The organism is Pseudanabaena minima str. Chao 2107, assembly GCF_051131155.1.
In the GTDB taxonomy this organism is placed as follows: Bacteria; Cyanobacteriota; Cyanobacteriia; order Pseudanabaenales; family Pseudanabaenaceae; genus Pseudanabaena; species Pseudanabaena minima.
Map to the genome: position 1 here is coordinate 5,147,672 of NZ_CP159508.1, position 57,671 is coordinate 5,205,342.

A 57,671-nucleotide genomic window follows, 5' to 3' on the forward strand; every position below is an offset into this window, starting at 1 on the left:
GCAAAGGGGCGATCGCAGATTTATGGAGTGGGATTATGTATGTCAGCGATCGGTTTTGATACCTATACATCCCTGAAGATGTTTATGGATGCTCACAACGTTAATGTGGTGAATGAGTCGGGAGAATTTCTTTTAAAAAAACCAGAAAATCGCCAGCAGTTTATAACTGCGCTGCAAGAATTTACCAGCTTTTATTTGCAGGGATATACGCCACCTCAATCAGCGCGATGGACAGGAGCAGGAAATAATAACAGCTTCCTAAATAGTGAGATTTTGATGACTCAAAATCTGACGATGTCGATTCCCCTTACTCAAAAGTTAACGCATCCTCAATATGATCGCGATGCGATCGCTAGATATCGTCAGATCGAGACGATCGATCGCCCTCTAAAAGTCGATGGTGGTGAATTGCTAACGCGCAAGGGAACGAAGCAAGCGATCGCACCTAAAAATAGTAAGAATCCAGAGCTTGCCAAGGAGTTTTTGAGTTATCTGGTTCGTCCAGATAACTTGATGTCTTTACTCAAAGGTTTTAAGGGGAGAGTTTTTCCCGTGATGCCTGAGCTATTAAAAGATCCCTTTTGGAATGAGCAGAACGATCCACACCTTTCATCAGCTCTGAAAATATATGCCCGTCCTAGCTATGTTCCTTATGAGGTGATGCATTCAGCTTTTAGCGAGGTGCAAAATCAACAACTTTGGGCAAAAACAGTTCTCAAGGTGATTCAAGACAAAGCCTCGGTAGTGGAATCGGCAGATTGGGCAATTACCAAAATTCAAGACATCTTACAGTTAGCAGAGAAAAAAGTTTGAATATGATGAAAGGATGGTTGCGGCGCAGTTTACTCAGACAACTAGTTAGCTATTTCTCAGGCTTATCAGTCATTACCGTGAGCGTAGTGGCTATTGGTTCTTATTTTCACGCCCGTAGTTCTCTATCAACGGAAGTCGTCAACCGCCTCACTGTAGCAACACAACTAAAATCCTTGCAACTCCAAAAGTGGGTAGAAAATCAGTTGCAAGACATTCTGGTGGTCAGCCAAGATGTAGAAGTTCAAGAGTTACTAGGTCAAATGTTGGCTTCCGATCCCAGTCAACCTGCTTATCAGAAAGCTTACGCTAATCTCAAAAAAAATATTGGGCGCATTAGTCTTGTGAAGCCAAACTTAGGCAGTATTCGTGTTACTCGAAATAGTGGTTTTGTGATCTTCTCTTCCACCGATTCTAAACTTGAAGGAACCTATTTACCCTTGGGCGATCCCGCTACCTACTTTACAAGCGATCGCATTGATACTGTTGTCCCTAATTTTTATATTTCACCACGCACCAACAAGGTTTCCATAACTGTCACTACATCACTTTTAGATGAAAATAATGTTAAAATGGGAGCCGTGACTGCTGACTTTAATCTAGATTACATTGACACATTGATTCGCGATAATACAGGTTTGGGGGAGACAGGCGAAACCTATCTAATTGGTAAAGCTGGTACTAAAACCATTTTTGTGGCTGGCAATCAAGTGGAACCTAACGATCCGTCACGAAAAAAAGCGGTGAATAGCGATGGTATCGAGCAAGCGATCAAGCAACAGAGTGGGTTTGGCTTATATAACAACTATGCAGGAATTCCTGTAGTCGGCGTTTATTGGTGGTTGCCTTCCCAAAACTTAGCATTGATTGCCGAAATCAACCAAGATAAAGCCTTTGCACCAGCCGATCGCTTAGCAATTAATATTCTGATATTGGGCTTTCTATCTTCTGGCATACTTCTCATCGCCATTTATCTGTTTTCCCGCCAAATTACCCGCCCGATTTTAGCAATTAATGCTACTGCCGCACGTTTGGCTGAGGGAGATCTAAACCAAACTGCACCAATCATGACTGAGGATGAGGTGGGAGTTCTTGCCCAAACCTTTAACAAAATGGCAAAACAACTAGAAAGCTCATTCCAGAAATTGGGAGAATATTCCCAAACCCTAGAGCAGAAAGTGGAAGAACGCACTCAGGAACTCTCTCAGACTTTAGTTCACCTTCAAACGACCCAAGCCGAATTAATTCAATCAGAAAAAATGGCAGCGCTAGGACAACTTACGGCTAGCGTAGCCCATGAAGTCAACACACCTTTAGGAGTGATTCGCAGTGCCACAGGCAATATTATCGCTACATTGAACATTTTACTGCCCCAATTGCCAGTGTTGATGCAGCGCCTAAATCCTACACAACAAGCAGCTTTTATAGCTTTGGTAAATACCTCACTTCAGCAACAGCAGTCTCTGTCAACTAAAGAAGAAAGACAACTGCGGCGACGATTGCAAACAGAACTGGATGCGATGGGGATTGCCAAAGCCCAAGAGATTGCCGACCAATTCACCCTCCTACGGATAGAATCATGTCTAGAAGTCTATCAGCCCCTTCTAGAAGCACCTGATTGCGATGAAATTTTACAAGTCGCTTATAAGCTAGTGCAACAAAGCCAGAATGCCATTAGCATTCAAGAAGAAGTTGATCGCGCCGCAAAGATTGTTTTTGCACTCAAAACCTATAGCCATCGTAGTAGTGACGCTGAAGAGAAAAGTCTGATTCAAATTAGCGATGGCATCGAAATCGCCTTAACGCTATACCAAAGCCGCTTGAAGCAAGGGATAGAGGTGATTCGCAAATATGAGCCAGTCCCCGATCTTCTATGTAATCCAGATGCGCTTACACAGGTGTGGGTTAATTTAATTGACAATGCTGTTTATGCGATTGGTAAAGCGGGAACTCTAGAAATAGCGATCGCCTCACAAGCAGGGCAAATAGTGGTTGAAATTACTAATTCAGGTGAGGCAATTCCCGATGAAATAATACCGAGACTATTTGAACCATTTTTTACAACCAAGCCGAGAGGAGAAGGGAGTGGACTGGGCTTAGATATTGTGCGTCAAATCGTGCAGAAACATGGCGGTGATATTCAAGTAAGTAGCCAAATAGGAAAGACTAAATTCAGTATAAATTTACCTTTTGACTTCGTCCTTGACATCTGAATCTCTGTCTTTCAAAGTAAGCCTTGATATATAATTATTTCTTACTTCCGTAGTGAGTACAGCGTTTTGCGCTTACTTAGGGCTTACTGAAAAAGCAAGAAAAGCATACAAGCAAAGGTTTCTAAGGAGAACGAAAACAGATAAAATGCAAGAAAAAGCAAGAAAAGCTAGAAAAACCCTTGCACCAATAAAATTGCATGTACCGACAATCCCCCACAGGACAGCTATCATTCGAGAACTTCTACTTACCATTTGGCGGCAAACTATCAGGAGAAAATCGATGGGTAAGATTAGCAGAACTAGTGCCGTGGGAAGAATTTGAGAATGAATATGCAGAACAATTTAGCGAAGGACAAGGAGCACCAGCAAAACCATTTCGGATAGCACTTGGGGCGCTGATCATCAAAGAGAAGCTAGGAACAAGTGACGAAGAGACAGTAGAACAAATTCGTGAGAATCCATATTTACAATACTTCCTAGGCTTATCAGAGTACAGCGACAACGCCCCATTTGAAGCAAGCATGATGGTACATTTCCGCAAGCGATTGAATCTAGAGATCGTGGGCAGAATCAACGAACGGATTGTGAAGCCTCCTAAAGAGTCGGGACAAAAAGAGAAGGAAGCAAAGCAGTACAAGAAAGAAGAAAGAGAAGAGATAGAAGAGAAGTTAGAAGAGCAGAATATAGAAAAGGAACAGAAAGAACCAGAACCAGCAAACCAAGGAAAATTGCTGCTAGATGCAACAGTCGCGCCATCCGACATCCGTTATCCCACTGACATCAAACTGTTGAACGAAGCAAGAGAACAAACGGAAATAGTGATTGATGCTCTTTACCAACAAGTGAAAGAACAATTAGCGAAGAAACCACGCACCTATCGCCGTGAAGCAAGGACAGCGTATCTCCAAATTGCCAAACAACGCCAACCCAATCGTAAAAGGATTCGCAAAGCATTGCGCCAACAGTTGGGATATGTGCGTCGCAATCTTGCCCATATTGACACTCTAATTGCCGCAGGGGCAAAGCTATCGGAATTGAAGAGGAGTCTCTATCGGAACTTGCTAGTCGTCAGTGAAGTATATCGGCAACAACAATGGATGTACGAGCAAGGTGGTCATCGCATAGATGACCGCATCGTCAGTATTACGCAACCTCATGTACGTCCGATTGTCAGAGGTAAGGCAGGAACACCTGTGGAGTTTGGCGCTAAACTCTCAGTTAGTTGTGTCGATGGTCATGCCTTTCTCGACCATCTCAGTTGGGATAACTTCAATGAATCGGGGGATTTGCAGCAACAAGTAGCATTGTTTAAATCTCGCTTTGGACATTATCCTGAAGCGGTTTACGTTGACCAGATTTACCGCACTCGCAGCAATCGCGCCTATTGTCGAAATCTCGGTATTCGGATTACGGCTCCGCCTTTGGGCAGACCTGTACCCGATGAGTTGGCGGCTATTCGCAAGCAGACTCTCGAAGATGCTAAGGTTCGCAATCAAATTGAAGGTAAGTTTGGACTGGCTAAACGACGGTTCAGTCTAAATCGCGTCATGTCCAAGTTGGCAAATACATCGGAAACGGCGATCGCTATCACTTTCTTGGTGATGAATTTGGAAGCGCTGCTCAAGCAGCTTGCTTTTTTCGGTTTGTCTTGGTTTATCTTTTGCTGGCAACTCTTTGTTCTTCCTTCTTGGAAACCCCTTTTTAACTTTAATTCTTTTTCTTGGCAATTTCCTTGTAGACACTCAAAGTATTATCCCCTTCCTCTTTGCCCACTACTTTTCCCTTAGTCTCTTTTTCAGCAAGCCCTACTTAAAACCCAGAAATATTTTTGAAAGCGTTGCGAAGCAACGCTTTCAAAAATATTTCTGTACTACTCAAAGCCTCCACAGGATGTAAGCCCTGTTTTTAGAGTGAGAATTTAACCTTCGTATATCTTTTTGAGAACTTGAAGCTATCTTGCAACACTTCTGGAATCAAATCACCATATAGGCTTATAAAAATGTTTGCTAGCAACAATGCTAATTACCGCAGAATCTTTATCTCGCTTGTGACTAGCTTTTTACTATTCAATGGAGTTGGTTGTAATTCAAATAATCCAACTTCTAAAACAACTCAAGCTGAAAATCAAATAGAAACTCTAGCAAAACAGCAAAGATTTGACGGGATTACGATCACAGTTGCTACCTTTGACAAACCAATTGGCGTAGGAGTCGAGCGCCGAGCAACGGAATTTGAAAAATTGACGGGTGCTAAAGTCAATATGGTAAAGCTTCCACTTAAAGATGTCTTTTCATCCATGCAGCGAGAGTTTGCTAACAAAACTAATCAGTACGATGTCGTAGTTTTCTCACCTCAATGGATGGCTGACTTTGTCGTACCAGGATACCTAGAAAATTTAACTCCCCTTGTAAAAGCCGATCGCCAACTGCAATGGGATGATATAGCACCCTTTTTTCGAGATTTTACCGCTACCTATCAGGGACAAATCTATGCTATTCCAGTGGATGGAGACTTTCACATGGTTTACTATCGCACGGATTTATTAGAAAAAGCAGGAGTAACCCCCCCAAGAACTTGGGATGATTATGTAGCTGTTGCCAAAAAATTTCATGGGAAAGACCTTAACGCCGATGGGCAACCAGACTATGGTTCCTGCATGGCTAAACAACCAAAACACGTCAACCATCAACTTTTTTGGTCTGTCGCTAGTTCTTTTCTCCAAACTCAAGGAACTCAACAGGGCGGATTTTTTGATCGTGAAACGATGAAGCCATTAGTGAATAACGAAGCCTTTGCAAAAGCGCTTGATATTTATAAAGAAACGACTCAATATGCACCTCTAGACGAATTAACTTTGAATCTTGATGGCGCAAGAAAGCTGTTTATGGATGGGCGCTGTGCGCTGACCCTAGATTGGGGGGATACGGGGACGTTGGCGATCGACCCAGCCATCTCGAAAATCCCTGATAAATTCGGTGCATTAGTATTGCCAGGTAGCCAACAAGTTCTCGATCGCAAAACGGGTAAATTAGCAGCCTGTGACAAATTTCTTTGTCCCTATGCCATTGATGGCGTGAACCATGCTCCCTATGGGGCGGTCGGCGGATGGGTTGGAGGGATTAATGCTGCTGCCAAACCCGCCGTTAAAGAAGCTGGATATGCGTTGATTTCCTACATTAGTCAACCTGCACAAGCAAATGTTGATGTCACGATTGGGATTACAGGCTTTAATCCATACCGCATCTCACAGTTTATGAACCGTGAAAATTGGTTAAAGGTGGGTATGCAAGAGGCGGCTGTGAGCAAATACTTGGGTGGGATTTCAGTGAGTTTAAAAAATCCAAACATGGTACTAGATCTGCGAGTTCCTGAAAATGCTCTTTACCAGCGAGAAATTTTGGATAAGGCTCTAACAAAATTTCTTGCAGGGAAAATAACTCGTCAGGAAGCAATTCAACAAATTGAGCAAGAGTGGGAGAAAACAACAGATCGCGTCGGTCGAGAGTCTCAACTAAAAGCTTACCGATCCAGTTTAGGAGCTGAATAATCACAGGGAGAATAGCGATGTTGCGTTGGAATCTCAGTACCAAAGTTGTTGTGGCTTACTCAGGATTAATAGCCTTGATGGCGGGGGCACTTACTACCACTCTTTACTGGCAATTTCGGACAGCCCATCAGCAAGCAATGCACGATCGCCTATTAGATTTGCTGAGTTTGACAGTACCGCTAATTGACAGTGACTATCATTCACTCACCTTAACCTCCAAGGATAAAGATAAACCTTACTATACGATTAATCTCAAACACATCCAAACGGTTCAAGCTACTACTAAAGGGGTCGAACGCATTTATACTCTGCGTCCTCAAGGTAATGGTCAATTCAACATTGTGTTAAATTACGATCCCAACTCTAAACAATCAGTATTGGTAGGAGAGAGTCTAAAAGAATTAACGCCAATCCTTTTAAAAGAAGGTGCAACCCTATCTCAACCCAAAGTTGAGAAGTATTTGTTAAAGAATGGAGATGATAAACCTGTGTTGTACGGGTATGCACCTATCAAAGATCAATTTGGGCGCTTAGAGGGAATTTTAGCTATCGAATTAGATGCCAGTTCTATCGTTCAAACTAAAAACCTTGGCAGAGCGATCGCCTTAGTGATTTTCTTGAGCATTTTAGCCTCAACGATCATCATCGTGCGTTGGTTGGCGCAATGGCTAATTGTCAACCGGACTCTGCGCTTAAATGAAGCTGCTAAGAAGATTGCCAATGGAGAATGGCATCAATCTTTATCAACTGAGAGTGATGATGAATTGGGAGAGCTAGCCAAGTCTTTTAATGATATGGCGCAACAACTGGAAAGCTCATTTCTCAAGTTGGGAGAATATTCCCAAACCCTAGAGCAGAAAGTGGAAGAACGCACTCAGGAACTCTCTCAGACTTTAGTTCACCTTCAAACGACCCAAGCCGAATTAATTCAATCAGAAAAAATGGCAGCGCTAGGACAGCTCACGGCTAGCGTAGCCCATGAAGTCAACACACCTTTAGGAGTGATTCGTAGTGCCACAGGCAATATTATCACTGCTTTGAATATTTTACTGCCCCAATTGCCAGTGTTGATGCAGCGCCTAAATCCTACACAACAAGCTGCTTTTATCGCTTTGGTAAATACTTCACTTCAGCAACAGCGGTCTCTGTCAACCAAAGAAGAACGACAACTACGGCGACGATTGCAAACAGAACTGGATGCTTTGGGGCTGGTTGAGTTCCAAGAGATCGCTATTCAACTTACCCTCCTGCGGATAGAAACTTCTCTAGAATCCTATCAGCCCCTTTTTGAAGCTCCTGATTGCGATGAAATTTTGCAAGTCGCTTATAAGCTAGTGCAACAAAGTCAGAATGCCATTAGCATTCAACAGGAAGTTGATCGCGCCGCAAAGATTGTTTTTGCACTCAAAACCTATAGCCATCGCAGCAGTGAAGCTGGGGAGAAAAGCCTGATCCAAATTAGCGATGGCATCGAAATTGCCTTAACGCTATATCAAAATTGCTTGAAGCAAGGAATAGAGGTGATTCGTAAATATGAGCCAGTCCCTGATCTTCTCTGTGACCCAGATGCGCTTACGCAGGTGTGGGTTAATTTAATTGACAATGCTATTTATGCGATCGGTAAAACGGGGACTCTAGAAATAGCGATCGCCACGCAAGCAGGACAAGTGGTCGTGGAAATTACAAATTCGGGCGCTGCAATTCCCGAAGAAGTCATGCCTCGACTATTTGAGCCATTTTTTACGACTAAACCGAGAGGTGAAGGCAGTGGACTGGGTTTAGATATTGTGCACCAAATCGTGCAGAAACATGGTGGTAGTATTTATGTTAGAAATCAATGCGGAGGGGTCACATTTTCGGTTATTATTCCTTTATCTGAATATACAAACTAGCGATCTGGAATTAAGCCCAATGTAAATCTAAATTAAAGAACTAACGGATTTTAAGTTCCGAGTAATATCCATTCTAACCGTAGAAACTGATGACGAATAAACTGACTATTATTTGTGTTGATGATGAACGCAATATTCTGCTGATGCTGAGAAATCAGTTAATGCATTTTTTCTTAGATTGCAAGATTGAAATTGCCGAAAGTGGAGATGAAGCACTAGAAGTTATTGAGGAGATATTATCTAACGGGGGGGATGTTGCTCTATAGCAATCCTAAATGGTTTGTGGAAGGACACCCCTTCGGGGTGTCCTTCCACAAACAAAAAAAATCCACAAATGATATAGGACTGCTATAGTAATTGCCGACCAAATCATGCCGAAGATGAAAGGAGATGAGTTTTTGATCGAACTCCATAATCGTCATCCTGAGATCCTAAAGGTGATGCTAACAGGACAAGCCAATGTTGAAGATATTGGCAATGTCGTCAATCGCGGAAATCTCTATCGTTTTATATCTAAACCTTGGAACGAAACAGATTTGAGGTTAACAGTAGTAGAGGCTTTGCGGAGATTTGAACAAGAGAAACAACTTGCCAAACATCAGTTAGCCCTTGAGCAAACTAATCTAGAACTAATCGAGCTAAATGCAAATCTTGAGAGAGCTTATGTGGAACTCAAGAGCGTTTCTAAATTAAAAGATGAGTTTCTTGCCATGATGAGTCATGAATTACGGACACCATTCAACTCGATTTTAGGCGTGTCAGAATGTTTGCTTGAAGAAATTTATGGTCAGATCAACCCTCGTCAAAAGGAGGCGATCTCCATCATTGAAAGTAGTGGTAAACATCTTCTGAAATTGATTAATGACATTCTATATTTCTCAAAACTTACAACAGATTTAGTGAAACTGGATATCGAATCGGTAGCGATCGCAGATTTATGTAATTCCAGTCTAGACTTTGTGAAAGAACAGGCTCTCGCAAAGAAAATTCAAATTACGATAAACATATCCCCAGACATAGAATTCTTTGAAGCCGATCCGCTGCGGATGAGACAAGTATTAATCAACTTACTTAATAATGCAATTAAATTCACCCCCACTGGTGGCAATGTCAGTTTGGATGTAAAGATAGATCTGCCACCGAGTAAGCTTGTAACCTCTTCTAACGTGAATAAGACATCAGATGCGTTAGAACAAATAGCTAATAATCAGGAAATATCGAATATTAACTCTTGGATTTATTTTGTAATTACTGATACTGGGCTTGGCATTGCACCTAGCGATCAAAACAGGCTATTTCAACCGTTTATACAGATTGACAGTGGGCTTAACCGTAATTACGAAGGCATAGGAATAGGGCTTGCAATAGTAAAGCAAATCGTCGAACTCCACAATGGTTATGTTGATTTGAGTAGTGAGCTTGGTCAGGGTAGTTGTTTTACTGTGGGCATACCATTTAGGAATTGACTCACTATCAATTGCAATTCTGAGCGCTCCATCCTAAATCCAAAAGTTTTGAAAGCAATGTTAAGATCAGTTAATACAGATATTTTTGCGAATATGCCAAGAATAAATTTTGCCAATTTTGACTTTGGTGATAGATAAACACAATGAGCAAACCAACTATCCTTTGTGTTGATGACGAACGCAATGTTCTCCTCAGCATTAGGACTCAATTAATGCGGTGCTTTCCTGATTTTATGGTTGAAATTGCGGAGAGTGCTGAAGAAGCCTTAGAAGTTGTTGAGGATCTGATCGATAGTGGTCACGAACTTCCCCTCGTCATTGCCGATCAGATTATGCCCAACATGAGAGGTGATCAGTTTTTGATCGAACTTCATGATCGCTATCCTAAGATCCTTAAGGTAATGCTGACGGGGCAAGCCCGCGCCGAAGATGTCGGCAATGTCGTCAATCGTGGCAACCTTTATCGGTTTATGTCCAAGCCTTGGAATGAGAATGATCTCCAGCTAACTGTATCTGAAGCTTTGCGAAGTTATAAAAAAGATCGCACCATCGAAGAGCAGTATTTAGCCCTCGAACAATCCAAATTAGAACTAGAGAGACTTAATGCCAACCTAGAAAAGCAAGTACAAGAACGTACGCAACAACTGCGACTGAGTGAAGAACACTATCGCATTCTTTCAGAAATAAGCCCTGTGGGGATCTTTCGCAACGATGCTAATGGAAATTGTACCTATGCCAATGCTAAAACCCTCGAAATCACTGGACTTTCTACTGAAGAAAATTTAGGTGATGGCTGGGGTAAAAATTTACATCCCGATGATCGCGCTTGGATGTATGCTGCTTGGGCAAACTTTGTCGAACAGTCAAATCTTGGGCATAAGGTCGATTATTGCCTTGAGCATCGGTATGTCAATCATGATGGGGCAGTCAGGTGGGGGGTTGTGCAAGCCGTTCCCGAACGCAATGCCAATGGTGATGTCGTGGGCTTTGTCGGCACAGTATCAGATATTAGTGATCGCAAACAGAACGAAGAATTATTGAGGCTAAGCGAACAAAAACAAAGAGCCTTGATCGAGGCTTTACCCGATCTAGTGATGCGGGTTAGTCGAGAAGGTTTTTATCTTGATTTTTACGCGACCAGTACCTTCAACATAATTGGCAAAACTGGAGACTTTATCGGTACTCATATAAATGACTCCCTCCCTCCCGATTTAGCCACAAGACGGATGAAGGCGATTCATAATGCTTTAGCCACCAAGGAAATACAAATATACGAGCAAGAAATTTTAGTTGAGGGGATTTTACAAATCGAAGAATGTCGGGTGGTAGCTTGTGGAGAGGATGAAGTTCTGATCGTGGGTCGTGATATTAGCGATCGCAAACGCTCAGAAAAAGCGTTGCGAGAAAGCGAATCCCATAAAGCCGCCATAATTCGTGCTTTGCCCGATCTAATCATGCGAATTCATAAAGATGGAACCTATCTTGAATTCCATAGTACAGAGAGTTTTAATGTTTTGGGGAAAGCTGAAGACTTTGTTGGGAATCGTCAAGATAAGAATTTATTTCCTAATGTAGCTGAACAAAGAATGAAGATGATTAACACGGCTCTAGAAACTGGGGATATTCAAATATACGAGCAAGAGATATGGGTGGCTGGAAAGCTGCAAACCGAAGAGGTGAGGATTGTCCCCTATACGGAGGATGAAGTTTTGCTTTTAGTCAGAGATATAAGCGATCGCAAGCAATCAGAATTAGCACTCCAAAGTTTATTGGAAGGTACTGCTTCAGTTACTGGACAAGAATTTTTCCCAGAATTAGTTAAGCATATTGCGATCGCCCTTGATGTTTCCAATGTCTTCATCACTAAGTTGGTTGGCGAAAATCTAGAAACTGTAGCGTGGTATGCTGACAATCAGATTCAGCCAAATCTTACTTATCCAATTGCTTATACTCCCTGCGGAGCGACTTTTCGCGAAGGAATCTACTACTGTTCTTCTGGAGTAAAACAGCTATTTCCTCTTGATGAGGATTTGGTGAAAATGGGTGTAGATAATTATATAGGGGTCGCATTACAAAATTCGGCAGATGAAAAGATCGGGGTGATTTGTGTGCTAAATCATCAACCATTAGCTAATCCAACACGAGCCGAACTATTACTGCGTATCTTTGGGGCGCGAGCATCTGCCGAATTAGAGAGAATGCAGGTATTTGAGGATTTGCAAATATTGAATACAGAGCTAGAGCAACGTGTACAGGAACGAACAAAGGAACTATCAAAAGCACGTAATTTTCTCGAAGCAATTATTGAAAATTTACCTGTGGCTCTATTTGTTAAAAATGGGAAAGAAGAAAGATTTGGTGAATTTTTACTATGGAATAATACCTGCGAACTCATGTTCGGTTCTAGTAAAGAGCAAGCACTTGGCAACTCTGTCTATAATTTTTTCCCAAAAGAAAAATCTGATTTCTTTAATGAGAAAGACCGATCATCATTTGCACTTGGTAAAATTGAAGATATTCCTGAAGAACCAATTGACAGTTTGACTTTGGGGCGCAGAATTCTTCATACAATTAAAGTCCCTATATTCGATGAGCATGGGAAACCTGATTATTTGATCTGTATTTCTGAGGATATTAGCGATCGCAAAGCTACAGAACTAGAACGCGATCAACTTCTCCAAGAACTATCTCAACTCAATAAAAGCCTCGAACTGCGTGTCGAAGAACGAACTGCTGAACTTGTAAACGCCCAAGAGCGAATCATTGCCCAAGAAAAACTTGCCTCTCTCGGCACGCTCACGGCGGGTATAGCCCATGAGCTGCGTAATCCTCTTAACTTTGTCACAAACTACGCACTAGGTTCAATTGAACTCAGTCAAGAATTGTTAGAAGCGATTGAACCTTTGCGCCTTTCTTTCGATTTTGAGACTTCAGATCTGGTCGAGACATTAATCGCCGATATCCAAGAAAATGCCATGACGATTCGTAATCATAGCCAAAGAGCTGAAAATATTATCTTCAACATGATGCAACATGCTCGTACTGATGAGGCAAAAGCAAGCCCGCGACCAACTCAAATTAATGATTTACTCGACCAATCCTTAAAGTTGGCGTATCACAGTAAAAAAATACAAAATAGCAATTTTGACATCACGTTTCAGACCGACTATACCGCTGACTTGGAATTAGTTGATCTAGTCACGGGATCTATGAGTAGAGCATTCATTAATCTCATTGATAATGCCTATGATGCCATGCGTCACCAAAAGAATCTTCTAGATCTCTCCAAAGGCGCAGAAAAATATCGTCCTACGCTCAGCCTTTCGACGCGCAGTCTCGGCGATCGCGTCGAGATTAGGATTCGTGACAATGGCTGTGGGATTGCCCCTGAGATCCAAAACAAGCTCTTAGACCCTTTCTTTACAACTAAACCTCCTGGAGAGGGCACTGGGCTAGGACTTTTCCTTACTCACGATATAATCGTTAAGCAACATAAAGGTACTTTAATGATTAATCCAATTGCTAGTCAATTTACTGAAATAATTGTTACCATACCTTACAGATATACTTAAAAAATAAGATCCTAATTCCAAATCAGAATAATTCATGTATTGGTATTAAGAATACCTACGCCAAAACTCAACTATGAAAGAAGGGACAAATTTAGTATTAGTCGTTGATGATGAGTTTGAAATTCAACGCCTGTTTAAGCAAATATTTAGAAAAAGAATTCGGAATGGAGAGCTAAGTTTTCAATTTGCTCAAAATGGGGTGGAAGCATTAGAGATTCTAAGGGAATCCAATTCGATCGACATGATCTTGACCGATATTCAGATGCCAAAAATGGATGGATTAACGTTATTGACAAACTTGGCAGAGTTTGAATGCCCGCTGAAAGCCGTAGTTATTTCTGCATTTGGCGACATGAAGAACATTCGTACAGCGATGAATCGGGGAGCCTTTGACTTTCTGATGAAACCCATTGATTTTGAAGATTTAGAAATTACAATTAACAAAACTTTGGCATTTGTGCATGATTTGAGAGCGCAAAAGCAAAAGCTACAATCAACTCTGGATCGACTGCATAGCTTAGTTTTCTATGATCAACTGACAGGCTTAAGCAATCGCTATGGACTGTTGCAAAAAATTGCTAAAAGTATGGAATTAAAGCGAACTAAAGGCATAGATTTCGCTTTATTAAAGTTAGATGTAGAACGCTATCCCATCATTAAGTCTGGGTTTGGTCATACGCTTAGCGATCGCCTCTTAGTTGAAATTGCTCACCGATTGGGAGACTGGGATATTTCATCTAAGGTCGTGGCTCGATTAGAAAGCAATGAATTTGCGATATTGCTACAGGATGTTAAAAATTTATCTGTCATTGAAAACTACATTGAACAACTTCATCAGCTTTTCAATCTTCCTGTTCAACTTGACGAGATTACCGTATCATCAAAAACTCGTATAGGTGCAGTCACTAGTGATTTAGAAGATAGTCAACCAGAAGACTATTTGAGAGCGGCTGACACTGCCTTCGACTATGCAAGAAATGGTAGGGAGCGTACGATTTTCTTTGATGATAGTATGCAACTGAAGGCTATTCATCGAGTAAACCTTGAAGTTAATTTGCAAGAAGCGATAGAATCTAAGCAAATCCTTGTGTTTTATCAGCCAATTTTCTCATTGCAAACAGGTAAGATTAAAGGCTTTGAAGCTTTGGCGCGCTGGCTAACCCCAAATAAGAGATGGATTTCACCCTTAGAGTTTATTCCATTGGCAGAAGAAACAGGTTTGATTGTTCCATTAGGGCGTTTTCTTTTGTCAGAAGCTTGCGCTCAAATGGGGCGCTGGAAACATCAATTTCCTGACATTTGCCCTGAAAGTATTAGCGTTAATTTATCCAGTTTACAACTAACTAATTCAGAGCTATTGGAAGACATTGATCGCAGTCTCCTCTCCGCAGGCTTGAATGGGGAAAGCTTGAATTTAGAGATTACTGAGAGTGTTTTAATGGAAAATGTCAAAACTGCGATCAATGTTTTAGAGCAACTGCGGAAACGCTCTATTGGACTTTCAATTGATGATTTTGGTACAGGTTATTCTTCTCTTTCTTATCTCCAATCCTTACCCATCACTGCCCTAAAGATTGATCGTTCTTTTATTAAAGATATTGACACAGATTCAAATAGCTTAGAAATTACGTAATTGCTCAACCTATAGAAAACAATGATTTGAGAGGATTCAAAGCGATAAGAATGGACTCAAAAGCAGAAAAGCCTTGTCTTTTTCCAGTATTGACAATGGAACGAACAGCCGCAAATAAGTCACGCCCCCAATCGGAGCGAAAACCATTCGTAACTTTTCTAAAAATGACACTCCAACGTAAAGCCTGTTCGCTAGAGTTATTAGTTGGCGGGATGGTGTGGTCATCCAAAAACAGAAATAAGTTTTCTCGTAATTCTAGATATCGCTTCTGTAATCTAAGTCCATCTTCTTGAGTAGGTAACAGAGCTAAAATATTGTCGAGGTCTCGATACAATCGACATCGATATTGATAACGAGTAGAGTCAGCTAAATCCGACCATCGCCTTCGCAGCACCAAAGCTCGTAGCAGCAGCTTTTTCATCCTGCCAGAGAAAATCTGGTCTCCTGCATCAATTCCATACTGACAATCTCTGAGTTGATGGGCAAGACAAACTTGCCATTCTGTCGCTGGATTGGTCTTTTGGGCGCTAAACAAATCTGATACCCACACCTCTGGTTGATGCTCTGCCATCACTTCGGCGATGACATCTGCGCCTCTAGACGGTCGGATGATATGAAAACATACTTGTTCGTTCTGAAATACCCATTCCCATTGATTTTTACCGTTTACCCTTGCACTGGTTTCGTCACTGCATACTAGACGAGATGTTTTTAGGGCTTGGAGTATTCCTGTCACCTCCGACTCTAGTTGTCCTTTCACCCTTGTTAAGAGATTGGCGATACCTCCTTCTGATATCTCTAAGCCAAATACTTCACTCAGCATTTGCTGCATTCTTCCATAGCTTATACCGTGACTGTATCTCATCGTTGTCACTAGGGCAGCTATTCTTTCTCCAAAGGGACTTCCTACTTCAAGTCCTACGGGTAATGCTGCGATTTGTTCCTGTCCACAATGCTCACACTTGCATCCATACCTTTCGATTCTGGTAACGATGGGCTTGATTGGTGGTATATCGATCTTGTCGTATCGTTCCAGTAATACCTGCATTGATTCAGCGATCTCTTTCCCACATTCTGCACAACTTTTTACAGTTGCTTTGAGCGTTTGGTCTGGATTTTCACTCAGTTGACGACCTCCTCCATCTCTTCCTATACTTCCTGCTCGTTTGCCTTCTGTTTCTTCTGGATTATTGATTTCCGCTTTAAATCCTTTGGCTGGTGGCAAACTTGAGTTCTTTGAAGTCTTCTTTGGTTTCTTTTCTAACTGTTTCTGTAGTTTTTGTAGTTCTTCCCATAACTTAACTATCAAGGCTTCTTTTGCCTCGTCTGTTAGTTCTTTTAGGTTGGGTAGTTCTTTCATTTCTTTAATTTATCAGCTTTTGCCCCTTTGTCAATTTTCCTACGTTGAGCTATTACGAAATTACTTCGATGATTATTAACTTATCTAATCAGTTGAAGTTGAAGGTAGTTGCTGAGGGGATAGACAAAGAAGCACATACTAACGTTTTGCGATCGCTTTCCTGCGACTATGGACAGGGTTTTCTGTTTTCTCCAGCAGTTGATGCAACTGCTGCGACCAATCTAATTGCTGCTCAGAGTTTTACACCAAAGCACAAAATGGCATAGCCATTTTGTGCTTTTAAAACCCTTACTGGGTTTGCTTTTCAATTCACGAAAGTATTGCCATACTTTCGTGAATTGCTATAAATTGTCGAGTAAAGGAAACGTGAGTTCGATATAGCCATTTGCGGCGTGCTTTGCACGCCGCAAATGGCGAAAAATGGTAAGAATCGCTAGCGATTCTTACCATTTTTCGTTTTCGTCGAACTAACATTAAAGGAAATTTAAAAGAGGGTTAATTGTTGTGGTGGCGGAATAAGCTGATCCCAAGGTAAAACTGGCACTGGAACATTTGCTTTTTCTAACATTTCCTGAAAGTACCTTGCATTATGGGGCGATCGCTCTTCGATTGGGCAGTGCATGAAGAAGTATATTTGCGTTCCCTGTGCGAGCCATTCGCGTACATACGTTTCCCATTCTTGCCAAAAGCGAATATTCAGATCGCGTTCAGGGTGACTGATAAACCGCACAATACTAAAAGGGGCTGTCACTACAGGTTGCAAAGGCAAATTCGGTTTGCGACGCTCCTGTTGGACTGGGACTGATAAAGCAGGATCAATGTCATCACCAAAGGGCAAATCATATATGGGGCGTGAATCTAGTAATACCCGACCGATCCCTAAACTCTGTAATAACTGATTGAGTCGATCACTATGATTCGGCTTAAACCAATCAGCATGACGCACTTCTAAAGCGATTTGATAATCCTGAGTTGGCAACGCTTTCAGAAAATTTTCGAGATCGGCAAAATTCGCAGGGCTATAGCTAGGCGGTAACTGGATAAAGGACACACCTAAGCGATCGCCAAAACCCGATATCAAATCTAAAAACTGGAAAGCCTGCTCGATATAAGGCATCAGCAAACCATTATGGGTGAAATGTTTCGGAAACTTTGGGCAAAAGCGAAATTCTGCGGGTGTATCCTTAGCCCAACGCTCGATGGTTTGGCGATCGGGGATCACATAAAAAGTGGAGTTTACCTCCACCGTCATCAGGCGATCGCTATAAAGTGGCAAAAATTCCGTTGAACGACTTCCTTTTGGGTAAAAATCACCTACCCAACCCTTAAAAGCCCAAACTGCACAACCTAAATAAAATATGTTAGACATTGCAAAAACTAATGAGATTGTGATTGTGCTATAAATACAGCCTATGTTAATTTGATTCCATATTTCTTAATGGATGAAATTTTAGACATGCAACAGTCAAATAGATTAATTGACGCTCATATTGACGACCCAATCACTCCAACCCAAGACAAAACTACTCTGCGTTGTCGTATTGTCCAAACATTAGAGCTAGTCCAAGACACGATCGCTATTTCTCTATGTATTGGGCTATTCTGCGTCATGGTGTTGCAACTTAAGCAGACTTTCCTATCATTAGTTACGACTTTACGCTTTCATGAAGTCACTGCCGATATTTTATTTATCCTCATTTTAGTGGAATTATTTCGCCTATTAATTATTTATCTCCAAGAACAACGAGTATCAATAGGGGTTTCTGTCGAAGTAACAATTGTTTCGGTGTTGCGGGAAGTAATTGTCAAAGGGTTACTAGAAGTCGAATGGAAACAGATATTGGCAACCTGCGCCTTCTTAGTTGCCTTGGCAGTTCTCTTAATCGTTCGGGTCTGGCTTCCCCCGACCTTTGAAGGTATTGATCCCGAACAAAAAGCATCGCAACGCCTCAAAGAGCGTCAATAAAAAAGGGGTGCTTAGCACCCCTTTTTTATTTTGATTTGATTATTTGATCTGACTAAGTAACTGCTTAATAGTTTTGATTAATTCAGGTGGATGATAAGGCTTAGTTAAATAAGCATCCGCTCCCTGTTTCATGCCCCAGTACTTATCGAATTCCTCACTTTTGGTTGTACACATAATTACGGGTACATCCTTCGTAGAGGCATTATTTTTGATCCAACGGCATAACTCATAACCATTCATTTGAGGCATGACCACATCAGTAACAACGAGATCGGGCGTTAAAGCTTTGAGCTTTTCTACTGCCTCAGCACCGTTGTTTGCTTCCGTAACTTCCATACCATGTTGCTTTAAATGTGCCGAGACCATCTCCAACACCATCGGACTATCGTCCACTACGAGGACTTTTACCATGACTGCTTTCCTTGTTTTCCAGTTGTGCGTTAGCGTATATCGTCATCAAAACTCAATGCTTTTAAGAATTAAGTCAGTTTAGAACGATCAATTGCTAATGCAATCATAAAATTTCTAAAACCTTAAAAATAAGATAAGGTTAAGAATATTGCCTAATCAACATTAACTGTTTTTTGATTGCGTCTTTACAGAGTTGTTGAGATAACTTTATCTAAATCATTAACCAATATCAATAAAAGACATCGATATTGTTGACAGTATATCAGAATGCATCTTGGTTAGAGCGTTATGGCAATGGTTACAGTTGAAGGTTTGAGCAAAATTTACAACATAGCGGTCAAAGATTCGGGGCTAATTGGCACTATTAGGCATTTTTGGCATCGTCAATATCGATCCATCGCGGCGGTTAAAGATATATCCTTTGCGATCGCCTCAGGTGAAATAGTTGGATTTTTAGGACCCAATGGCGCAGGCAAAACCACAACACTGAAAATGTTGACAGGCTTAATCCACCCTTCTTCTGGACAGATCCAAGTTGCTGGACATATCCCCTTTCGCAGAGACACCGATTTTTTGCAAAAAATTACCTTAGTCATGGGGCAGAAACAGCAGTTAATTTGGGATCTGCCCGCCCTAGATTCTTTAAAAATGAATGCGGCTGTGTATGACATTCCTGACAAAGTGTTTAAACATCGCCTCGGTGAACTGACGGAGATGCTATCGCTAGAAGGCAAACTCACTCAACCCATGCGAAAGCTCTCCCTTGGCGAGCGGATGAAGGCTGAGTTACTAGCGGCGCTATTGCACCAACCCCAAGTTTTATTTTTAGATGAGCCAACCTTGGGCTTAGATGTTAATGCTCAGGCAAGTGTACGCGAATTTTTGCGGGAATATAATCAGCGCTACAATGCAACGATTTTGTTAACAAGTCACTATATGGCGGATATTACGGCTCTATGTAAACGTGTGTTACTGATTCATGAGGGAGGGCTAATTTATGATGGTAGCCTTGACGGCTTGCATGATAACTTTGCGCCCTATCGGGAAGTGCGGGTGGAGTTATCCCAACCGATAGGCGATCGCGAAGATTTACAAAAATATGGTCAAATCCTAAATATTGATGGTCAAGCGGTTTGCTTTTTAGTGCCCCGCGAAAATTTGACTAAGACTGTTTCCCAAATTCTGGCCGAATTAGAAATTCTGGATTTGTCGGTAAATGAACCTGCGATCGAAGAAGTAATTGGTCGCGTTTTCCGTGCAGGTAGCGTCAATTAATGACGAATTACTATATAGCAATGTAAGTTTTGCTTAGGACATAAAGCCCAAGAATCGAGTGGCGGCGTGAAGCGCCGCCACTCGATTCTTGGGCTTTGGTTGGTTTGTACTAGCTAACTCTTTTTTTGCTATATAGCTATAGCCACAAATCAAAACCCAAATAGTGTGAGGCGGCGCAAAGCGCCGCCTCACACTATTTGGGTTTTATGTCCTAACAAGAATGGCGACAGCTATATTTCGTGAGGGTATCATGATGTTTTGGAGATTGTAACTTTTGTGTAACTAACAAGTAACTTTACGGTCTATCTAAAGTTCGTAGGCAGTATTAGTGTAATGATGGCATTCAAATTGGTTGATTCATGCGAGCAAGAAAAAATCAGATTGTGAGGGGAAAGATCAAAACAGTATTGCCTTTGTATAACTATCAGCAAAAAACATGTTAAACGCTACTCATATGTTTCCACGGGCTCAATATGACGAGGGATCTAAGACTGAAAACTTGATGTTTAATGAAATTTTAAAAGAGTTCTCTTTGCGGGTCAGCATTATTTATAATCTGCAAACTAGCGGTGACATCTCGCCCCGAGAAGCTTACTTGCAAATTGCAGAACTATGGCAAAAGCTAGAAAAATCCACTAACTCTTCGATGTCATAAATAAAAATTGACTCTCTTGGTCTAGTTGTGGACAAGATTAATTTTTTGCAGATGTCTAAAGTTTAGGGGGAAATTCTAGTTGAGGTATTTAGCAACTTCAGAAACAGTGATTGGCTCATTAGATGGATTAGGAACATCCACAACGAAGAGAAATCCCTCAACTTTACCTTTGCCAACCGTATTTAAAGCATCAAGAATTTTGGGCATGTCAGCTTTGATCAAACTGCCGCGATCGTCGTAAATTTCGATCGCCGAGAGACATCCCAAGGTGGCATTCCAGTCAAAGTTTTTGGGATTAACCACTTTATCTTTATTTCGGAAAAAGTCGATCGCTGCACCACTACCATGTATCCGAAATAGCGATCGCCCTACATTCCCCGCCCAAAAGGTTTGCTGAATTGGCGCATAATCTCGCCATGTTGGGGGTAAAAGAGCTTGATAGGCTTGTAAGTTACCTGTGAATTTACCTTTTTGATTTGGTAAAAAAGCATTTACGCCATCCTCAAAAGGCACAAATAAATTCACTAGCGAAAATTGTCCATAGGCATGAAAGAACTCATCGTCAGGTTGTCGTGAAATTCCTTCCATTCGATATAGCCCTTGAGGTGTGCGCCCATTTGTAAAATACCAGTCCAGATTGCGGACTGACTGAAGTAACAATGGCACTGACCAAAGTTGCTGACCCTGTTTTAAAAATTTACCATTGCGATCCTTGATGAGCATTAGACATAAAACATCGCGATTAGGACGGCAGAGAACATATACATGGGCTTGCTGAGGCGCAACTTGCCATTTTAGTAAATCCGTAAGATTGGGAATGGCGGCTGTTTTTTCTGTGATTGGGCGATCGCTAGGCAGGTTTTGCAATGTAGCGCGTAGATGGAGTTCTTGCTGCCATTTAGGAAAGCGTTGCTGTACCTTTAGTTTGAGTTTTGCGAGTTGATTCGGGTCAGCATTGGCAGATTTAGAGAGTGCCGCTAAAGATAGCGCGACCCATTGCGAATCGTCACTAGAATTAATTGTGCGTAAAAAATGTGGTTGCAGCTTGCTATAAACATCAGGCTTAAGTGTATATAGTTCTAAACCCACCTGCATCGCCATATCAATGATCCCCTTTTGGGGATCACTGAGATTTGCGGCTGTGGTCATTTGTAAAACATTTTCGAGAGCTTGCACGGCATAGCTTTTGTCTAGCGCTAAAACCCCAATCGCCCATAGAGACTCTTGCCAATGGGTAGCATTGCTGTCCGTAATCGGATATTTGTTGAGGTCGAATCTACTCGGATGCGCCTTTTGTTGTTGGTCTAGGATTTGAGCATCTCTGGCGATCGCCGTCGCTTTGGTCTGGTAAGCACGGATCGGTGGAGTTTGGGCTTTGACTGGCTGAGATGGACTAGCTGCAAACAAAAAGGCGATCGCCACTACAGCACTAGACATGAATTGATACATAATTTCTTGTCCCAAGAAAATAGGGAAAGCGCATTGCACTTTCCCTATTTTAGTATGGAGCTAAGCGGATTCGAACCGCTGGCCCTCTCAATGCCATTGAGATGCGCTACCAACTGCGCTATAGCCCCAAAAAATCACTAATTAAATTGCTAATTAATTTATTAGCTTGTCTATAATCGCGCAAATCGAGATTTATGTCAAATGCGATCGCTAAAAAAATCAAAACAACAAAGGGACACAAAATGTTCCTTTAGCTTTTGGAAGTTGAGGAGTTTTAATTCTGCAATAAGTAAGCAGCTCAACATAATTAAAACCCAAAACCAGAGATTGTTCCGCCCACGTAGCGGGCGGAACAATCTCTGGTTTTAGGTTTTAATATGCTCATCTACTTACTAGACATCATCAACGCCATTTTGTGATGGGGAATCATCTCAGTAATAAATGCTTTGTCAAAATCAGGAGCAGTTGCGAGGGTTTTCAGAATCAACTGCCATCATATTCTGCATTCCCATCGGTCTTTTCGTTACCGTTGGTGTTTTCATTCCTATCATGCCGTGGTGATTCATGGTAGTTGGAACTTCCGTAACATACCATTGCTTATACCAAGACTTCATTTGCGCGATTTCACGGGTTTGATCGTTCTTAATTGACTCGGCAAGCTTTCTAATCTCAGGACGTTTAGATAGTTTGAGGGCTAGATCTGCCATTTGGACTGCCCCTTCATGGTGTGGAAACTTAACGCGAGCAAAATGCCTGCCAGACAGCATTTCACGCTCATTTCATCAACTCCTGAAAAAATATAGCTCATAGGGCTTGACTCTCCAGTTGGCTAGAGAGTGTATAAGTAATTTAAGTTAATTTACATCTAAATTGCTTGAGTTTTATAGAAGGCGAGGAGCTAGCGATGGTGGCGACATTATCTCAGGATCAAGATCGAGTATTACTGCAAATTGGTCAAGTTGCAGCCCAGAGTCAAGTTCCGATTAAAACGATTCGCTATTATGAAGAACTTGGTTTATTAAAGTCTTCAGGACGTACTGAGGGAAAATTTCGGTTGTTTACTCCTGATACGATCAAGAGAATTACTTTCATCAAAAGGTTACAGAAACTGGGCTTGAGCCTCCAAGAGATTGCGGAGATTTTGGGGGTTCACGATCGCGGTTTAGCTCCTTGTGCTGAAATCAAGCAACAACTAGAGCAGCAGATTCTAGAGATTGATCGGCGCATTGCCGAATTGATGACTTTGCGTGGTGAGATTAACGAATTGCTGGAAGATTGGACTCCCCCAGCCAAGACAACCACAAAAGAGATTTGTCCGATTTTACAGAAATCAGAATCTATCGCAATTCAGAGGTAGTGGCTATTCATGAATAGCCACTACCTGTAACGGTAAATCAATAAGGAAAGAAAAAACAATGGAAAAGATTACCATGAAGCTCCTAGGAATGCACTGTGCCTCTTGTGCCAGTAGCATTGAATCAATGACCCGATCGCTAGCTGGGGTGGCTAGCAGTAATGTCAACTTTGCGATCGAGCAAATAGCGATCGATTACAATCCTCAAAAAACTAGTCCTGAGATAATTCAAAAGGCGATCGCAAATCTTGGTTATGAAGCATTTGTACCAGATTTATCGGCAAATGCAGAGGATGCAGATAAAAAAGCACGGTTAACTGAATTACGGAACTTAACTCACAAAGTCGGATTAGGTAGTGTGATTGGCACAGTTTTAGTGATCGGTTCGCTACCAATGATGACAGGGTTGAATCTTCCCTTTATCCCTGATTGGCTACATAACTCTTTGTTTCAGCTTTGTCTAGCATTACCTATACAAATATGGTGCGGGAGTTCTTTCTATATCGGTGCTTGGAAAGCCTTTAAGAATCACACCGCCACGATGGATACATTGATTGCCTTAGGTACTCTTGCCGCGTTCTGCTATTCCCTCACCGTCACCTTAAACCCTAGTTTCTTCATTGCTCAAGGTCTACAGCCTGAGGTTTACTACGAGGTTTCAGTGGTAGTAATTACGCTGATTTTACTGGGTAAACTGTTTGAGAATCGCGCCAAGGGAGAAACCTCCGACGCAATTCGGAAGTTAATGGGATTGCAACCAAAAACGGCGCGAGTTATCCGTGATGGTCAAGAATTGGATATTCTCATTGAAGATGTGCTGATTGGTGATGTTGTACTTGTGCGTCCGGGGGAGAAAATCCCTGTCGATGGCGAAGCGATCGCGGGTAACTCTACTGTTGATGAATCCATGATTACAGGCGAAAGTATCCCCATTGAGAAGAAAAGTGGCGATCGCGTAATTGGGGCGACCATGAATAGAACTGGAAGCTTACAGATTAGAGCGAGTCATGTGGGCAAAGATACAGTGCTAGCACAAATTGTCCAACTTGTGCAGCAGGCTCAAGGCTCGAAAGCACCGATTCAGAGATTGGCGGATCAAGTAACAGGTTGGTTTGTGCCTGTGGTTATTTCCATTGCGATCGCGACATTTCTGATCTGGTTCAACGTTATGGGCAACTTGACACTGGCGACTATTTCCGCCGTTGGGGTGCTAATTATTGCCTGTCCTTGTGCCTTGGGGTTAGCCGCTCCCACTTCGATTATGGTCGGTACTGGTAAAGGTGCAGAGAATGGCATTTTGATTAAAGATGCGGGTAGTTTGGAACTAGCCCATAAAATTCAAACGATTGTCTTGGATAAAACAGGAACCGTTACCGAAGGTAAGCCCACTGTAACGAACTTTTTTGCCCTCACCCCCAGCCCCTCTCCCAAAGAGGAGAGGGGAGAAAAAGAATTATTACAACTAGTAGCCGCGATCGAGCGTAATTCGGAACATCCTTTAGCTGAAGCTGTTGTGGAATATGCCAAACAGCAAGGTCTGGATCTCCCTAATGTGATTGATTTTGAAGCGATTTCTGGTAGCGGAGTCCAAGGCAAAGTTGGTAATGTGCTTGTCCAAGTCGGAACAAGACGTTGGATGGATGAGCTAAATATTGATACGAGTGCATTGCATCAATATCAAGATGCTTGGGAAATGGGTGGTAAAACAGTGGTGTTGATTGCAGTTGATCGTGTAGCTCAAGGTCTAATTGGGATTGCCGATCAAGTCAAGGCTTCTTCCCATGCGGCGGTTGATGCTTTGCAACGGATGAAAATCGAAGTTGTGATGCTCACAGGTGATAATTTGCCAACGGCTGAGGCGATCGCCCGTGAAGTTGGCATTAAGAGAGTCTTTGCTCAAGTGCGTCCCAATCAAAAGGCAGCAAAAATTAAGGAGTTGCAAGCCGAAGGCAAGATCGTTGCTATGGTCGGTGATGGTATCAATGATGCTCCTGCACTCGCACAATCGAATGTCGGTATTGCGATCGGGACGGGTACTGATGTAGCGATCGCAGCTAGTGATATTACCTTGATATCAGGCGATCTTCAAGGGATTGTCACTGCCATCCAACTCAGTCGCGCCACGATTCGCAATATCCAACAAAATCTTTTCTTTGCCTTTATCTATAACGTCGCAGGCATTCCCATCGCCGCAGGCGTTCTCTTCCCATTCTTTGGCTGGCTACTCAATCCAATTATTGCAGGTGGAGCGATGGCATTTAGTTCTGTTTCTGTGGTCACCAATGCTTTACGTCTACGCGGATTTCGACCAAATTTTACTAACTAGAAAATACAACTATGCTAAAACTTAAATTAATCAATCTCATGCTCAGCCTCACTTTTCTGGGGGTGATCGCCTCCAGTGTATCGGCGACAGAAATGACGGAAATGACTGACGAACATGCTATGCGATCGCCCCAATTCCAGCGAATTGAACAACCTCTCGCACTTAAAATCGGTTTAACCGTAGGTGGACTAGCCCTAATCAGCACTCAGCTATGGTGGTTTCTTTTCAGTAAGCCAAAATCTCAACAAGCAGAAACGAGTGATGGTATACAGGAAGTTAGCATTACTGTAGATGGTGGTTATAGTCCTTCGCTAGTGACTGTGAAACGTGGACTACCTGTGCGCTTAAAGTTCTTGCGTCGCGATCCTAGTAGCTGTTTGGAAAAGGTTCTATTTCCTGATTTCCACATCGCTCAAGATTTGGCTCTAAATGCAACTACGCCCATCGAGTTTACGCCACAAACTGTGGGAAGTTATCAATTCTCATGCGGCATGAATATGTTTCATGGAGCGATCAATGTGGAAGAGTAAAAGTTGACGAACAAATCAAGCAATCGTTTATTCATCGCTAGGCTTAGCAATCTCAAACTTTGTACGGGGTAAAGCTGCCACGATCGCATCCAGAACTTTACTCACAGGAATTATTTCCATTCCATAATTTTGCATCACTTGCATACTAGGAATAATTGCGCGTTTAAATCCTAACTTTGCAGCTTCCTTTAGGCGTAAATCTAATTGAGAAATAGGTCGGACCTGACCACCAAGTCCCACTTCCCCAATCATCACTGTGCGCGAATCGACCGTGCGATCGCGAAAACTTGCTGCCACTGCGATCGCTACTCCTAAATCCACCGCAGGTTCCGCCACATTCAATCCTCCTGCCGCCGCCACATAAGCATCTAGTTTTGATAAAGGAATGCCAATCCTCTTTTCGAGAACGGCAAGAATTTGCAGAAAGCGATTGGTCTCAATACCTGTGGTAGTGCGTCGTGGTGAGGAATAACTAGTGGGACTAACTAGGGCTTGTAGCTCTACCACAATCGGGCGCGTTCCTTCACAGGCGACAATCGTAGCGGTTCCGGGAACAGATTCATCACGATTGCCGAGAAATAATTCCGAAGGATTAGAAACTTCACGCAAACCGCGATCAATCATCTCAAATACGCCGATTTCCTGCGTTGCCCCAAAGCGATTTTTGACCGATCGCAATAACCTGTGAGTAGCAAAGCGATCACCTTCAAAATAGAGCACTGTATCGACCATATGTTCTAATACTTTAGGTCCCGCGATCGAGCCTTCCTTGGTCACATGCCCAACGATAAACAGTGAGATATTCTCCCGCTTCGCCACTCGCATTAGGGCAGCCGTACATTCTCGTACTTGGGAAACAGAACCAGGGGCAGCATTTAAGTTAGAGAAGTACAGCGCTTGAATACTATCGATTACAGCAACTTTGGGACGAAGAGATTGTAATTCTCTCAACACAGTTTCTAAATCTGTTTCCGATAATAAATAAAGATCGTCAGAATTCTCTTCTAAGATTCCCAACCTTTGCGATCGCAGTTTTACCTGTTGTGCTGACTCCTCAGCACAGACATAGAGCGTGGGATAGCGACTCATCAGTTTTTGCGCCATACCCAATAACAGCGTACTTTTGCCAATCCCCGGTTCACCCCCAATCAGCACAAGGGAACCTGCGACAATGCCTCCACCCAATACGCGATCAAGTTCTTCATACCCAGAAGGCGATCGGGCTTGGTCATTGTCGGTAATTTGTGAGAGGGTTAAGGATTCTCTAGGTTTAGCTTTGCCTGTAGATTTTGCTGTACCGAGATGCGAGAATGTGGCGATCGCATTGGTATTTGTGGAGATGATAGGTATTAGCTCCTCTTGCAATGTTCCCCAACTGGAGCAAGCAGGACACTTCCCATACATCTGCGGGAAGTCTTCACCACAATTATTACAAACATATCGACTTTTTGCTTTTGCCATTGTTTAAATATATAATAAATTAGAATTTTTCGTCTATTCCCTTCCCAGTGTAGAATTACACACAAAAGCGAGGATAATTGATGAACAGGGCAGAGCAATTAAAAGCAATAAGCTTTGACACAGAAGAATGGGAAAAATCATTTTACAAATATCAGCAGGAATATATAAGAAAACGGCTGAAAGCGATCAAATATCTGCGCTCATCTGGGGAAGCAGGTGAAATGGCAAAATAGGAGGAAGTAATTTTCAAGAATCGCCAGAGATGCCATGAACAAATTTCCCCTGACCGAATTGTTAGATGAACAAGCGTGCTATGAATGGTTATTAAAGATCCTGCATCCGAAGGGATTGCATTGTCCAAGTGGACACGCAATACCAGCAGGACAAGCGCCACACGATCGCCAACGCGCACCAATCGTCAAATACAAGTGTCGGGAATGTGGGAAAGTGTTTCACATTTTTACAGGGACAGACTTATCAGGAAGTCATTTTGTCACTCTCAGCGCGAGTATGCCCGCGATGAAGATCAAGATGGGTTTTGTGAGGTTCATTGCAATACTATGGAGGGCATTTGGGTTGGTTTACGCAATTTCCTGCGTCCCTTTCGCGGTATTCACAAGAAGTATTTGTATCTGTATGTAGCCATGTTTGAGTGGTCATACAATCTGCGTTGGATTGATTTTGACTTTCTGCGTCGTCTTCTGTTTCCTCCTTCCACCTACTTCCCTACATGAGCGTCCTTTTCATCTTGACTTCAAATAAAATATTCCATTTCAAAAATTTGGAAGTTCCGCGACTTTCTGGCGACTCTACACGAGACTGCGGTTAAAGAGCAGGAGGTGGCTATTAGTCAGGTGATTACCAAACAACATTTTATTTTGGTTTAGCTAATATTCGCAGTGATTTGTGGCGTTGTGCGATTAGGGACGATTAGTTAGGCGGTCACCTATTATTACTTCCCAATAAGACGTTCATAAGCTGCGTGCGTACCAATCCAAAACCAATACAACTAAAACATCAACATTATTTAATTTGTTAACTTCAGAAACCCCACCAATAGATTGCAGATCGAGATCCAAACCAACCATTAATCCCACCATCACTAATAAACGATCTGACTGATGTTGATTGATAGCCATTAGAGTTATAACCAAGGCTTTAAAATCAGGCATAGATTAAAGATCTCGCTTACATCAGGCGATCGCTAATCTATATCACTACTCCAAAAAAAGTTGCACCCCTACGGGGTGCAACTTTTTAGTTTTAATTGATTAGTGCAGTGCGGCGCTAAGCGCCGCATATCCTTAACGAGAAATATCTTAGGACTGTGACAAATAGCGATCGCTAAAAAATCAGAAATTAGAGATCGCGCTGCCTAGACTATTTTTAGAAATTTTGAGATATTCCGTATTTACACCTGACTCACGGGTCAACGAAACCTTACCAGTACGGGCAATTTCGCGAATGCCAAACTTGTTTAACATCTTCAAAATCGCCACCATCTTTCCAGGGTCGCCCACCACTTCGATCGTTAGGAAATCATCAGCTACATCAACAATACGGGCGCGGAAAATCTGGGATATTTCAATAATTTCCGATCGCACATTCGGGGCGGCGTTCACCTTAACGAGCATCAACTCGCGCTCAACACAGGGAATATCGGTAAAATCAAGAATTGTGATCACATTAATCAGTTTATGCAACTGCTTAGTGATTTGCTCAATCGTGTGATCGTCGCCTGAGACAACCATCGTAATGCGCGTAAATCCATCTTGCTCAGCAGTCCCAACCGCAAGGCTCTCGATATTAAAACCTCGGCGGGCGAACAAGCTAGCAATGCGGGTCAGCACGCCTGCCTCATCTTGGACGACAACGGAGAGAGTATGTTTCATGGTGACAAATTCGGCAAATAAACAGCACAGTAGACTATATTAATGACTTTGGTTACCTTATTGCGATTATCAAGATACATATTGATAACGATTAAGGTGCTTATTTTTCAAAATTAAGTGGGATACCAAGCCCCACTTAAGCTATCTATTCAAACCTCAAAAAATATGACTGCCCAGTTTCATCATGTTCCCGTGCTTGCCGAACCTACGATCGCAGGTTTAGAAATTGTTGCAGGTGGTGTATATCTTGACTGCACCGTAGGCGGTGGTGGGCATAGCGCATTAATTTTGCAAGCAGCAGAGAATGTGCGCTTAGTAGGGATTGATCGTGATGAAATGGCGATCGCTGCCGCAAGTGACACCCTCAAAGATTTTGCAGATCGGGTTAGTTTTTGGCGCGGTAACTTTTGTGAATATCAGCCATCATCAGATTTAAAATTTGACGGTATTCTGGCGGATTTGGGCGTGAGTTCGACTCAGTTTGATGTTGCCGAGCGGGGATTTAGTTTTCGCGAGTCAGGCGATCTCGATATGCGAATGGATAATCGTCAAACTCTCACTGCTGCCGAAATCATCAATCACTATAAAGAAGTAGAACTTGCGGATATCTTTTTTAAACTTGGTGAAGAAAGACTATCTCGGCGGATAGCTCGTCAAATTGTCGAGAAACGTCCCTTTAAAACTACACTGGAACTCGCTAATGCAATTTCTGCCTGCGTTCCCTCCAGTTATCGTCACGGTAGAATTCATCCCGCCACCAGAACTTTTCAAGCTTTGCGAATTGCCGTTAATCGGGAATTAGAAAGTCTCGAAAAATGGCTAACCATTGCTCCTAATTGGCTAAAGACTAACGGTAAAATTGCTGTAATCACCTTTCATAGTCTGGAAGATCGAATTGTGAAACATACTTTTCGCGAGGACGATCGCTTACAAGTACTAACAAAAAAAGTCATCATCGCTACTGATGAAGAAACTAGAGCAAATCCTAGAGCGCGATCGGCGAAGTTACGTATAGCTCAGAGGATTTAAGAGGTTTATACAAAGGAGCTTTGTCCAATAGGAAACAATAGGCAAACATCTATGCGTCAAATAACTACCAGCACAAGTGATCGTTTTCCTCAAATTGATGGTTATCAGTTGACTGAGCCAATTTTTGAGGGTGCAAGAACTCTTGTTTATCGAGGAACAAGGCTGGTAGATGGACTGACAGTAATCCTAAAAATGCTGAGAAGAGATCGCCCCTCAGTTTATGACCTATTGCAACTGCGTAACCAGTACACGATTTCCAGAGATCTCAATTTGGCAGGAATAGTCCAGCCACTCAGCCTAGAAACCTATGGCAATGGGTTTGTAATTGTCATCGCCGATGAAGGATATATCTCACTTGCTGATTACACCAAGACCCAGCCCCTCAATCTGAGGGAATTTTTGGTGATTGCTATTCAACTAGCCACGATTCTCAATGACCTATATCAACAGCGGGTGATCCATAAGGATATTAACCCCAGCAATATTTTGATTAATCCTGTGAGTCAACAGGTAAAGATTACCGATTTTGAGTTAGCGACAAGACTAACACATGAGATTCAGACAGCCATTAACATCAATGTTTTGGAAGGAACCCTTGCTTATATGTCTCCAGAGCAAACTGGAAGGATGAACTGTGGGATTGACTACCGCAGTGACTTTTATGCCCTAGGGATCACTTTTTTTGAATTGCTAACAGGACAGCTACCTTTTCTATCGAATGATCCCTTGGAACAGATCCATTTCCATCTAGCAGTGCCTGCGCCCCTAATATGTGACCTCAAGCCAGAGATACCCTTGGTCATTGGACAGATTGTAGCGAAACTCATGGCAAAAAATGTAGAGGAGCGCTATCAGAGTGCTTTGGGCTTGAAGCATGATCTCGAAATTTCTCTTCAACAGCTTAATGAAACTGGAACCATTGCCCCATTTACGATCGCTACTAGAGATCTCAGCGATCGCTTTTTGATCCCCGAAAAGATCTATGGACGTAGCCTCGAAATTCAGATATTGCTAAATGTGTTTAACCAAGTTGCCCAAGGTAGTACGCAACTGATGTTAGTAGCTGGTTTCTCTGGAGTTGGCAAAACCGCAGTCATCAACGAAGTACATAAGCCAATAGTCCGTAAACGCGGTTACTTCATCAAAGGTAAATTTGATCAATTAAATCGTAATATTCCTTTTTCGGCATTTGTACAAGCTTTCCGTGATTTGATTAGTCAACTACTGAGTGAAAGCGATACTCAATTGCAGGTATGGAAAAATAAAATCCTTGAAGCACTGGGTGAAAATGGACAGGTAGTGATTGAGATGATTCCAGAACTAGAGAGAATTATTGGCAACCAACCGATTGTTCCTCAATTGACGGGAAATGCTGCTCAAAATCGATTCAATCTACTATTCCAGAAATTCATTCAAGTCTTCACAGATCCTAGACATCCTTTAGTTATCTTCCTTGATGACTTGCAATGGGCTGATTCTGCTTCTCTACAGTTATTAAAACTCTTGATGCAGGAGACAGGCTACCTATTGATCTTGGGAGCCTATCGCGATAACGAAATATCATCAGTGCATCCATTGATGTTGACAGTGAATGAGATTATCAAGACGGAGGTGACTGTCAAGACAATTATTTTACAACCATTAATTCAGGAAGATATTAATCAACTCATCTCGGACACCCTAAGTTGCGATCGCCTTCTGGCTCAGCCTCTTACTGAATTGGTCTATCAAAAGGCTCAAGGTAATCCTTTCTTTACGACCCAATTTTTAAAGGCTTTGCATCAAGATCGAATGATCCAGTTCATCTCTAGTGAAGAAGCAAGTCAAGGCTGGCAATGTGATATTAGCCAAATTAGACTACAGAGCTTAACGGAAAATGTCGTCGATTTCATGGCGCACCAGTTGCAGAAACTCCCTCCTACTACCCAAGAAGTGCTGAAATTAGCAGCCTGTATTGGAGCAGAGTTTGATTTACAGACATTAGCGATTATTTCTGAGCGATCGCCAACAGAAACGGCGACAGCCCTGTGGCAAGCTCTAGAAAATGGCTTAATTATTCCACTTAATCAAATTTATAAATTTTTTCAACACAAATTAGATTTTGATCATCGGGACGAATTATCATCCATTCCAATTTACCGATTTCTCCATGATCGAGTACAGCAGGCTGCTTATTCGCTAATTCCCGAATCTAAAAAAGAAATCGTCCATTTAAACGTCGGGCGGAGAATTTGGGAACGCATATCTAAGGATGAACGTGAGTTACACCTCTTCCAGATTGTCAATCATCTCAATATGGGTATATCTCATGTTCATGGACAAAGAGAGAGAGAAGAACTAGCACAGTTAAATAGGCAAGCTGGCGAAAAAGCCAAAAATTCAGCCGCCTACGAGGCGGCAATGGATTATCTAAATACAGGGTTAAAGCTCTTATCGAGTCAATCTTGGCACACTCATTATGATTTGAGCTTATCTCTGCATCAACTTGCGGTGGAAGTCGCCTATATTTTAGGTGCATATAGCCAGATGAACTCACTGATGCAAGTCAGTTTCCAAAACACTAAAAATCATTTAGATCGCGTCAAGTTCCATGAAATTCAGATTCTTGCCCTAGTAGCGCAAAACCAGACAAGAGCCGCAGTTGACTATACTCGCAAAATTTTGCCGATCTTCGGGGTAAATCTTCCTAAAAAACTATCGAAATTGCGAACGATCTTAGGATTTTTTGCCACCCTTTATCGCATGATCGGCAAAAAGCCCAAGGATTTACTCGATCTACCTACGATGACTAATCCCTACAAATTAGCAGCTTGCCATCTATTCAATGCGATTGGTGCTGCCTCAGAAAGGGAAATGCCTGAGATTTTGCCATTCATCACCTTTACAGGAATCTCTCTGTACTTGCGTTATGGCAATATTCCCAAATCATCAATGGCATATACAATCTATGCGTTTTTGCTTTGTGAGAAGCTTAATCGAGTCGATGCGGGATATGCGATCGGTAAAGCCGCGATCGCCCTATGTCACAAGACTTCATCCAAGGCAGCGCTAGCACCCACGCTTTTCCTCTGGAATCGCTTCATTGCCTATCGTAAGGAATCTTTACGCACCACGTTACCGCTATTGTTAGAAGCCTATCAAGTCAGTCTGGAGGTTGGCGATATTGAGTATGCCGCCTACAGCCTTGCCGTTTACTATTTGCAAGACTATTTAACGGGCAAAAATTTGGCGGATTTGCAAAGAGATGCGATCGCTGCCCGTCCGACTTTGCAGAAACTCAAGCAAAGAGCTATGTCCGCTCTGATCGATGTCAACTGCCAAGCGATCGCCAACCTCACCAACATCACTGACGATCCATGTCAACTAGTGGGGCGCTTTTTTAATGAGACGACAATCAGTGAAAGAGATAAGCAACTGCGACTTTATACTTGCTTCCGTAAACTTCAAATTGCATTTTTATTTCAGCGCTATCCAGTTGCATTGGAGCAGATGGCGCTCATTGAAGTGATGCAGGAATTGATTGAGGGAACCTTTGTCAAAACGCTATGCCATTTTTATGCTGCGCTGGTCAGATTGGCTCAATATCCTTCCTTGTCAAAGCAACAGAAAAAAATCTATCTAACTAAAATCAATGCAGATCTTAAACGTCTTACCAAACTTGCCAAATCGGCTCCCATGAATTATCAGCATAAGGTTTGGCTATTGGAAGCTGAATACTCCAGAGTATTGGGCAAATCTAGTCAATCAGCAGATTTATACGATCGCGCCATTGCTGGAGCCAAGGAACACAAGTATATCCAAGAGGAAGCCTTAGCTAATGAGCTTGCCGCTAAGTTCTATCTTGACTTAGGGAAAGATAAAATCGCTCAAGTTTATATGACTGAAGCTTACTATGGCTATGTGCGCTGGGGGGCGACCGCCAAAGTCCTTGATTTAGAGACACAATATCCACAACTGCTCAGTTTTCTACTTCAGCAAGCTAATTGCTCTAGTCTTGCGGCTCCATCATCTACCCATATCTCTAGTACCAACTCCCAAGCGATCGCTCTTACCGCTCTCATCAAAGCATCTCAATCAATTTCTGAAGAAATTCAACTTGACCAACTCTTCACAACAATTTTAAATACGATGATCGTCAATGCTGGTGCTGATAAATGTATTTTATTACTACAAGCAGAACAGGAATTACAGATCGTTGCTATGGCAAAAGCAGGACAATCACCACAGATATTCGCCCATCCCATCCCTCTAGAACTCAGTGAAGAAGTCGCAACTACTGTGGTAAATCGGGTCAAGCACAGTTTTGAACCTCTAGTACTAGGAGATGCGCGGGAAAGTTCTCAATTTGCAGGCGATCGCTATATTGAGCAACAACAACCTAAGAGTATTTTTTGTAGCCCTATAATTCATCAAGGAGAGGTGTTAGGGGTTTTATATTTGGAAAATAATTTGATCGTGGGCGCATTTACCGATGATCATGTTGAAGTGTTAAATTTCCTTTGCAACCAAGCAGCTATATCGATCAAACATGCTCAAATCTACAGAAGCCTAGAACAACAAGTAGAACAGCAAGCTCAAAAATTTGCGAATTTTAGCTCTCAACGACCAAATCAGCCCCCTCGGAGATAACTAATGAGTAGCCCTACGATTGTTTGTGTTGACGATGAGTACAGTGTTCTGCTTGAGCTGAGAACTCAATTAAGGCGATGTTTCCCTAACTATGCGATCGCTATTGCTGAAAGTGGTCATGAAAGCGTAACACTGGTGGAAAAATTATTAGCTGATGGCATAGAAATACCTCTCGTGATTGTGGATCAGCTAATGCCTGACGTAAGTGGTGAGCAAGTTTTAATAGAACTTCAAAGTCGGCATCCCGAAATTTTAAAAATCATGCTCACCAGTCAAGCAAGCTCTGAAGATGTTAGTAATTTGATTGATCGGGTGGATCTCTATCGGTTCCTACCGAAGCCTTGGAATGCGATCGATTTACAATTCACAGTTACCGAAGCCCTGCGTCGCTATCAACAAGATCGGCAACTGCTCACCCAAAAGCGAGAACTAGAACAAGCTAAGCGCGAACTAGAAAGACTGCATAGTAGTTTGGAGCAACATATCCAAGAACATACCCAACAACTACGGCAGAACGAAAAGCAACTACGGCTGTTTTTCGAGCATACGCCTGTGGGTGTAGCTATGTTCGATCGCCAAATGAACTATTTGATCGCTAGTCAATGTTGGATTCAAGATTATCAACTAGAGCCATCAATCATTGGCAAATGTCATTATGACGTTTTTCCTAATGCTCCTGATTACTGGCGTGAAGTACATCAACGATGTTTGCAGGGAAATGTGGAACGGAATGAAAAAGAGCAATATATTCTTGCCGATGGAACGGAAGCATGGGTGCGTTGGGAAGTGCGTCCTTGGTATGACGATACCGATAGCATTGGTGGGCTTATTATTTTTGGAGAAGTGATCAGCGATCGCATTTTTACTGAAATTGCTTTACGTCAAAGTGAAGCGCAACAACGCGCACTGATCAATACTTTGCCTGACTTGATTATGCGAGTTAACCACAAGGGCATGTATCTTGATTTTATCGTACCCACAACTTTTTCCTTACTTGGTGTTGCTCAAGATCTGATCGGGACAAGGGTAGAGGACACCTTGCCACCTGATTTGGCAGCAAGACGGATGAAAGCTGTACATGATGCGATCCAAACTAGAGAAATACAAATTTATGAACAAGAGCTTTGGGTTGATGGTGTTTTACAAGCAGAAGAATGTCGTGTGGTTGCCTATGGTGAAGATGATGTACTGATTGTGGGACGCGATATTAGCGATCGCAAACAAGCTGAACTAGCCCTCAAAAAAAGTGAAGAAATAGCCAAAGAACGTGAACAACAGTTATCATCGCTACTGAACAATATCCCTCATATTGCATGGCTAAAAGATCGTGACGGTCGATTTTTGGCAGTTAATGAGCCATTTGCTCAAGCCTGTGGCTATACATCCTCTCAATTAATTGGATTGACTGACCTAGATATCTGGTCTCGCGAGCTAGCTGAGGCCTATATGCGTGACGATCGTGAGGTTATAAATTTAGGGAAACAAAAACAGGTTGAGGAATATCTCCTTACTGCGGATGGCACATATCGATGGATCGAAACGATCAAGTCTCCAGTTATCAACGATTTTAACGAGTCAATTGGAACGGCTGGAATTGCAATGGATATTACCGATCGCCAGCAAGCAGAGCTAGCTTTCCAAGGATTAATGCATAGTACTGCCTCGGTTACTGGTCAAGAGTTCTTTCCTGAGCTAGTCCGACAAATTGCGATCGCCATTGATGTTTCCCATGTTTATCTTGCCCAACAGGTTGGAGATAGTTTGGAGACACTTGCATGGTATGCCGATCATCAACTACAGCCCAATTTTGTATACCAAATTGCTGATACTCCATGCAAACTAACATTAAGCGAAGGTAAATATTACTGTTCTAGCGTGAAACAAACATTTCCCAATGATCAAAATTTAGTGGGAGTAGATGTAGATAGTTATCTTGGTGTTGCCTTACAGAATTCAGCAGGTAAAAAGATTGGTGTGCTTTGTGTGTTAAATCGCCAACCCTTAGCCAACCTAAACCGCGCAGAAATGTTGCTACATATTTTTGGGGCACGAGCGATCGCTGAAATAGAAAGAATACAGGTATGGGAAGACCTCCAAAATTTGAATGAAGAACTAGAACATCGGGTACAGGAACGCACAAAAGAATTATCCCAAGCAAGAAATTTTCTCGAAGCAATTATTGAAAATTTACCAGTAGCTCTATTTGTCAAAAATGGTAAAGAGGAAAGATTTGGCGAGTTTGTGCTGTGGAATAGTACCTGTGAACACATGTTTGGTTGTACCAAAGAGCAAGCAATTGGTAAATCAGTCTATGACTTTTTCCCAAAGGAACAATCTGATTTCTTTAATGAGAAAGATCGTTTATCATTTGCACTTGGTAAACCAGAAGATATTCCAGAAGAGCCAATTGATAGTTTAACGTTGGGGCGACGAATTTTGCATACAGTCAAGGTTCCGATATTCGATGAGGATAGTAACCCTGATTATTTGATCTGTATTTCTGAAGATATTACCGATCGCAAACAGGCTGAAATGGCTTTACAAGAAATCAACGAAAGGTTTCGGGCTACCTTTGAGCAAGCTGCTGTTGGCATTGCCCAAAACAGCCTCGATGGCAAATTTGTGCGCGTCAATCAAAAATATTGCGACATTATGGGTTACTCAGAAGCAGAACTACTATTAACCTCTTTTATGGCAATAACCCACCCTGATGATCTAGAAAAAGACAATGAAAATGCTAGGCTTTTGTTTTCAGGAGAGTTGCAAACCTTTACGATAGAAAAGCGCTATATCCGTAAAGATGGTGAAATCGTTTGGGCTAATTTAGCTGTGTCTCTGGCGCGAGACTTTCTTGGAGAACCGCAGTATGTTATTGGTGTCGTTCAAGATATTAGCGATCGCAAACGGTCAGAGAGGCAGCTTCAGTCAGAGAGAATGCGTTTACAGCTAGCCCTTGAGTCTTCCGAGATGGGAACTTGGGAGTCAAATTTCGATACAGGGATTTGGTCAGCAAAAACAGAAGCTATTTTCGGCTACGCTCCTGGAACATTTCCTGGCGATCGCGAAGCCTTTTTGAAACTGGTTTATCTTGAAGATCAAGAACGAGTATTTCAAGCTCTTTCCCATAGTTTTACCACACAGTCCCCGTACAACATCGAATACCGAATTAATCGTAACGATGGGGAGATGCGTTGGGTTGCTGTCAATGGCAAAGTAGTTGAGAACGAAGATGAAACTGGCTTACGGATAGTGGGTGTAGCCCGTGACATTACTGATCGCAAGCAAGCTGAAATTGTCTTACGGCAGTATCAACGGATGGTAGAGATTGCTCCAGACGGTATTGCTTTAGTTGACCGTAACTATACCTATCGCTTGGTTAATCAAACCTATTTAGAACACAACGAACGGACATGGGATGAGATAGTTGGACGCTCAATCCATGATGTCATGGGTGAGTATACATTTCAGACAGTTGTTAAATCGAGGTTTGATCGATGTCTTGCTGGTGAAACGATTGATTATGGAGAATGGTTCTATTTTGAGAAAGCAGGTAATCGCTTTGTCAATGCCACCTATTTTCCCTATTTTGAAATTGATGGCACGATTACAGGGGTGGTAATCATTAACCGAGATGTGACTGAGCGGCGAAAAGCCGAATTGTTGCTACAGGACAGCGAAGAGCGATTGCGTTTAGCCCTCACTGCTGCAAATCAGGGACTCTATGACCTAAACCCACAGACTGGAATTGCGATTGTTAGCCCTGAATATGCCACGATGTTGGGTTATAGCCCTGATGAGGAATTTGCCGAAACCAATGCGAAGTGGATCGAGCGACTTCATCCCGATGATCTAGAACGAGTTGCAGCCAATTATCGAGCCTATGTCAATGGTGAGATTAGTATTTACAAAGTAGAATTTCGTCAACGTACTAAAAATGATGAATGGAAGTGGATTCTATCTATCGGTAAATTTGTGGAGTGGGATGAGGCTGGAAGACCTTTACGGATGTTGGGAACACATACCGATATCAGCGATCGCAAGCAAGCAGAACTAGAACGAGATCGACTGTTACAAGAACTATCGCAACTGAATAGCGAACTAGAACAAGCCAACCATCAACTTGAAGAATACTCACTAACCCTCGAACAGCGTGTAGAAGAAAGAACCAATGAACTAAAAAATGCTCAAGAATGCATAGTTGCTCAAGAAAAGCTGGCTTCGTTAGGAACGCTAACCGCAGGCATAGCCCATGAGCTACGGAATCCCCTTAACTTTGTCAAAAACTATGCGGAAGGCTCCATCGAACTAACTCAAGAGTTGCTAGAGGCTCTGCAACCAATTTTCTCATCCCAAGAATCGCAAACTGCATCTTTTATCGAAACGATCATCATCGACTTGCAAGAAAACGCCTCTACGATCCATCGACATAGCCTCCGTGCCGCAGAGATCATTAGTAGCATGATGGAACATGCCCGTAGCGAACCTGATTCGATGCAGCCTACCCCCTTTAATACTTTGCTGAATGAGGCAATAAGGCTAGCTTGTCGTGCCAAACAATCGCAAGATATCAACTTCAATGTCGATAGCCATACCGACTACGATCCAGAAGTAAATCTAGTTGACGTAATTCCGAATACTCTCATGCGAGCCTTTATCAATTTAATTGATAATGCCTGCGATGCGATGCGTTCCAAGCAAGCTCAGTTTCGTTTGGATCATACCTCAATCAGCACATATACCCCTAGGCTACGAGTTTCCACTCAACTAGTAGGAGAAACAGTAAAAATTTGCATCCGTGATAATGGCTGTGGCATTTCCCCTCAGATTCAATCGAAAATCCTTGATCCCTTCTTCACAACTAAGCCGCCTGGGTCTGGTACTGGACTGGGGCTTTCACTTACCCATGACATTATTGTTAAGCAACATCAGGGCAAGTTAGAGATCGTCAGCAACCCAGACGAGTTTACAGAAATTCTGGTTACGCTTCCTGTTCATACAAAATATCCAGCGCATAGCAATGCAACCCAATCCAAGAGATAAATAGCGGCGCAAATGGCGATATCGAATTCACGTTAGCTATCAACGGCAGCGATCGCTTCGCGAATTACTTCAGAACCAGCACCAACAATACAGGACTTCTCCGTGATAATTCGCTTCCAGAGGCGGCTACCTGCTTGACCATGAAACAATTGCAACATGTGACGAGTGATTTTATGTAACCTCAATCCTTTCGCTGTCCATTGATCAATATAGGGAATCATCGCCTCAGCAACTTCCACTCGACTACGCATGGGAGTTTCATCACCAAAAAATTCGCGATCGCTAGCTGCAAATAGATAGGGATTGTCATAAGCAGCACGTCCAATCATTACCGCATCAACTTTCTGTAACTGCTCATGGACTTGCGCTAAGGTGATAAATCCTCCATTAATTTCAATAAATAAATGTGGGAATTCTTGCTTTAATCGATGTACATCGGCGTAACGCAGAGGTGGAATTTCGCGATTGTCTTTGGGACTTAAACCTTGGAGCCAAGCCTTACGCGCATGAACTGAGAAGCGCTGGCAACCTGCCTCTGCTAGAATCCTGACAAAGTTTTGCATATCTTCGTAAGTATCTAAATCATCAACCCCAATTCGATGTTTGACCGATACAGGAATAGTTGTAGCCGCAATCATTGCTTCAACACATTTGGCAACCAGAGCAGGCGTTTTCATCAAACATGCGCCAAAGTTTCCACTTTGGACGCGATCGCTGGGACAGCCCACATTCAAATTAATTTCGTCATAGCCCATCGCTGCGGCAATCCGCGCACATTCAGCCAGATCTTGAGGATTGTCACCACCAACCTGCAACGCGAGAGGCTTTTCTTCTGGCGAAAATCCTAATAAATAATCTTGATCACCATGCTTAATTGCTGCACTAGTGACCATTTCTGTATATAGCAAAGTCTGTCTCGTAATTTGGCGCATGAAGTAACGATAATGGCGATCGGTGCGATCCATCATGGGCGCAATGCTGAGGGGATAGGTAAGGCGATCGCACTCTTCCTGAGTAGAAAGGGACATTTTCGATAAACTAGTCATGGCAAAATCAGCGATAAAATCGTCTTTATACAGCTTGTTGGAATTAAACCTGATGTTACGTGGAACTCAGATGATGTAACTCTTGCTGCTAGCATAACAGGGCAACCACGGGGGGATTGCCCCTACCTGTAGATTTTAGATCTTGTAGGGGCTGCGCCTCCATGCCAGCCCTAGACTTACGCCATCGCAAGAATTCCTTCAACGTAACATCATTATCTTTAACTGATGTTACGTTGCACCGACGCATCCTACAAATAATTAAGCCTTTCTACTTATATAGTAAACTTGTGTCTGCGCTTTTTGTTTAGAGGTCTTGAAGATTCGTGAGTTCGCCAGTTCTACCCAACAATTCATCTAGTTCTAATTCTGTTGTGATTCTGGGTGTTCTCGCTTCGGGAAGTGGGAGCAATTTTGAGGCGATCGCTCGTGCCATTGAGCAGGGAAAATTGCTAGCCAAAATTGCCTTAGTGATTTATAACGAACCTGATGCTTTTGCCAAACAACGCGCTGAAAAGTTCGGTATTCCTGCAATTTTAGTCAATCATCGCGATTACAAATCACGTCAAGCTCTTGATCGCGCCATTATTGAACTTCTCCAGCAACACAACGTTGATTTGGTGATTATGGCTGGCTGGATGCGAATCGTCACCCAAGTTTTAATTGATGCTTTTCCAGAACGCATTTTAAATATTCATCCCAGTTTATTGCCTAGCTTTAAAGGTATCCATGCGATCGAGCAAGCCTTTAACTATGGTGTCAAGATTACGGGATGTACCGTGCATTTACTCAGTCTCGAAGTTGATAGCGGCAAAATCCTCAAACAAGCTGCGGTTCCAGTGTTGCCAGAAGATAGTTTAGAAGATCTGCAAAAACGCATTCAAGTTCAGGAGCATATTATTTATCCAGAGGCGATCGCTGAGTATAGCCATCTACTCTTTAGATAAACCGCAAACAGGAGGTGCGGCGCTTCGCGCCGCACCTCCTGTTTGCGGTAACTTTTTCTATGCCAAGCTAAAATAAAACAAATCATCTTGATATCTATATGCAAGAAGTCATAACCTTATCCTTAGCCCCAGATGTAAAAGACTCCATCGAAGCGAGATCAAAAATTGAATCAATCTCCCCAAACGAACTTATCGAACGTGCAGTTCTTGACTGTCTACTAGCCAAATCGTGGAACAAGGAGCCGATTATGACTTAGCACTCTTGCACGAGCAAGTGAGAGCGCAAGCCGAAAAAAAGCCTAAGTGGACAACCTTAATCATCGTCGATTCACAAGCCACCAAAAACACCTGTAATGCAAGCATTGATTCCAAAGGTTACTGCTCCTACAAAGTCACCAATGGCATCAAGAAAAATCTCGGTGTGGATTCTCTGGGTTTGCCATTCTTTACACTTTGCAATAAGGCAAGTCTGTCCGACGACAAGGCTTTGATTGAAATGTTTGCTCAAAACATTGTGAATATTCCCAAGATAACTGTCATGGTTGATCATGGCTATCAACCCGACAAGCTCATCCCTGCTCTAGAAGAGATTTATCCGCAGAGCATGACCAAGATTAGGTTTAAGGTTGCACCGAAAATGTCTAGACAGGAAAAGAAGGCTTTGGGTATATCTGGTTTTGTGGTCATTCCTATGCGTTGGATTGTGGAACGTTCCAATGCTTGGATGGAGCTTTGTAAAAGTCTGGTCAAAAACTTTGACAGAACGTTAGTCAATGCTAATGCCAGAATTCACCTTTGCTTTATTAGGCTTATGCTTAAGCGTCTTGCTAAGATGCCAAATGGGTTCTATAGAAAAAATGCGGGTTAACATGACAAAGCAAAAGCCAAAAAGACTTCATAGTCTGATGGCACATTCAATCCTCATTAAATAAATTGAATTCTGTTCAATAGCCATTGGTATCATGCAACGAGGTTAAACATTTCTATATTGCTTGCGTCATAGTTTCGCGATTGTAATGATAGAGGACCCATTCTCAAGTAAGTTTTTTTAAGATCTCCATATTGCTTAGCTTTTAAACGAAACATTTGTGTCATAGTTTTTTAATTGTGTAAGGTAAGCAACTATGAGCGGAAGCATCTTAGGAACAACCAAAATTTTAGGGGTGATGGGTTTTCCCGTCAGTCATAGTCTTTCGCCTGTGATGCACAATGCCGCGATCGCTGCGATGGGGCTAGACTATGTGTATGTGCCATTCCCGATTCCTGTAGAGGATTTACCTACGGCGATCGGGGGACTAAAAGCTATTCAATCAGTCCAAGGCTTTAACCTGACCATTCCCCATAAAGTTGAAGTAATTTCACTACTTGATGAAGTCTTGCCGATCGCCAAGGCTGTTGGCGCTGTCAATACGGTGAAGCGAGTCGGAGATCGCTGGATTGGCACAAATACGGATGTGGCAGGTTTTTTACATCCACTCAAACAACTTAAGTGCGATTGGGGAAATAGCCCTGCGGTGATCCTTGGTAGTGGTGGGGCGGCTAAAGCGGTAGTGGCTGCTTGTTTGGAGTTGGGCTGTCCTGTCATTCATGTCGTAGGAAGAGATCCTAAGAAGATGAAAAAATTTCATGGGGCGATGACTAGCCAACTCCACGATTACAATCTGCGGGTACATCCTTGGACTTCAATACCGCATTTGCTAGAAGTTGCAGGAATCGTGATCAATGCCACGCCTATCGGGATGGCAAGTGATCCCAATACACCAATCTCTGAGGCGGAGATGAATTTACTGCCAAATCATGCGATCGCCTATGATCTGATTTATACGCCACGCCCCACAAAATTTTTACAAATTGCGACGGCTAGGGGACTCAAGGCGATCGATGGGTTGGAAATGCTGATCAATCAGGGAGCGATCGGATTGGAGTTTTGGTTGGAGCAACCTGTCCCTATTGAGATGATGCGCCAAGCATTATTTCAGCATCTGGCTTAATGTTAAAGCACAATAAGGCTATGCCTTATTGTGCTTTAACTTCAGTTTTTCGCTATTTGTGTCGTACTTCGCACGACTCAAATGGCGATATCAAACTCATTTTGTTTTAAAGCAATTAATCGCTCTCTACATTAGATTGCATTACGGTCAAGTATGCATCTAGTTCTTCAATACTTGCAAATACTTCAGAAAGCGGCACAGCTTTAACGATATCAAATACTTTTCTCACTTGAGGTGTAAGGTTTGTAAAAAATACCTTACCTTCCTTTGATTTCATTATTTTCCTTGCCTTGGCAAAGACTCTTAACCCTGCACTGGAGACAAAACTCAAATTCTGGAGGTCGAAAATTATTGTCTGAATATCTTGATTTAGGTTGGACTGAAGAGATTTCTCTAAATCAGATGCAGTCAATGTATCAAGTTGTCCGTCCAAACTTAAACACAAAGTATCAGAATTAGAATTGCTAGCGAGGATCTGCAAAGCCATAAATTTTATCTTGCAATCAAATTAGTTGTAGTTTAATACCAATGTTCAAAAGTATAGCCACACTTTTAAAAATTACAGCAAATTATTAACTAATGGACTGCTAATTTTTACTATAGCAACGCAAGAGATAGATAGGACAAATCAAAACTCACATTCCTATACTTAGACAGGGTGTAGACTTTATTTTTTGAAAGGGTAAAGATGGAAAAAACAGTAGCTTTTCTCCAAGATGATCCGAATAACATTTACCAAAGAAGAAATAGATGCCCTACATCACGAAAGATTCCATCACCCGCATCCGCGAGTACAGCGAAAAATGGAAGCACTATACCTAAAAAGCCAGAAATACGCGCACAAGGAAATCACGAAACTACTAAGAATCACTGAACCGACATTGTTGAGTTATTTACGAGATTATAAAGAAGGTGGGATAACCAAACTCAAAGAACTGACCTTTAATCGCCCACAGAGTGAACTCAAACAGCATCAGGAAAGTTTAGAGATATATTTTCGAGAACATCCACCCAAAACTCTGGCTCATGCAGCAGCAACAATTGCCGAGTTGACAGGAATTGTCCGTAGTCGAGAACAGGTGCGTCATTTTTTGAAATCGATGGGAATGAGTTGTCGTCGAGTAGGACTAATACCTGCTAAGGCAGACGCAGCAGCACAAGAGGAATTTCTAAAAAAAAACTAGAACCACGCTTAGAAGAAGCTAAATCTGGTCAAAGAGCCGTTTTCTTTGTCGATGCGGCACATTTTGTCCTAGGTGCTTATTTAGGCTTTTTGTGGTGTTTTGAACGCTTGTTTGTCAAATCTGGGACAGGAAGGCAAAGGTTTAATGTCCTAACTTGGATTACCTGACTCAATTGCCTTTATGGGCTGGTTTACAAACTATTGCCTTAGTTCAGAGCGAACGCAGAATCAATGGGAAAGTCTCCACTGAAAATCGCTACTACATTTCTAGCTTGCCCTCCAGTGCAACCGTTATTACTGAGGCTGTTCGGACTCATTGGTCGATTGAAAATTCCTTGCATTGGGTTTTAGATGTCTATTTTCACGAAGATGCTTCCCGTATTCGCAAAGATAATTCTCCTAAAAATATGGCGATGCTGCGTCACTTTGCTCTTAATCTCTTAAGTCGCGATAAGTCTTCTAAGTTCAGTATGCGGGCGAAATGTAATAAGGCGGCTTGGGATCTGGCTTATCTAATTCATCTCCTTAACCTTTGACTTTTTTATGCGGTTGCCTTGCCACCCTCCTGTTTTGGGTTGTCACAAATCAAGATTTTATGTAAGAATTCTGAGATGTTTTGTGCTTGTGAGAAAGGATTGAGAATTATGCGTTTAGGACAATTGCTAGCATTGGCAGGGTATCAAAATTCTCAGCCTGAACTAGATGGGCTAGAAATAAAGCGTGTAATTACAGATTCAAGGGCTTGCCAAGATGGGGACTTATTTATTGGCATGACAGGAACTCAAGTAGATGGGGGCAAGTTTGCGCCACAGGCGATCGCACAGGGAGCGATCGCCGCAATTATTTCCCGTGAGGCTTTTGATAATTTATCTGAGCAAGATCGCGCTAAGGCGATCGCCGTTGATGATGTGGTAGTAGCTTGTAGTAAACTTGCCACTGCGTTCTATGGCTATCCTGCTCAAAAGCTGAAACTAATAGGTGTAACAGGGACAAACGGCAAAACGACAACTACGCACCTGATCGAATTTTTATTGCAAACGCAATATGCAGTAGCGTTGTTCGGCACACTCTATACCCGTTGGGCTGGTTACTCTAAGACTGCAAACCATACCACCCCATTTGCCGTGGACTTACAGGCACAACTTGCCGAGGCAATCGCCGCAGGTTGTGACATGGGCTTGATGGAGGTTAGCTCCCATGCGTTAGACCAACGGCGCGTATTAGGTTGCCCTTTTGAGGTCGCCGTATTTACCAACTTGACCCAAGATCACTTGGACTATCACAAAAATCTAGAAGACTATTTTCAGGCAAAGGCTTTGCTATTCAGTGACACCTATTTGCAAGGTCGAGCCATTATTAATTTTGATGATCCCTTCGGGCAGCGTTTGGCGCAAATGACTACAGATAAGCCGATCTGGACCTATAGCATTAGCAATTCCCAAGCAGATTTTTATACTGAGAACCTGACCTATTTGCCCAATGGTGCGACAGGAATCTTGCATACCCCACAGGGCGCGATCGCTTTTCAGTCACCTTTAGTGGGGCGCTTTAATGTCGAGAATATCTTGGCAGCGATCGCCACAGCTCTGCACATGGGCATGGGTTTGCCAGAATTAGTCAGCCGCCTACCCGAATTTAAGAGCGTCCCTGGGCGTGTAGAAAGAGTACAGGTCAGCGACGATCAAGATATCACGGTGGTAGTGGACTATGCCCATACTCCTGATAGCCTAGAAAATCTGCTCAAGGCAATGCGTCCCTTTACGCAGCGTGAATTAATTTGCGTGTTTGGTTGTGGTGGAGATCGCGATCGCACTAAGCGACCATTAATGGGTGGGATCGCCGCCAGACTCGCTGATCGCGTTTATGTAACCTCCGACAATCCCCGTACTGAAGATCCCCAAAGAATCCTTGATGATGTCGTGGTTGGTGTGAACGCGAATATTGGCGATAAACCGATGACCATCGAAGGAGATCGACATAAATGTATCCAAACAGCTATTTATGAAGCTCAAGCAGGCGATACGATTCTGATTGCAGGCAAAGGGCATGAAGACTATCAAATTATCGGGCGGGAAAAAATCCATTTCGATGATCGTGAGGAGGCTCAATCTGCTCTCATCCAACGCCAAAACTTGAGTCGCTAATCACTGATGTTACGTAGAACAAAGATCGTCATAATGTTTCTATATCATCTTAAAAGAGGATTTGGAGACCAAATCCCTACATATTTTTGTAAAAGTAGGGGCTTGGTCTCCAAGCCCAAATCTCAGCCTTCCACGTAACATTAGTAATCAGTTTCAACCTTTAAGATTTAAAGAGAGATATTAGGCAAAAACTGAGCAAATAATGGGCGAATCCTAGGTAAATCCTAGGCAAAAACACGTAAGGAGGATCGGTTATGATGCAAAAGGAAGTATATTCAAAACCAAACCAAGTTTACCAATTCCAAGTTCATTTGCATTAGTGTTTACCGATACTTTTTTTAGAGGAGTTTGCCAATGAGTATATGGTTATTCACAAAATAAAAAACAAGCCCAGTAGGGTTTTTGAGTTTTTATCGTGCCATCAGCAAAATAAAGCTCACTAGTTTCTCAACTCAAAGTATTTTGGCATCAAAATTTTAGGAAGAAGTAGCTACATGGGTTCGCAAATCGCCCCCAAACCTAAGTTGCTAGTTATCGATGATGAACCCGATAACTTGGATTTGCTATTTCGGACTTTTTATCGAGATTATGAAGTTTTACGCGCGAATAGTGGCTTAGAAGGACTGGAATTACTTGATCGCGAAGGAGAAGTTGCGGTAATTATCTCTGATCAAAGAATGCCGATCATGAGTGGAACTGAATTTTTGAGCCAAATGGCGGTTAAATATCCAGATACGATGCGGATTATTTTGACAGGCTATACCGATGTTGAGGATTTAGTTGAAGCAATCAATACTTGCAAGGTATTTAAATATGTCACCAAACCTTGGGATGAAGTAGAACTTAAAAATGTAGTACGTCAAGCCATTGATACGCACAATGTTTTGCGAAATCGTACTGCTGATTTACGTCGCACTCTGCGCCAACAATCACTCCTGAATGCGATCGCCTCATCAGCCGATAGTGCCGCCCCCTATCGCGAAATTATTGCCACAATTGCTGAATCGATCGCACGTAATTTTGATGTTTCAGGTAGCATTTTAAGGCTAGTTGAGAACAGAGTACTTTCGGAAGACTATTTTGCTTACTCCAGTCAACCGATCGCCGAGCTACCACAACTAGCGAAGGTACTCACCTTGCGATCGCAGATTGTGGCAATTAATGATATTAATAGCGATCAGCGTATTTCCGAAACCGATCAATCTATTTATGCCAAAGCGCATATTAAATCAGTTCTATTTGTTCCCCTTGAAGTCCAAAAAGAATGCTTGGCAATGTTAGCTCTCTATCATTGCGACAACCCACATTTATGGAGTAACGATGAATTAGACTTAATTGAATTAGCCGCCGATCAAGCCGCGATCGTCAGTTCCCGCGCCAGAGCCTATGATCGCATTCAAGAACTTGCCAAAAGAGAATCTCTCCTCAATACGATTACCAGTACCATTCGATCAAGTCTCGATCCTCAAAAGATTTTTGCATCAATTACCCAGCAGCTAGGTCAAGCCTTAAACTCCGAAAGTTGTGCTTTGTCTCTATGGACGGAAGAAGATAATTATTTGCGTTGCGTGGGGCTACATTTGCTCGATCCCGATGAGATAATCCATGACATGGTAAATCCTAATGAAACTGCTTTACCGCAATCAATTGCCAATATCTCAGCTAATCCCGTCTTTCAAGCCTTAATTGAATCAAAACAACCTGTTGCCATCTCTGATTTACACGAAAATCCAGAATGGAATATTGTCGATTTGCCATTACGCTCCATTGCCCGATCGCTTCTAATCGTCCCCTTGCTGTCAGAAGGTAAGATTATTGGCAGTATTTCCATGCGTCAAAATAAACTGCCTCGTCATTGGCAACCTGAAGAAGTGTCCCTAGTGCAAGCAGTGGCAGCCCAAGCCGCGATCGCCGTCCAACAAGCCCATCTCTTTCAAAAAACTCGCCAACAAGCCCAGCAGCTACTTGCCCTCGATCATCAAAAAACTGAATTCTTTCAAAATCTTTCCCACGAATTCCGCACTCCCCTCACCCTTACCATTGGTCCCTTAGAAGCAGCAATCGAGAAATCTCAACCACTGCCCCTCGAACAGTCGGTAATTGCTTTACGCAACTGTCGCCGTTTGCTGCGTCTAGTTAACCAATTGCTTGATATTCAACGACTTGATGCAGGCAAGATGCAGGCTTGTTTTCGCCCTTGCAATCTCGTCGAATTTACCAGTCAAACCATTGATGCTTTTCGTCCCTACTGCGATCGCAAAAACATTCATTTGTTTAGTGAGTTTCGCGAATGTCCAGAAATCTATCTGGATTTAGAGAAGTTCGATAAAGTTCTCTATAACTTACTTTCCAATGCAATGAAATTCACGCCTAGTAATGGCAGTGTTACAGTCAGTATCTGTACTGATCAAGATGGTCAGCATTGTATTCTTAGTGTCCATGATACGGGTATTGGCATTCGTCAAGATCAAATTCCATTTCTATTTGATCGCTTTCGTCAAGCTGAAGGTTCCGTTAATCGCAGCTATGAAGGCAGTGGTTTAGGGCTAGCTCTGGTCAAAGAATTAGTCAATCTGCATGGTGGTAATATTTCCGTCACCTCAGACTATGGTCATGGTACAACCTTTGCCATTATCATTCCCATCGGTAGAAAGCATTTGCCCCCCGATCAGGTTACCAACCTACCTGCGGATTTACAGATATCTAGAGCTTCAGTGGAGCTTGCCGATTTAGAAACTGATCTCAGTTTAGAAGAAGATGTATTCATCCATGAGAATGAGCATGAAGAAATTGCCTCTACTCCCACAGGTAAAATTTTAATCGTTGATGATAACCGTGATTTGCGTGGATATCTGCGGCGCGTTCTCAATCAAGCAGGCTATAGTGTCATTTCGGCACATAATGGCGCTCATGGCTATACCGAAGCTCAAGAACACCGCCCCGATTTGATCGTGACGGATTTAATGATGCCGCAAGTCTCTGGTTTAGACTTAATTGCGATGATTCGTCAAGATCAGCAATTAGCAGGTACGCCGATGATTTTACTCACAGCCAAAGCTAACGAAGAAACTCGTATCGAAGGTACAGAAATGGGGGCTGATGCCTATTTAGCCAAGCCTTTTAACGATCGCGAATTGTTAGCGGAAGTTCGGAACTTACTCGCTCTTAAGACCAATGAGCGGCGGGTGGCTCAACTCAATCTCTATCTCACCGAATCAGTTCTTAAGCGGTTTCTTCCTCCAAGTCTTGTTTCCAAAGCCGCCACTGGTGAACTCAGTCTGGATTTGCGTCCTGAGCCAAGGATGATTACGGTTCTCTTTACAGATATTGTCGGCTTTACTTCCCTTGCGAATACTTTGCGATCGCGACGTGTTGCTGAGTTGCTCAATCAATATCTAGGTGCAATGACAGAAGCAATTTTTGCCAATGGTGGCACGGTTGATAAGTTTATGGGGGATGGCATTATGGCTTTGTTTGGTGCGCCTGAGGATTGCAGTCCCAATGAGCAAGTCCGTCGGGCTGTCCAAACAGCAAAACATATGCAGCGATCGCTGGCTCAACTAAATGAGCAATGGGCGGCTCAGGGCATTCCCACAGTGAGGTTTCGCTGTGGTATTCATCAAGGTACAGCCGTGGTGGGGATGTTTGGCAGTGCGGAGCGATCGGACTACACTGCGATCGGACCCACGGTAAATATTGCTGCACGTATCCAATCGGCGGCGGAACCTGATTGTATTCTTGTATCTGCGACGGTTGCTGATTATCTGAATGATGAGGAGCTTCGCAAGCGTGAACCTCTTAAGTTGAAAGGTGTTGATGAGACTGTACTCACATTTTTTGTCGATAGTTAAGAAACAATGTGATATTACAGCCCATTCCCGATCGCAAAGAATGCTGACCAGTAGAAGGGATGATTGTACTTACCAGACTTGATCATGGTCACTTGAGCGCGGCGCAATGCTTCTGTAACTGTGACATTGCCTTTTTTTAATTCGGCATAAAATGCTTCCATCAGTGCTTGGGTTCCATCGTCACTAACTTCCCACAGTGAGGCGATCGCTACCCTTGCTCCTGCGGCTTGCATCTGATAGCCCAAACCTAAAATCTCAACTCCTGTACCTAATTTGCTATTCAATCCAGTTTGACAGGCACTTAGCACGACTAGATCGACATTGTTTAAAGTCCAGTTTTTAAGCTCACTAATAGTTACTTTTTCGCCATTGCCAAACAGAATAAAAGAATCTTCGGGTGTACCGACTGCTAGCTTTCCGTGGGTAGCTAAATGCAAAATCGTATAGGAGTTTGCTCTGTCTTCAGTAATGCTCTTGGTAAATTCCTTTTCAATGAGTTTGGTGGTATTAGGAAATTGGCTAGCAATTTTTTGGACTTCGTTGATAGTTGCGGGTAATCCGCTAAAACCTGCACGAATTTCGCCACCTTTGCCTCCAAATGCACCTGCAAAGATACGCGGATTGGTGATGGGTTTGCTGTTAAAGGCGGTCAAGGATTCGGCGGTGATGTTGTTAATACGATATTTCTCGACTAGCCACTGCTTACCATCATGGAGACTGGCAAGGGGAATATAGCGCAGTTGTCCATCGGGTGCATAGATGATCGTGTCGATGTTAAGTTGGGCAAGTTCAGCTTCAAAGGGCTTGATCAGAATGTTATAAAGCTTCTGTGATTTTTCCTTGACTTCGGGTGATAGGTTTTTGTCTCTTAGTTCGCTCAATAAGGTAATTATTGCTTCATTAAGGGCTTCGCGTTTGATTTTGACGGTGCGGCGCAGGGGTGGGGTATTGGTGTTGAGGAAAATTAGTTCTAGGCGATCTTCGAGAATGAGGGGATAGAGAAGAACGGCTTTAGGAAATTGCGAAAGAAGATCTTTTTGTAATTTGCGATATTTAGCTACGTCAACGTTTTGATTGTCTTCAACGCGGCGTAGTTCGGTGATGAGCTTTTTGATTTCGGGGCTATCGAGGAAGGAATTAAATTGTTTGTTTTGGTCGCGTTCGGCTCGGACAAGTTGGGCAAGGCGTTGTTCTTCTGTTTGGTTTAGTTTGCCTTCACGGTCTTTTTGTTGGAGTTGGTTGAGTTCGCTGGCGAGGGCAATAATATTTTGTTCGGGACGTTGCAGATCAACTCCTTGGGAAGTTTGGTTGTTGCCGCGCACAGTTTTGAGGTAGTCGCTGAGTTCTTGGACTTTGAGGAGGTCAAGGACTTGTTGGGCTTCGAGGATGCGGTCTTGTTTGAGTAGGAGATTGGCGAGGCTGCGATAGGTATTTTCAACGCTGATTAGATAAGATTTTTGAATGTCTTTATCAAGTTTGCGGATATCTTGGCGAATGGATTCGATGACGTTAACGGATTGTTTGTAAAAGAGGATTGCAAGTTCGGGTTGTTTGATGTTTTTAAAAGCGAAGCCCAGATTATTCAGCGAAATCCTCTCTCCATTACGGTCTTTGATTTCCCGATCAATTTCTAAGCTTTGTAGTTGGAACTCGATCGCCTTGTCATATTTGCCGAGGTTTCGGTAAGCGATTCCCAAATTTCCCAGCGCCGCTCCCTCACCGAGACGGTCTTTGATTTCCCGCGCGATCGCCAAGCTTTGCAGTTGGAACTTGATCGCTTTATCATATTTGCCGAGGGAATAGTAAGAGATTCCCAGATTTCCCAAATCTTGCCTCTCACCGAGACGGTCTTTGATTTCCCGTGAGATTGTTAAAGCTTGCAGATGGAACTCGATCGCTTTGTCATATTTGCCGAGGGAATTGTAAGCATTTCCCAGATTTCCCAGCGCATTTCCCTCAACGAGACGGTTTTTGATTTCTCGCGTGATCGCTAAGCTTTGCAGATGGAACTCGATCGCTTTGTCATACAGCCCTAAATTGTAGTATCCAAGTCCTAATCCGTTATAAGCGCGACCTTCACAATCACGATCTTTGAGTTCGCGGCAAATAGTAAGAGCCTTAAGATCTGACTCAATTGCATTTTGGTATTGACTTGCACGTCTCGCTTTAATTCCCAGATCCAACAGTCGATCTGCTTCTGCTTTGATGTCTTGAGTTGTCTGCGCCTGAACCTTTATCAAACCCAAATCAGGCGGTGACACCATCCCCAAAACTCCAGTCAGAGCCACAAACATCAACGCATAAAACTGCGAAGCCATAAACGTTCCTCAAGGAAAAAGCAGAAAGGCAAAAGGAAAAAGTGAGCGAGTTTTGGGGCTTTCGGGCGTGATTACATCCTAAACCCTACCATCTGCACAGCCAATATATCACTAAATTTTCTTGTGTCCCCATCTCCCCGATTTTTTTAAGCATCAATCAATTTTGCCCATCACACCCAACGTAGGGGCGGGTTTTGCAATTAAATTTTGCATTCAGAACAAAATCACCTACTAAACCCGCCCCTACAACAATTTGTGCATATCACCCCAATCATCAAACGGTAATGCGATCGCCCAAACCTGACAACGCAGAGACAAGCGATCGGCGAGAGCAAAGAGGGTTTAGCATTTTTGGCGATCGAGATTTTTTGTGAGGAGTTTGAATATTGTGGCGCAAATGCTTAACCCCTACAAATTTTTTACTTTTGCCTTTTTACTTTTTACTTTTCAGCCATGCCTCCAAATCCGCCACCTTCTCAAAATCCAACACCGCCTCCGCCAGCTCCTCCAACCGCTCCGCCGATAGCTTATCCAATCGCTTAACCGTCTTCAGCGTCACCTTACCAAACTTCCGCGTCAGCAACTTTACCGCAAACTGCTTTAGTCCCTGCTTTAGCCCCAAAACTTGACCATGTTGCGTCCCAATTTTCTCACCCTCAAGCTTGCCCTCAAGCTTACCCTCAAGCTTGCCCTCAAGCTTGCCAATACGCTGACCTTCTTTGAGCGCATCCCGATAAACCCTTGTTTTCTTGAGATCACCTAACGTAAACATCGCCTCAACCTCCTCTCGACTCATCTGGGGAAACTTGTATAGCAAAACTGTCTCAATAAATTCTATCATCCTCTCGCGATCGCCTTGCCCTACTCGATCGGCTAACTGATGGGCTAAGGCGATGGTTTCCCTCTTGGGCGCAACGATCAACCTCACTAACCCTAAACTTAATGACTCAGACTCTGGTAACTCATCCAGATAGATTCGTTCAATATGTCCACCCGCAAATAGCGCCCTAAATTGTTTGGGTATTTCAGGCTCAATGCTCCGTTTAGCAAAAATGGCGACCACCTGCCAATCATGCTCTGGCTTGTACTGACTCAGATATAGAAATATCTCACCGATAAACTCCCAATAAAATTCGGCTCGTTTTTGAAATTGCACCTCCACAAACCATAGATTTTTATCAACCGAGTCGGGAATAAAAATACCATCAAAGCGAAACGCTTTTTCCTTGATCTCTACTGAGGTAAAGCGATAGCCTGCTGCTGTTTCGGGTGGTAATCCCACCAATTCAAATAACAAGCTATCAAAGGTTTGAAATAGCTGAAAAAAGATCGTGTCAGTTCGCATTGGATTATTTTAGCGAATTTTATACGCAGGAACGCAAGAATATCGCTACCATTTACGTAAACCGTTGTGATCGCTAAACGGTAATGCTTCGCCCAAACCTCACAACGCAGAGACAAGCGATCGGCAAGAGCAGAGAGGGTTAAGCATTTGCGGATCGAGATTTTTGTGAGGAGTTTGAATATTGTGACGCAAATGCTTAACCCCTTGTATCTTGAGAGTAATATAACCCGACGCACCCTAGATAGAAAATAACGATTTGTAGCAAGGGAGCCTGATGTTTTAGAAAAGATTGTGGCGAACCAGTTCCACTTATAACTTTGGTTGGTCTTGCTGCTGCTAAATACTCTATTTCTCCCCTTTAATCTCAGTTCAGCAAGAGGTCTATTGATGCTGAGCATTGATTCCATAACACTAACATTGTGTCTTATAGGCGATCTCTGTAAATTATAATAATTTCATCAAAAAGTAGAACCTCACAGCCGACCAACAGTACCATAGCCTAGCAAAAATATGAAACTTAACGGATTTTCTGTCACCATTGCCGAAGGCAAAGAAACATCTGATGGCTACGTTCAGATGAAGCATGGCACACAATATACAATCCTGCTTCAAAACGAGTCTAATCGACGCTGTGATGCTGAGGTTTACATTGATGATCAACAAGTCGGCATTTGGAGAGTAAACCCGTTTACCACGGCGCAGATTGAGCGCCCTGTCCACGATCATGGTCGATTCACGTTTTATCAAGTTGGGACGACCGAAGCAATTCAAGCGGGTATCAGCAGAAACAACAGCAATGGACTAATCCGCGTTTTATTCAAGCCAGAGAGACAGCAGATATCTGTAGATGGTCCTATGATGTCTCGCGCCGCTATGGCTGGAGGCACAGGTTTATCGGGGCATAGCGCTCAAGAATTTATAACGGTTGCCGCTCTTGACTATTCACCACAGGAGTTTGTAACCATTAATCTCCGTCTCATTTCCGTTGTTGATGAGCCTCGTCCTCTGTTTGTTTCTACACCAGTCCCACCCCCCGTAGGTGAAGTAACTGTTCCTAAAATTCAACGCAAAGCCATGACTTGGACTGTATTAAACATGGTCATTCTCAATGGCAAAACCTATGCTTTATTTGGGTCAGATGCTTCTACTAATCCTTATCATGGCGATACAGATACTAATGCAGTTCTTCCATTACTTGCCATCAAAAAGATGGGATTACCCACTCCCGCAGGACTCTATGGTGCAACCAGAACAAATGGTGGTGCAATGAGAGGTACTTGGTCAGGAGGGAAAGCGATCGTAGTCCCTGATGTGCAAGGTAGTTCGTTAACTTCTCAAGCGATCGCCGATCTTCAATGTCGATTACAGGGACTAAAAGTTTTGGGAGAAGACGGCTTTAGGATGGCAGAGTTCCATGATGGTGATAGAAGCGCTGGTATAGCAGGTTGGGATTTTTGGGTAGATGCTTCGGCAATAGAAACGTTGCAGATATCAGGTCAGAGGTATTGGGTCAGCATTAATGATCAATCCGCCAATCCTTGGGGATAAAATAATTTGAGCGCAGATCACCTGTCTAATCTATCGAGAGTGTAAAGTGAAATGTGTAAAGTCTTTGATGTAAGGAGAGAGATAATCAAGATACACAATTACTAACACTAAAACCGATGAATATACGCAACCCGCCAACAATGGTCGAATATCTTTTGGTATTTGTTCGACACACAGTCGTCTGAGTCTTCCTCTTCTTGGTCGGCTATCTTTTAACAATTCATACAGGCTTGACCATTTGCGTCGATACACTGCTGATACTGATAATTCTGCGACTTTACATTTGGACTGGTCAATACTGCATCCATGAGGTCAAATATTGCATCTCGTCCGTTCCCTAAAAATCCATATATCTGTTGACGAAAGTTCTGTAATTTATCAATAATCATGGCTGTAGATATGTCTTTCTTTTTTATCTACTTTAGGCAGTTTGTATCTCTTTTAATCTGCCTTTTTTCCTTCATTACATTGTATTTACGATAGAATTAGACACTAGTTCACCGAGCAAGAACTAGCCATGAAGATCATTGCTAAACTCGTTACAGTCGATGACACACTTGCTGCCGCATCAATTCTTCACGAGTGCGATCGCTAATCCCCAAAATATTACAGCATATCAGGACGACGCTCTTTTGTTCTTAAAATTTGTTGTTCCTTTCTCCATTCTGCAATTAATTTATGATTACCTGATCGCAATACTTCAGGAACTTCCCAACCACGAAAAACGGGTGGTCTGGTATATTGTGGATAATCTAATAATCCATCTTCAAAGCTCTCAAACTTGAGCGAGT

General features: G+C 42.6%; 43 protein-coding genes, 1 tRNA gene and 2 pseudogenes (2 of these 46 running past the window's edge). 30 read left to right on the top strand and 16 right to left on the bottom strand.

Going from position 1 to position 57,671, the window contains the following annotated elements; all coding sequences use genetic code 11:
• From ABM313_RS23165 to ABM313_RS23205, 9 genes are all read left to right on the top strand, one after another.
• A protein-coding gene (locus tag ABM313_RS23165; RefSeq protein ID WP_434685486.1) for an ABC transporter substrate-binding protein crosses the window boundary here: on the top strand, positions 1-813 show its 3' portion. It extends 612 nt beyond the left edge of the window; 813 of the gene's 1,425 nt are visible here — the last part of the coding sequence; its start codon lies beyond the left edge, outside the window; it ends in the stop codon at positions 811-813.
• A 2-nt stretch (positions 814-815) separates the two neighbouring features.
• Positions 816-3,023, top strand: a complete 2,208-nt coding sequence (locus ABM313_RS23170; RefSeq protein ID WP_434685488.1) for an ATP-binding protein — start codon at positions 816-818, stop codon at positions 3,021-3,023.
• Between the two features lie 197 nt (positions 3,024-3,220).
• Positions 3,221-4,810, top strand: coding sequence for an IS5 family transposase (locus ABM313_RS23175; protein ID WP_434683668.1), 1,590 nt, complete (start codon positions 3,221-3,223; stop codon positions 4,808-4,810).
• A 260-nt stretch (positions 4,811-5,070) separates the two neighbouring features.
• Entirely contained in the window at positions 5,071-6,570 is a 1,500-nt protein-coding gene (locus ABM313_RS23180) for an extracellular solute-binding protein (protein WP_434685490.1), read from the top strand.
• A gap of 17 nt (positions 6,571-6,587) precedes the next feature.
• A complete protein-coding gene (locus ABM313_RS23185; RefSeq protein ID WP_434685492.1) occupies positions 6,588-8,462 on the top strand; it encodes an ATP-binding protein in 1,875 nt (624 codons plus the stop codon).
• An 89-nt stretch (positions 8,463-8,551) separates the two neighbouring features.
• Positions 8,552-8,728 (top strand): hypothetical protein, encoded by a 177-nt coding sequence (locus ABM313_RS23190; RefSeq protein WP_434685494.1) that lies wholly within the window; start codon positions 8,552-8,554, stop codon positions 8,726-8,728.
• Between the two features lie 90 nt (positions 8,729-8,818).
• Positions 8,819-9,928 carry a sensor histidine kinase gene (locus tag ABM313_RS23195; protein WP_434688579.1) on the top strand — a complete coding sequence of 370 codons (1,110 nt, stop codon included), beginning with the start codon at positions 8,819-8,821 and terminating at the stop codon, positions 9,926-9,928.
• Between the two features lie 143 nt (positions 9,929-10,071).
• Entirely contained in the window at positions 10,072-13,500 is a 3,429-nt protein-coding gene (locus ABM313_RS23200; protein WP_434685495.1) for a PAS domain S-box protein, read from the top strand.
• Positions 13,501-13,573: 73 nt separating this feature from the next.
• The gene (locus tag ABM313_RS23205; protein ID WP_434685497.1) at positions 13,574-15,133 is read left to right on the top strand and encodes a putative bifunctional diguanylate cyclase/phosphodiesterase; all 1,560 of its coding nucleotides are present in this window, start codon (positions 13,574-13,576) and stop codon (positions 15,131-15,133) included.
• A gap of 4 nt (positions 15,134-15,137) precedes the next feature.
• Here ABM313_RS23205 and tnpC read toward each other — a convergent pair whose 3' ends face one another.
• On the bottom strand, positions 15,138-16,493 hold the full coding sequence (gene tnpC, locus ABM313_RS23210) for an IS66 family transposase (protein WP_434683540.1): 1,356 nt from the start codon (positions 16,491-16,493) through the stop codon (positions 15,138-15,140).
• A gap of 44 nt (positions 16,494-16,537) precedes the next feature.
• On the opposite strand from tnpC, the gene ABM313_RS23215 reads away from it, so the two are divergent.
• The gene (locus ABM313_RS23215) at positions 16,538-16,759 is read left to right on the top strand and encodes an EAL domain-containing protein (RefSeq protein WP_434685499.1); all 222 of its coding nucleotides are present in this window, start codon (positions 16,538-16,540) and stop codon (positions 16,757-16,759) included.
• Positions 16,760-16,977: 218 nt separating this feature from the next.
• Here the strand turns inward: ABM313_RS23215 and ABM313_RS23220 are convergent, their stop codons facing one another.
• Positions 16,978-17,862: a DUF72 domain-containing protein gene (locus ABM313_RS23220; protein ID WP_434685501.1), complete on the bottom strand. Its 885-nt coding sequence runs from the start codon at positions 17,860-17,862 to the stop codon at positions 16,978-16,980.
• An 87-nt stretch (positions 17,863-17,949) separates the two neighbouring features.
• On the opposite strand from ABM313_RS23220, the gene ABM313_RS23225 reads away from it, so the two are divergent.
• Positions 17,950-18,459 carry a phosphate-starvation-inducible PsiE family protein gene (locus tag ABM313_RS23225; RefSeq protein ID WP_434685502.1) on the top strand — a complete coding sequence of 170 codons (510 nt, stop codon included), beginning with the start codon at positions 17,950-17,952 and terminating at the stop codon, positions 18,457-18,459.
• A 39-nt stretch (positions 18,460-18,498) separates the two neighbouring features.
• Here ABM313_RS23225 and ABM313_RS23230 read toward each other — a convergent pair whose 3' ends face one another.
• Positions 18,499-18,870, bottom strand: a complete 372-nt coding sequence (locus tag ABM313_RS23230) for a response regulator (RefSeq protein ID WP_434685503.1) — start codon at positions 18,868-18,870, stop codon at positions 18,499-18,501.
• Between the two features lie 288 nt (positions 18,871-19,158).
• Here ABM313_RS23230 and ABM313_RS23235 point away from each other — a divergent pair, with 288 nt between their 5' ends.
• Complete coding sequence (locus ABM313_RS23235; protein ID WP_434685505.1) at positions 19,159-20,145, top strand: ABC transporter ATP-binding protein; 987 nt, start codon at positions 19,159-19,161, stop codon at positions 20,143-20,145.
• 436 nt (positions 20,146-20,581) lie between these two features.
• A complete protein-coding gene (locus ABM313_RS23240; protein WP_434685506.1) occupies positions 20,582-20,800 on the top strand; it encodes a DUF7219 family protein in 219 nt (72 codons plus the stop codon).
• 75 nt (positions 20,801-20,875) lie between these two features.
• Here ABM313_RS23240 and ABM313_RS23245 read toward each other — a convergent pair whose 3' ends face one another.
• The 4 genes from ABM313_RS23245 to ABM313_RS23260 form a co-directional block, all read right to left on the bottom strand.
• Entirely contained in the window at positions 20,876-22,237 is a 1,362-nt protein-coding gene (locus tag ABM313_RS23245; RefSeq protein ID WP_434685507.1) for a hypothetical protein, read from the bottom strand.
• A 67-nt stretch (positions 22,238-22,304) separates the two neighbouring features.
• A tRNA-Ala gene (locus tag ABM313_RS23250) sits at positions 22,305-22,377 on the bottom strand.
• A 257-nt stretch (positions 22,378-22,634) separates the two neighbouring features.
• Positions 22,635-22,736, bottom strand: a complete 102-nt coding sequence (locus tag ABM313_RS23255) for a DUF305 domain-containing protein (RefSeq protein WP_434685508.1) — start codon at positions 22,734-22,736, stop codon at positions 22,635-22,637.
• Entirely contained in the window at positions 22,705-23,016 is a 312-nt protein-coding gene (locus tag ABM313_RS23260; protein ID WP_434685510.1) for a DUF305 domain-containing protein, read from the bottom strand. The genes ABM313_RS23255 and ABM313_RS23260 overlap by 32 nt, the downstream gene beginning before the upstream one ends.
• 137 nt (positions 23,017-23,153) lie before the next feature.
• On the opposite strand from ABM313_RS23260, the gene ABM313_RS23265 reads away from it, so the two are divergent.
• From ABM313_RS23265 to ABM313_RS23275, 3 genes are read left to right on the top strand one after another with little or no spacing between them, the layout of a single operon-like run.
• Positions 23,154-23,606 (top strand): heavy metal-responsive transcriptional regulator, encoded by a 453-nt coding sequence (locus ABM313_RS23265; protein WP_434685511.1) that lies wholly within the window; start codon positions 23,154-23,156, stop codon positions 23,604-23,606.
• 58 nt (positions 23,607-23,664) lie between these two features.
• Entirely contained in the window at positions 23,665-25,929 is a 2,265-nt protein-coding gene (locus tag ABM313_RS23270; RefSeq protein WP_434685512.1) for a heavy metal translocating P-type ATPase, read from the top strand.
• A gap of 11 nt (positions 25,930-25,940) precedes the next feature.
• Entirely contained in the window at positions 25,941-26,459 is a 519-nt protein-coding gene (locus tag ABM313_RS23275) for a cupredoxin domain-containing protein (protein WP_434685513.1), read from the top strand.
• A 27-nt stretch (positions 26,460-26,486) separates the two neighbouring features.
• On the opposite strand, the gene radA is transcribed toward ABM313_RS23275, so the two are convergent.
• Complete coding sequence (gene radA, locus ABM313_RS23280) at positions 26,487-27,920, bottom strand: DNA repair protein RadA (RefSeq protein ID WP_434685514.1); 1,434 nt, start codon at positions 27,918-27,920, stop codon at positions 26,487-26,489.
• A gap of 80 nt (positions 27,921-28,000) precedes the next feature.
• Here radA and ABM313_RS23285 point away from each other — a divergent pair, with 80 nt between their 5' ends.
• Together ABM313_RS23285 and ABM313_RS23290 are read left to right on the top strand one after the other, a co-directional pair.
• Positions 28,001-28,153, top strand: a complete 153-nt coding sequence (locus ABM313_RS23285; protein ID WP_434685515.1) for a hypothetical protein — start codon at positions 28,001-28,003, stop codon at positions 28,151-28,153.
• 327 nt (positions 28,154-28,480) lie between these two features.
• The gene (locus ABM313_RS23290; protein WP_434685516.1) at positions 28,481-28,654 is read left to right on the top strand and encodes a hypothetical protein; all 174 of its coding nucleotides are present in this window, start codon (positions 28,481-28,483) and stop codon (positions 28,652-28,654) included.
• Positions 28,655-28,891: 237 nt separating this feature from the next.
• Here the strand turns inward: ABM313_RS23290 and ABM313_RS23295 are convergent, their stop codons facing one another.
• Positions 28,892-29,092, bottom strand: a complete 201-nt coding sequence (locus ABM313_RS23295; RefSeq protein WP_434685517.1) for a hypothetical protein — start codon at positions 29,090-29,092, stop codon at positions 28,892-28,894.
• Positions 29,093-29,272: 180 nt separating this feature from the next.
• Complete coding sequence (gene ilvN, locus ABM313_RS23300; RefSeq protein ID WP_094536090.1) at positions 29,273-29,812, bottom strand: acetolactate synthase small subunit; 540 nt, start codon at positions 29,810-29,812, stop codon at positions 29,273-29,275.
• 165 nt (positions 29,813-29,977) lie between these two features.
• Here ilvN and rsmH point away from each other — a divergent pair, with 165 nt between their 5' ends.
• Genes rsmH through ABM313_RS23315 form a run of 3 tightly spaced genes read left to right on the top strand, consistent with a single transcriptional unit; the run spans position 29,978 to position 40,510 of the window.
• A complete protein-coding gene (gene rsmH / locus ABM313_RS23305) occupies positions 29,978-30,841 on the top strand; it encodes a 16S rRNA (cytosine(1402)-N(4))-methyltransferase RsmH (RefSeq protein ID WP_434685519.1) in 864 nt (287 codons plus the stop codon).
• A gap of 51 nt (positions 30,842-30,892) precedes the next feature.
• Positions 30,893-35,470 (top strand): ATP-binding protein, encoded by a 4,578-nt coding sequence (locus ABM313_RS23310; RefSeq protein WP_434685520.1) that lies wholly within the window; start codon positions 30,893-30,895, stop codon positions 35,468-35,470.
• A gap of 3 nt (positions 35,471-35,473) precedes the next feature.
• Entirely contained in the window at positions 35,474-40,510 is a 5,037-nt protein-coding gene (locus ABM313_RS23315; RefSeq protein WP_434685521.1) for a PAS domain S-box protein, read from the top strand.
• 32 nt (positions 40,511-40,542) lie between these two features.
• Here ABM313_RS23315 and dusA read toward each other — a convergent pair whose 3' ends face one another.
• Complete coding sequence (gene dusA, locus ABM313_RS23320; protein ID WP_434685522.1) at positions 40,543-41,556, bottom strand: tRNA dihydrouridine(20/20a) synthase DusA; 1,014 nt, start codon at positions 41,554-41,556, stop codon at positions 40,543-40,545.
• Between the two features lie 323 nt (positions 41,557-41,879).
• Between dusA and purN the strand changes: the two genes are divergently transcribed.
• The 3 genes from purN (at position 41,880) to ABM313_RS23335 (ending at position 44,491) form a co-directional block, all read left to right on the top strand.
• A complete protein-coding gene (gene purN, locus ABM313_RS23325; protein ID WP_434685523.1) occupies positions 41,880-42,500 on the top strand; it encodes a phosphoribosylglycinamide formyltransferase in 621 nt (206 codons plus the stop codon).
• 319 nt (positions 42,501-42,819) lie between these two features.
• Positions 42,820-43,368, top strand: a complete 549-nt coding sequence (locus ABM313_RS23330) for a transposase (RefSeq protein WP_434688581.1) — start codon at positions 42,820-42,822, stop codon at positions 43,366-43,368.
• Positions 43,369-43,624: 256 nt separating this feature from the next.
• Positions 43,625-44,491, top strand: a complete 867-nt coding sequence (locus ABM313_RS23335) for a shikimate dehydrogenase (RefSeq protein WP_434685524.1) — start codon at positions 43,625-43,627, stop codon at positions 44,489-44,491.
• A 115-nt stretch (positions 44,492-44,606) separates the two neighbouring features.
• Here the strand turns inward: ABM313_RS23335 and ABM313_RS23340 are convergent, their stop codons facing one another.
• Positions 44,607-44,978, bottom strand: a complete 372-nt coding sequence (locus ABM313_RS23340) for an STAS domain-containing protein (protein ID WP_434685526.1) — start codon at positions 44,976-44,978, stop codon at positions 44,607-44,609.
• Positions 44,979-45,207: 229 nt separating this feature from the next.
• On the opposite strand from ABM313_RS23340, the pseudogene ABM313_RS23345 reads away from it, so the two are divergent.
• The 4 genes and pseudogenes from ABM313_RS23345 to ABM313_RS23360 form a co-directional block, all read left to right on the top strand.
• A pseudogene (locus tag ABM313_RS23345) lies at positions 45,208-45,827 on the top strand (helix-turn-helix domain-containing protein); the annotation flags it as partial.
• 2 nt (positions 45,828-45,829) lie between these two features.
• The gene (locus ABM313_RS23350; RefSeq protein ID WP_434685527.1) at positions 45,830-46,210 is read left to right on the top strand and encodes an ISAs1 family transposase; all 381 of its coding nucleotides are present in this window, start codon (positions 45,830-45,832) and stop codon (positions 46,208-46,210) included.
• 108 nt (positions 46,211-46,318) lie between these two features.
• Entirely contained in the window at positions 46,319-47,818 is a 1,500-nt protein-coding gene (locus ABM313_RS23355; protein ID WP_434685528.1) for a UDP-N-acetylmuramoyl-L-alanyl-D-glutamate--2,6-diaminopimelate ligase, read from the top strand.
• Between the two features lie 494 nt (positions 47,819-48,312).
• Positions 48,313-51,669, top strand: a complete 3,357-nt coding sequence (locus ABM313_RS23360; protein ID WP_434685529.1) for a response regulator — start codon at positions 48,313-48,315, stop codon at positions 51,667-51,669.
• A gap of 14 nt (positions 51,670-51,683) precedes the next feature.
• Here ABM313_RS23360 and ABM313_RS23365 read toward each other — a convergent pair whose 3' ends face one another.
• Positions 51,684-53,987 (bottom strand): CHAT domain-containing protein, encoded by a 2,304-nt coding sequence (locus ABM313_RS23365; protein ID WP_434685531.1) that lies wholly within the window; start codon positions 53,985-53,987, stop codon positions 51,684-51,686.
• 194 nt (positions 53,988-54,181) lie between these two features.
• On the opposite strand from ABM313_RS23365, the gene ABM313_RS23370 reads away from it, so the two are divergent.
• Complete coding sequence (locus ABM313_RS23370) at positions 54,182-54,361, top strand: hypothetical protein (RefSeq protein WP_434685532.1); 180 nt, start codon at positions 54,182-54,184, stop codon at positions 54,359-54,361.
• A gap of 59 nt (positions 54,362-54,420) precedes the next feature.
• Here ABM313_RS23370 and ABM313_RS23375 read toward each other — a convergent pair whose 3' ends face one another.
• Positions 54,421-55,332: a DUF2887 domain-containing protein gene (locus ABM313_RS23375; protein WP_434685533.1), complete on the bottom strand. Its 912-nt coding sequence runs from the start codon at positions 55,330-55,332 to the stop codon at positions 54,421-54,423.
• Between the two features lie 510 nt (positions 55,333-55,842).
• On the opposite strand from ABM313_RS23375, the gene ABM313_RS23380 reads away from it, so the two are divergent.
• Positions 55,843-56,880: a hypothetical protein gene (locus tag ABM313_RS23380; protein ID WP_434685534.1), complete on the top strand. Its 1,038-nt coding sequence runs from the start codon at positions 55,843-55,845 to the stop codon at positions 56,878-56,880.
• A 129-nt stretch (positions 56,881-57,009) separates the two neighbouring features.
• Here ABM313_RS23380 and ABM313_RS23385 read toward each other — a convergent pair.
• Positions 57,010-57,269 (bottom strand): annotated as a pseudogene (locus ABM313_RS23385) (NF041680 family putative transposase); the annotation flags it as partial.
• A gap of 217 nt (positions 57,270-57,486) precedes the next feature.
• On the bottom strand, positions 57,487-57,671 hold the 3' portion of the coding sequence (gene trmD / locus ABM313_RS23390) for a tRNA (guanosine(37)-N1)-methyltransferase TrmD (RefSeq protein WP_434685535.1). 484 nt of this gene lie beyond the right edge of the window; only the last 185 of its 669 coding nucleotides appear in the window; the start codon falls outside the window, past its right edge; the stop codon is at positions 57,487-57,489.

Coding starts and splice junctions, on each gene's coding strand:
- ABM313_RS23170 (WP_434685488.1), top strand. CDS start 816: ATGATGAAAGGATGGTTGCGGCGCAGTTTACTCAGACAACTAGTTAGC.
- ABM313_RS23175 (WP_434683668.1), top strand. CDS start 3,221: ATGTACCGACAATCCCCCACAGGACAGCTATCATTCGAGAACTTCTAC.
- ABM313_RS23185 (WP_434685492.1), top strand. CDS start 6,588: ATGTTGCGTTGGAATCTCAGTACCAAAGTTGTTGTGGCTTACTCAGGA.
- ABM313_RS23190 (WP_434685494.1), top strand. CDS start 8,552: ATGACGAATAAACTGACTATTATTTGTGTTGATGATGAACGCAATATT.
- ABM313_RS23200 (WP_434685495.1), top strand. CDS start 10,072: ATGAGCAAACCAACTATCCTTTGTGTTGATGACGAACGCAATGTTCTC.
- ABM313_RS23205 (WP_434685497.1), top strand. CDS start 13,574: ATGAAAGAAGGGACAAATTTAGTATTAGTCGTTGATGATGAGTTTGAA.
- tnpC (WP_434683540.1), bottom strand. CDS start 16,493: ATGAAAGAACTACCCAACCTAAAAGAACTAACAGACGAGGCAAAAGAA.
- ABM313_RS23220 (WP_434685501.1), bottom strand. CDS start 17,862: ATGTCTAACATATTTTATTTAGGTTGTGCAGTTTGGGCTTTTAAGGGT.
- ABM313_RS23225 (WP_434685502.1), top strand. CDS start 17,950: ATGCAACAGTCAAATAGATTAATTGACGCTCATATTGACGACCCAATC.
- ABM313_RS23230 (WP_434685503.1), bottom strand. CDS start 18,870: ATGGTAAAAGTCCTCGTAGTGGACGATAGTCCGATGGTGTTGGAGATG.
- ABM313_RS23235 (WP_434685505.1), top strand. CDS start 19,159: ATGGCAATGGTTACAGTTGAAGGTTTGAGCAAAATTTACAACATAGCG.
- ABM313_RS23240 (WP_434685506.1), top strand. CDS start 20,582: ATGTTAAACGCTACTCATATGTTTCCACGGGCTCAATATGACGAGGGA.
- ABM313_RS23245 (WP_434685507.1), bottom strand. CDS start 22,237: ATGTCTAGTGCTGTAGTGGCGATCGCCTTTTTGTTTGCAGCTAGTCCA.
- ABM313_RS23260 (WP_434685510.1), bottom strand. CDS start 23,016: ATGCTGTCTGGCAGGCATTTTGCTCGCGTTAAGTTTCCACACCATGAA.
- ABM313_RS23265 (WP_434685511.1), top strand. CDS start 23,154: ATGGTGGCGACATTATCTCAGGATCAAGATCGAGTATTACTGCAAATT.
- ABM313_RS23270 (WP_434685512.1), top strand. CDS start 23,665: ATGGAAAAGATTACCATGAAGCTCCTAGGAATGCACTGTGCCTCTTGT.
- ABM313_RS23275 (WP_434685513.1), top strand. CDS start 25,941: ATGCTAAAACTTAAATTAATCAATCTCATGCTCAGCCTCACTTTTCTG.
- radA (WP_434685514.1), bottom strand. CDS start 27,920: ATGGCAAAAGCAAAAAGTCGATATGTTTGTAATAATTGTGGTGAAGAC.
- ABM313_RS23285 (WP_434685515.1), top strand. CDS start 28,001: ATGAACAGGGCAGAGCAATTAAAAGCAATAAGCTTTGACACAGAAGAA.
- ABM313_RS23290 (WP_434685516.1), top strand. CDS start 28,481: ATGGAGGGCATTTGGGTTGGTTTACGCAATTTCCTGCGTCCCTTTCGC.
- ABM313_RS23295 (WP_434685517.1), bottom strand. CDS start 29,092: ATGCCTGATTTTAAAGCCTTGGTTATAACTCTAATGGCTATCAATCAA.
- ilvN (WP_094536090.1), bottom strand. CDS start 29,812: ATGAAACATACTCTCTCCGTTGTCGTCCAAGATGAGGCAGGCGTGCTG.
- rsmH (WP_434685519.1), top strand. CDS start 29,978: ATGACTGCCCAGTTTCATCATGTTCCCGTGCTTGCCGAACCTACGATC.
- ABM313_RS23310 (WP_434685520.1), top strand. CDS start 30,893: ATGCGTCAAATAACTACCAGCACAAGTGATCGTTTTCCTCAAATTGAT.
- ABM313_RS23315 (WP_434685521.1), top strand. CDS start 35,474: ATGAGTAGCCCTACGATTGTTTGTGTTGACGATGAGTACAGTGTTCTG.
- dusA (WP_434685522.1), bottom strand. CDS start 41,556: ATGACTAGTTTATCGAAAATGTCCCTTTCTACTCAGGAAGAGTGCGAT.
- ABM313_RS23335 (WP_434685524.1), top strand. CDS start 43,625: ATGAGCGGAAGCATCTTAGGAACAACCAAAATTTTAGGGGTGATGGGT.
- ABM313_RS23340 (WP_434685526.1), bottom strand. CDS start 44,978: ATGGCTTTGCAGATCCTCGCTAGCAATTCTAATTCTGATACTTTGTGT.
- ABM313_RS23355 (WP_434685528.1), top strand. CDS start 46,319: ATGCGTTTAGGACAATTGCTAGCATTGGCAGGGTATCAAAATTCTCAG.
- ABM313_RS23360 (WP_434685529.1), top strand. CDS start 48,313: ATGGGTTCGCAAATCGCCCCCAAACCTAAGTTGCTAGTTATCGATGAT.
- ABM313_RS23365 (WP_434685531.1), bottom strand. CDS start 53,987: ATGGCTTCGCAGTTTTATGCGTTGATGTTTGTGGCTCTGACTGGAGTT.
- ABM313_RS23375 (WP_434685533.1), bottom strand. CDS start 55,332: ATGCGAACTGACACGATCTTTTTTCAGCTATTTCAAACCTTTGATAGC.
- ABM313_RS23380 (WP_434685534.1), top strand. CDS start 55,843: ATGAAACTTAACGGATTTTCTGTCACCATTGCCGAAGGCAAAGAAACA.